The sequence below is a fragment of the Arsenicicoccus bolidensis DSM 15745 genome (assembly GCF_000426385.1).
Classification (GTDB): domain Bacteria; phylum Actinomycetota; class Actinomycetes; order Actinomycetales; family Dermatophilaceae; genus Arsenicicoccus; species Arsenicicoccus bolidensis.
On record NZ_AUFG01000011.1, the window covers coordinates 1 to 56,786 of the forward strand.

At 71.9% G+C, this 56,786-nt stretch carries 48 protein-coding genes, 2 pseudogenes and 1 riboswitch (1 of these 51 running past the window's edge); of the genes and pseudogenes, 29 read left to right on the plus strand and 21 right to left on the minus strand.

The annotated features are described in order from the left end of the window. From K313_RS23900 to clpX, 4 genes and pseudogenes are all read left to right on the plus strand, one after another. Positions 1–456 (plus strand): annotated as a pseudogene (locus K313_RS23900) (trigger factor); the annotation flags it as partial. Between the two features lie 274 nt (positions 457–730). Beyond that, complete coding sequence (locus tag K313_RS0107945; RefSeq protein ID WP_029211168.1) at positions 731–1,357, plus strand: ATP-dependent Clp protease proteolytic subunit; 627 nt, start codon at positions 731–733, stop codon at positions 1,355–1,357. 34 nt (positions 1,358–1,391) lie between these two features. Next, positions 1,392–2,057 (plus strand): ATP-dependent Clp protease proteolytic subunit, encoded by a 666-nt coding sequence (locus K313_RS0107950; protein ID WP_029211169.1) that lies wholly within the window; start codon positions 1,392–1,394, stop codon positions 2,055–2,057. A 227-nt stretch (positions 2,058–2,284) separates the two neighbouring features. Then, positions 2,285–3,574 carry an ATP-dependent Clp protease ATP-binding subunit ClpX gene (clpX, locus tag K313_RS0107955; RefSeq protein ID WP_029211170.1) on the plus strand — a complete coding sequence of 430 codons (1,290 nt, stop codon included), beginning with the start codon at positions 2,285–2,287 and terminating at the stop codon, positions 3,572–3,574. A 52-nt stretch (positions 3,575–3,626) separates the two neighbouring features. On the opposite strand, the gene K313_RS0107960 is transcribed toward clpX, so the two are convergent. Genes K313_RS0107960 through K313_RS22260 form a run of 5 tightly spaced genes read right to left on the minus strand, consistent with a single transcriptional unit; the run spans position 3,627 to position 7,792 of the window. Further along, positions 3,627–4,241: a hypothetical protein gene (locus K313_RS0107960; RefSeq protein ID WP_029211171.1), complete on the minus strand. Its 615-nt coding sequence runs from the start codon at positions 4,239–4,241 to the stop codon at positions 3,627–3,629. Continuing rightward, positions 4,238–5,548, minus strand: a complete 1,311-nt coding sequence (locus K313_RS0107965; RefSeq protein WP_029211172.1) for a DUF58 domain-containing protein — start codon at positions 5,546–5,548, stop codon at positions 4,238–4,240. Before K313_RS0107965 ends, K313_RS0107960 begins: the two co-directional genes overlap by 4 nt. Beyond that, positions 5,545–6,528, minus strand: a complete 984-nt coding sequence (locus K313_RS0107970) for an AAA family ATPase (protein ID WP_029211173.1) — start codon at positions 6,526–6,528, stop codon at positions 5,545–5,547. Before K313_RS0107970 ends, K313_RS0107965 begins: the two co-directional genes overlap by 4 nt. Further along, positions 6,525–7,043: a hypothetical protein gene (locus K313_RS0107975; RefSeq protein WP_029211174.1), complete on the minus strand. Its 519-nt coding sequence runs from the start codon at positions 7,041–7,043 to the stop codon at positions 6,525–6,527. The genes K313_RS0107970 and K313_RS0107975 overlap by 4 nt, the downstream gene beginning before the upstream one ends. Next, the gene (locus K313_RS22260) at positions 7,040–7,792 is read right to left on the minus strand and encodes a DUF4129 domain-containing protein (RefSeq protein WP_029211175.1); all 753 of its coding nucleotides are present in this window, start codon (positions 7,790–7,792) and stop codon (positions 7,040–7,042) included. Before K313_RS22260 ends, K313_RS0107975 begins: the two co-directional genes overlap by 4 nt. Positions 7,793–7,921: 129 nt before the next feature. Here K313_RS22260 and K313_RS0107985 point away from each other — a divergent pair, with 129 nt between their 5' ends. Beyond that, positions 7,922–8,518, plus strand: a complete 597-nt coding sequence (locus K313_RS0107985; protein WP_029211176.1) for a hypothetical protein — start codon at positions 7,922–7,924, stop codon at positions 8,516–8,518. Then, on the plus strand, positions 8,515–10,155 hold the full coding sequence (locus K313_RS0107990; RefSeq protein ID WP_051274058.1) for a hypothetical protein: 1,641 nt from the start codon (positions 8,515–8,517) through the stop codon (positions 10,153–10,155). Before K313_RS0107985 ends, K313_RS0107990 begins: the two co-directional genes overlap by 4 nt. A 48-nt stretch (positions 10,156–10,203) precedes the next feature. Here K313_RS0107990 and valS read toward each other — a convergent pair whose 3' ends face one another. Further along, positions 10,204–12,837 (minus strand): valine--tRNA ligase, encoded by a 2,634-nt coding sequence (gene valS, locus K313_RS0107995; RefSeq protein ID WP_029211178.1) that lies wholly within the window; start codon positions 12,835–12,837, stop codon positions 10,204–10,206. Between the two features lie 99 nt (positions 12,838–12,936). On the opposite strand from valS, the gene K313_RS0108000 reads away from it, so the two are divergent. After that, positions 12,937–13,707 carry a lysophospholipid acyltransferase family protein gene (locus tag K313_RS0108000; RefSeq protein ID WP_029211179.1) on the plus strand — a complete coding sequence of 257 codons (771 nt, stop codon included), beginning with the start codon at positions 12,937–12,939 and terminating at the stop codon, positions 13,705–13,707. A gap of 101 nt (positions 13,708–13,808) precedes the next feature. Continuing rightward, positions 13,809–13,913, plus strand: a pseudogene (locus K313_RS23445) (LD-carboxypeptidase); the annotation flags it as partial. A gap of 116 nt (positions 13,914–14,029) precedes the next feature. Here K313_RS23445 and K313_RS0108010 read toward each other — a convergent pair. Beyond that, positions 14,030–14,569 carry a DUF4916 domain-containing protein gene (locus K313_RS0108010; protein WP_029211180.1) on the minus strand — a complete coding sequence of 180 codons (540 nt, stop codon included), beginning with the start codon at positions 14,567–14,569 and terminating at the stop codon, positions 14,030–14,032. Continuing rightward, the gene (locus tag K313_RS0108015) at positions 14,566–16,014 is read right to left on the minus strand and encodes an FAD-binding oxidoreductase (protein WP_029211181.1); all 1,449 of its coding nucleotides are present in this window, start codon (positions 16,012–16,014) and stop codon (positions 14,566–14,568) included. The genes K313_RS0108010 and K313_RS0108015 overlap by 4 nt, the downstream gene beginning before the upstream one ends. Positions 16,015–16,076: 62 nt before the next feature. On the opposite strand from K313_RS0108015, the gene K313_RS0108020 reads away from it, so the two are divergent. Continuing rightward, on the plus strand, positions 16,077–17,306 hold the full coding sequence (locus tag K313_RS0108020) for an acetyl-CoA hydrolase/transferase family protein (protein WP_019284204.1): 1,230 nt from the start codon (positions 16,077–16,079) through the stop codon (positions 17,304–17,306). 238 nt (positions 17,307–17,544) lie between these two features. On the opposite strand, the gene K313_RS22265 is transcribed toward K313_RS0108020, so the two are convergent. Then, positions 17,545–19,356, minus strand: coding sequence for an HNH endonuclease signature motif containing protein (locus K313_RS22265; RefSeq protein ID WP_029211182.1), 1,812 nt, complete (start codon positions 19,354–19,356; stop codon positions 17,545–17,547). 391 nt (positions 19,357–19,747) lie between these two features. Between K313_RS22265 and ileS the strand changes: the two genes are divergently transcribed. The 4 genes from ileS to ndk all read left to right on the plus strand — a co-directional run bounded on the left by ileS (position 19,748) and on the right by ndk (position 25,746). Beyond that, positions 19,748–23,077, plus strand: coding sequence for an isoleucine--tRNA ligase (gene ileS, locus K313_RS0108035; protein ID WP_029211183.1), 3,330 nt, complete (start codon positions 19,748–19,750; stop codon positions 23,075–23,077). Positions 23,078–23,169: 92 nt separating this feature from the next. Beyond that, entirely contained in the window at positions 23,170–24,612 is a 1,443-nt protein-coding gene (locus K313_RS0108040; protein ID WP_051274061.1) for a bifunctional folylpolyglutamate synthase/dihydrofolate synthase, read from the plus strand. Continuing rightward, positions 24,609–25,022: a DUF4233 domain-containing protein gene (locus tag K313_RS0108045; RefSeq protein ID WP_029211185.1), complete on the plus strand. Its 414-nt coding sequence runs from the start codon at positions 24,609–24,611 to the stop codon at positions 25,020–25,022. The genes K313_RS0108040 and K313_RS0108045 overlap by 4 nt, the downstream gene beginning before the upstream one ends. A gap of 286 nt (positions 25,023–25,308) precedes the next feature. Further along, positions 25,309–25,746, plus strand: a complete 438-nt coding sequence (ndk, locus tag K313_RS0108050; RefSeq protein ID WP_029211186.1) for a nucleoside-diphosphate kinase — start codon at positions 25,309–25,311, stop codon at positions 25,744–25,746. Positions 25,747–25,753: 7 nt separating this feature from the next. On the opposite strand, the gene K313_RS20480 is transcribed toward ndk, so the two are convergent. The 3 genes from K313_RS20480 to K313_RS0108065 all read right to left on the minus strand — a co-directional run bounded on the left by K313_RS20480 (position 25,754) and on the right by K313_RS0108065 (position 28,863). Further along, positions 25,754–26,329, minus strand: coding sequence for a MarR family winged helix-turn-helix transcriptional regulator (locus K313_RS20480; RefSeq protein WP_239261728.1), 576 nt, complete (start codon positions 26,327–26,329; stop codon positions 25,754–25,756). 64 nt (positions 26,330–26,393) lie between these two features. After that, positions 26,394–26,585: a YbdD/YjiX family protein gene (locus K313_RS0108060; RefSeq protein WP_019284212.1), complete on the minus strand. Its 192-nt coding sequence runs from the start codon at positions 26,583–26,585 to the stop codon at positions 26,394–26,396. A 13-nt stretch (positions 26,586–26,598) separates the two neighbouring features. Beyond that, positions 26,599–28,863, minus strand: coding sequence for a carbon starvation CstA family protein (locus K313_RS0108065; RefSeq protein WP_029211188.1), 2,265 nt, complete (start codon positions 28,861–28,863; stop codon positions 26,599–26,601). 206 nt (positions 28,864–29,069) lie between these two features. On the opposite strand from K313_RS0108065, the gene lpdA reads away from it, so the two are divergent. Next, a complete protein-coding gene (gene lpdA / locus K313_RS0108070; RefSeq protein WP_029211189.1) occupies positions 29,070–30,467 on the plus strand; it encodes a dihydrolipoyl dehydrogenase in 1,398 nt (465 codons plus the stop codon). 94 nt (positions 30,468–30,561) lie between these two features. Here lpdA and K313_RS22270 read toward each other — a convergent pair whose 3' ends face one another. Then, positions 30,562–32,958: a putative bifunctional diguanylate cyclase/phosphodiesterase gene (locus K313_RS22270; RefSeq protein WP_029211190.1), complete on the minus strand. Its 2,397-nt coding sequence runs from the start codon at positions 32,956–32,958 to the stop codon at positions 30,562–30,564. A gap of 319 nt (positions 32,959–33,277) precedes the next feature. Here K313_RS22270 and rpsO point away from each other — a divergent pair, with 319 nt between their 5' ends. From rpsO to K313_RS0108095, 4 genes are all read left to right on the plus strand, one after another. After that, the gene (gene rpsO / locus K313_RS0108080) at positions 33,278–33,547 is read left to right on the plus strand and encodes a 30S ribosomal protein S15 (RefSeq protein ID WP_019284216.1); all 270 of its coding nucleotides are present in this window, start codon (positions 33,278–33,280) and stop codon (positions 33,545–33,547) included. Between the two features lie 192 nt (positions 33,548–33,739). Then, a complete protein-coding gene (locus K313_RS0108085; protein WP_029211191.1) occupies positions 33,740–36,268 on the plus strand; it encodes a polyribonucleotide nucleotidyltransferase in 2,529 nt (842 codons plus the stop codon). A gap of 134 nt (positions 36,269–36,402) precedes the next feature. Continuing rightward, positions 36,403–36,795, plus strand: coding sequence for a DUF3072 domain-containing protein (locus tag K313_RS24860; protein ID WP_084412607.1), 393 nt, complete (start codon positions 36,403–36,405; stop codon positions 36,793–36,795). A gap of 86 nt (positions 36,796–36,881) precedes the next feature. Further along, a complete protein-coding gene (locus K313_RS0108095; RefSeq protein ID WP_029211193.1) occupies positions 36,882–37,886 on the plus strand; it encodes a YihY/virulence factor BrkB family protein in 1,005 nt (334 codons plus the stop codon). Between the two features lie 124 nt (positions 37,887–38,010). Here K313_RS0108095 and K313_RS0108100 read toward each other — a convergent pair whose 3' ends face one another. Then, the gene (locus tag K313_RS0108100) at positions 38,011–40,821 is read right to left on the minus strand and encodes an FAD-binding and (Fe-S)-binding domain-containing protein (RefSeq protein ID WP_029211194.1); all 2,811 of its coding nucleotides are present in this window, start codon (positions 40,819–40,821) and stop codon (positions 38,011–38,013) included. A gap of 141 nt (positions 40,822–40,962) precedes the next feature. Here K313_RS0108100 and dapB point away from each other — a divergent pair, with 141 nt between their 5' ends. Beyond that, the gene (gene dapB, locus K313_RS0108105; protein WP_029211195.1) at positions 40,963–41,712 is read left to right on the plus strand and encodes a 4-hydroxy-tetrahydrodipicolinate reductase; all 750 of its coding nucleotides are present in this window, start codon (positions 40,963–40,965) and stop codon (positions 41,710–41,712) included. A 121-nt stretch (positions 41,713–41,833) separates the two neighbouring features. On the opposite strand, the gene K313_RS20495 is transcribed toward dapB, so the two are convergent. The 5 genes from K313_RS20495 to K313_RS0108130 form a co-directional block, all read right to left on the minus strand. Next, positions 41,834–43,345 carry a M20/M25/M40 family metallo-hydrolase gene (locus K313_RS20495; protein WP_029211196.1) on the minus strand — a complete coding sequence of 504 codons (1,512 nt, stop codon included), beginning with the start codon at positions 43,343–43,345 and terminating at the stop codon, positions 41,834–41,836. Positions 43,346–43,564: 219 nt separating this feature from the next. Further along, positions 43,565–44,209, minus strand: coding sequence for a LutC/YkgG family protein (locus K313_RS0108115; RefSeq protein ID WP_029211197.1), 645 nt, complete (start codon positions 44,207–44,209; stop codon positions 43,565–43,567). Beyond that, on the minus strand, positions 44,206–45,849 hold the full coding sequence (locus K313_RS0108120) for a lactate utilization protein B (RefSeq protein ID WP_029211198.1): 1,644 nt from the start codon (positions 45,847–45,849) through the stop codon (positions 44,206–44,208). Before K313_RS0108120 ends, K313_RS0108115 begins: the two co-directional genes overlap by 4 nt. After that, positions 45,846–46,619 (minus strand): (Fe-S)-binding protein, encoded by a 774-nt coding sequence (locus tag K313_RS0108125; RefSeq protein ID WP_029211199.1) that lies wholly within the window; start codon positions 46,617–46,619, stop codon positions 45,846–45,848. Before K313_RS0108125 ends, K313_RS0108120 begins: the two co-directional genes overlap by 4 nt. Before the next feature lie 83 nt (positions 46,620–46,702). Continuing rightward, positions 46,703–48,388, minus strand: a complete 1,686-nt coding sequence (locus K313_RS0108130) for an L-lactate permease (protein ID WP_019284227.1) — start codon at positions 48,386–48,388, stop codon at positions 46,703–46,705. 143 nt (positions 48,389–48,531) lie between these two features. Between K313_RS0108130 and K313_RS0108135 the strand changes: the two genes are divergently transcribed. Beyond that, positions 48,532–49,266, plus strand: coding sequence for a FadR/GntR family transcriptional regulator (locus tag K313_RS0108135; RefSeq protein WP_239261745.1), 735 nt, complete (start codon positions 48,532–48,534; stop codon positions 49,264–49,266). A gap of 83 nt (positions 49,267–49,349) precedes the next feature. Here K313_RS0108135 and K313_RS0108140 read toward each other — a convergent pair whose 3' ends face one another. Then, positions 49,350–50,003 carry a GNAT family N-acetyltransferase gene (locus K313_RS0108140; protein ID WP_029211201.1) on the minus strand — a complete coding sequence of 218 codons (654 nt, stop codon included), beginning with the start codon at positions 50,001–50,003 and terminating at the stop codon, positions 49,350–49,352. A gap of 115 nt (positions 50,004–50,118) precedes the next feature. Between K313_RS0108140 and paaA the strand changes: the two genes are divergently transcribed. From paaA to K313_RS0108170, 6 genes are read left to right on the plus strand one after another with little or no spacing between them, the layout of a single operon-like run. Next, positions 50,119–51,171 carry a 1,2-phenylacetyl-CoA epoxidase subunit PaaA gene (paaA, locus tag K313_RS0108145; RefSeq protein WP_029211202.1) on the plus strand — a complete coding sequence of 351 codons (1,053 nt, stop codon included), beginning with the start codon at positions 50,119–50,121 and terminating at the stop codon, positions 51,169–51,171. Then, the gene (gene paaB, locus K313_RS0108150) at positions 51,168–51,455 is read left to right on the plus strand and encodes a 1,2-phenylacetyl-CoA epoxidase subunit PaaB (protein WP_019284231.1); all 288 of its coding nucleotides are present in this window, start codon (positions 51,168–51,170) and stop codon (positions 51,453–51,455) included. The genes paaA and paaB overlap by 4 nt, the downstream gene beginning before the upstream one ends. Further along, positions 51,452–52,255 carry a 1,2-phenylacetyl-CoA epoxidase subunit PaaC gene (paaC, locus tag K313_RS0108155; RefSeq protein WP_029211203.1) on the plus strand — a complete coding sequence of 268 codons (804 nt, stop codon included), beginning with the start codon at positions 51,452–51,454 and terminating at the stop codon, positions 52,253–52,255. The genes paaB and paaC overlap by 4 nt, the downstream gene beginning before the upstream one ends. Positions 52,256–52,260: 5 nt before the next feature. After that, on the plus strand, positions 52,261–52,785 hold the full coding sequence (gene paaD, locus K313_RS0108160) for a 1,2-phenylacetyl-CoA epoxidase subunit PaaD (RefSeq protein WP_029211204.1): 525 nt from the start codon (positions 52,261–52,263) through the stop codon (positions 52,783–52,785). Further along, a complete protein-coding gene (gene paaE / locus K313_RS0108165) occupies positions 52,785–53,906 on the plus strand; it encodes a 1,2-phenylacetyl-CoA epoxidase subunit PaaE (RefSeq protein ID WP_029211205.1) in 1,122 nt (373 codons plus the stop codon). Before paaD ends, paaE begins: the two co-directional genes overlap by 1 nt. Further along, the gene (locus tag K313_RS0108170; protein WP_029211206.1) at positions 53,903–54,739 is read left to right on the plus strand and encodes a hypothetical protein; all 837 of its coding nucleotides are present in this window, start codon (positions 53,903–53,905) and stop codon (positions 54,737–54,739) included. Before paaE ends, K313_RS0108170 begins: the two co-directional genes overlap by 4 nt. A 7-nt stretch (positions 54,740–54,746) precedes the next feature. Here the strand turns inward: K313_RS0108170 and K313_RS20500 are convergent, their stop codons facing one another. After that, on the minus strand, positions 54,747–55,421 hold the full coding sequence (locus K313_RS20500; RefSeq protein WP_029211207.1) for a GNAT family N-acetyltransferase: 675 nt from the start codon (positions 55,419–55,421) through the stop codon (positions 54,747–54,749). Positions 55,422–55,513: 92 nt separating this feature from the next. After that, positions 55,514–55,590, plus strand: a riboswitch (cobalamin riboswitch). Positions 55,591–55,646: 56 nt separating this feature from the next. Between K313_RS20500 and K313_RS0108180 the strand changes: the two genes are divergently transcribed. The 3 genes in view from K313_RS0108180 to cbiQ are tightly spaced (at most 2 nt apart) and all read left to right on the plus strand, a layout consistent with a single transcriptional unit that may run on beyond the window. Then, positions 55,647–56,408 (plus strand): energy-coupling factor ABC transporter permease, encoded by a 762-nt coding sequence (locus K313_RS0108180; protein ID WP_029211208.1) that lies wholly within the window; start codon positions 55,647–55,649, stop codon positions 56,406–56,408. Between the two features lie 2 nt (positions 56,409–56,410). Then, positions 56,411–56,725 carry an energy-coupling factor ABC transporter substrate-binding protein gene (locus K313_RS0108185; RefSeq protein ID WP_029211209.1) on the plus strand — a complete coding sequence of 105 codons (315 nt, stop codon included), beginning with the start codon at positions 56,411–56,413 and terminating at the stop codon, positions 56,723–56,725. A gap of 1 nt (position 56,726) precedes the next feature. Next, on the plus strand, positions 56,727–56,786 hold the 5' portion of the coding sequence (cbiQ, locus tag K313_RS0108190; RefSeq protein ID WP_029211210.1) for a cobalt ECF transporter T component CbiQ. 744 nt of this gene lie beyond the right edge of the window; 60 of the gene's 804 nt are visible here — the first part of the coding sequence; it begins with the start codon at positions 56,727–56,729; its stop codon lies off the right edge, out of view.

Here is a 56,786-nt window from a genome sequence, read left to right on the forward strand (position 1 = left end):
GTCGAGGTCGAGGACGGCGATGAGGGTTCCGACGACTCGGGCTCCTCCGACGACACCGAGGGCTCGGACGACAGGCCGGCCTCGAAGGCCTCCGCCAAGAAGGCTCCGGCCAAGAAGTCCCCGGCCAAGAAGGCTGCTGCCAAGGACGCCGACCCGGCCGCCGCGGCCGACGCCGCCGCCGAGGGCTCCGAGGAGGAGGCCAAGCCGGCCAAGAAGGCTCCCGCCAAGAAGTCCCCGGCCAAGAAGACTGCTGCCAAGGACGCCGACGCGGCCGACGCCGCCGCCGAGGGCTCCGAGGAGGAGGCCAAGCCGGCCAAGAAGGCCTCCGCCAAGAAGGCTGCCGCCAAGGCCGACGAGACCGACGACGCCTCCGAGGGCAAGCCGGCCAAGAAGGCCCCCGCCAAGAAGGCTCCGGCCAAGAAGGCCGCCAAGGACGAGGACGCCGCGGACGCCTGATCCCGCACGCCCGCCTCGCGGGCCGCACTCCACGAGGAGCCCGTCACCGAGAGGTGGCGGGCTCCTCGCCGTCCCAGATCCCCCTCGGTCCCGCCTCGGCAGCGCACCGTCGCGTGGCTCCCTCGCCGGGCGAGGCGGTGTGCGCTCACGGCGAACACGCGCCCCGGCGGGAAGGGTGTGTCGGCGCCGGGCGTTAGTGTCATCAGCAAGCGACGCTCCAGGCCGGTCCACCGGCCGGGCGCCACCCCAGTGCGACAGAGAGATGAGACTCACGGTGAGCCAGAGCAACGTCCCCGCGACCCCGGTCGCAGCGGCCGCGCCCCAGGGCGGTCTCGACGACCACATCTACCAGCGGCTCCTCAAGGACCGCATCATCTTCCTCGGCTCGGACGTCCGCGACGACAACGCCAACGCGATCTGCGCCCAGCTCCTCCTGCTCTCGGCCGAGGACCCCGACAAGGACATCTGGCTCTACATCAACAGCCCCGGCGGCTCGGTGACGGCCGGCATGGCGATCTTCGACACCATGCAGTGGATCCCCAACGACGTCTGCACCGTCGCGATGGGCATGGCCGCCTCCATGGGCCAGTTCCTGCTCTCCGCGGGGGCCAAGGGCAAGCGCTACGCCACCCCGCACGCCCGCATCCTGATGCACCAGCCCCTCGGGGGCATCGGCGGCACCGCCACGGACGTCAAGATCCAGGCCGAGCTGCTGCTCGCGATGAAGAAGGAGATGGCCGAGCTCATCTCCGAGCACACCGGCCAGCCGGTGGACAAGATCACGGCCGACTCCGACCGCGACCGCTGGTTCACCGCGGCCCAGGCCAAGGACTACGGCTTCGTCGACCACGTCTTCGAGCGCGCCATCCAGACGCCCGGCAGCGGCGGCACGGACGCCTGATCGCCATACCGACAAGACCCACTCGGAGACCCAGATGATCCAGCACCCCCAGCCCATGCACGGCGCGGCCGGCCAGCCCGGTGCCGTCATGCCCACCAGCCGCTACATCCTGCCGCAGTTCGAGGAGCGCACCTCCTACGGCATGAAGCGCACCGACCCCTACACCAAGCTCTTCGAGGACCGCATCATCTTCCTCGGCGTGCAGGTGGACGACGCGTCGGCCGACGACATCATCGCCCAGCTGATCGTGCTCGAGTCCCAGGACCCGGACCGCGACATCACGATGTACATCAACAGCCCCGGTGGCTCGTTCACGGCGATGACCGCGATCTACGACACCATGCAGTACATCCGCCCCGACGTGCAGACCTTCGTCGTGGGCCAGGCCGCCTCGGCCGCGGCCGTGCTCCTCGCCGCCGGTGCGCCGGACAAGCGCTACGCCCTGCCCAACGCCCGCGTCCTGATCCACCAGCCGGCCGTGGAGGGTGGCGGTGGCCAGGCCAGCGACATCGAGATCCAGGCCAACGAGATCTTCCGCATGCGGACCTGGCTCGAGGAGACGCTGGCGCAGCACTCCGGCCGCACCCCCGAGCAGGTGCGCGACGACATCGAGCGCGACAAGATCCTGTCCGCCGCGGCGGCCAAGGACTACGGCCTGATCGACGCCGTCCTGACCAGCCGCAAGGCCACGCTGGACTGAGCTGGACCAGCCCTCGGGCTGCCCGACCGGCGACGCCGGACGGGCAGCCCGAGGCGCGACCGGGGCATTCTGCTGTCGGCTGAACTCCCGGGGCCCTGCCGTGACGCGCAGGGGATAACAGGTGCTGGGGCGGGTCGTCCCAGGTACCGTCCTAGAAGACGACGCTCGCGCGTCGGCGGTCCAGGACCGGCCCGGACGGGGCGGTCTCGCACAGGTGGAGGTGGCAGATGGCACGCATCGGCGACGGTGGAGACCTGCTGAAGTGTTCCTTCTGCGGCAAGTCGCAGAAGCAGGTCAAGAAGCTCATCGCGGGCCCGGGTGTCTACATCTGCGACGAGTGCATCGACCTGTGCAACGAGATCATCGAGGAGGAGCTGTCCGAGGCTCCTGACTCCGGTCTCGACGAGCTGCCCAAGCCCCGCGACATCTTCACCTTCCTGGAGTCCTACGTCATCGGCCAGGAGGATGCGAAGCGTTCCCTCGCGGTCGCCGTCTACAACCACTACAAGCGCATCAACGCCGGGGCGGCCGGGTCCGCCACCGGGCCGTCGGCCACCAAGCGCGGCGACGAGCAGGTGGACATCGCCAAGTCCAACATCCTGATGATCGGCCCCACCGGCTGCGGCAAGACCTACCTCGCCCAGACCCTGGCGCGCATGCTCAACGTGCCCTTCGCCATCGCGGACGCGACGGCCCTGACCGAGGCCGGCTACGTGGGCGAGGACGTCGAGAACATCCTCCTCAAGCTCATCCAGGCCGCCGACTACGACGTCAAGAAGGCCGAGACGGGCATCATCTACATCGACGAGATCGACAAGATTGCCCGCAAGTCGGAGAACCCCTCGATCACCCGTGACGTGTCGGGCGAGGGCGTGCAGCAGGCGCTGCTCAAGATCCTCGAGGGCACCACGGCGAGCGTGCCGCCCCAGGGCGGGCGCAAGCACCCGCACCAGGAGTTCATCCAGATCGACACCACCAACGTGCTGTTCATCGTCGGTGGCGCCTTCGCCGGCCTGGAGCAGATCATCACGGCCCGGGCCGGCAAGCGTGGCCTCGGTTTCGGGGCGTCGATCGCCGCCCAGCGCGAGGCCGGGGCGCCGCGGTTCGCCGACCTGCAGCCGGACGACCTGATGAAGTTCGGCCTCATCCCCGAGTTCATCGGCCGCCTGCCCGTCGTGGCCACGGTCGACGAGCTCGACCGGTCCGCCCTCGTGCGGATCCTGACCGAGCCGCGCAACGCCCTGGTCAAGCAGTACCGCAAGATGCTGGACATCGACGGCGTGGAGCTGTCCTTCACCCAGGAGGCCATCGACGCGATCGCCGACAAGGCCATCGCCCGGGGGATCGGCGCCCGCGGGCTGCGCGCGATCATGGAGGAGATCCTCCTGCCGGTCATGTTCGACGTGCCCTCCGACGACGACATCGTCGAGGTCTCCGTCACCCGCGAGACCGTCGAGGAGGGTGCCACGCCCGTCGTGGTCCGCGCGACCGACAAGCGCCGCAAGGAATCCGCCTGACCGGCAGACCAGCCGGTATGACGGTCGCCCGGCCCGGGGCGGCCGACCTCCTCTAGCGCGACCGGTTGCTGGTCGTCATCCAGGCCACGGCAGCCACCCCCAGCACGGCAGCAGCGACGACGGCGACGGGCGCGACCGGCAGGAAGGACCTCGCCAGCAGGCCCAGCCCCCACGTGATCGCCGCCACGGCCGTCAGCGCGACGCAGCGCTCGGCGTAGCGCCGCACCAGGCGGGGGTCCAGCCGCGCCGGGCTCGGCGCGGTCGTCGACGCGGCCACGCAGGCCACGTGCACCACCACGAGTCCCGCCACCAGCAGCACCACCGGCGACGCCGGGTCCTGCGGTGCGACGAGCAGGTAGGCCGCAAGCGACGCCAGCGCCACGGGTCCACCGGCGGGCTCCGGACGGGCGGCCGCGATCACCGCAGCCAGGACCACCAGCGTGAAGCCCACCGGTGACAGCTGGTGGGCGCTCGCGGCGACGAGGGGGACGACCCAGGCGCACAGCATCCCCAGCAGGCGGACCGCGAGCTGGGACCCGGAGGTGGATCGCGCCTCGACGAGCCAGCGGGTGAGGACGCGCTCGATCCCGGTCGCGCCCGTCGTCCCCCTCGCGGCCCGCGCGACCCTCGTGCCCCGCGCGCCTCTGGTAGCCCTCGTGCCGCTCATGCCCTGGCTCGTTCGTGACGGGCCTGCAGCCGGCGAAGCAGCTCCTCGACGGAGGAGGCGTCCTGCCAGGCGACGACGGGGATGCCCTCGTGCTCGAGCAGGTCTGCCGTGCGGCGGCGTTCGAGGGTGAGGAGGCGCCAGGCGATCGTCTCGACGTCCTCGTCGACCACCGTGGCGGTGGGGGTGACGTCGATGCACGCCACGTCCAGCCCGCGGCTCGAGAGGGCGACCACGGCGTCGACCACGACGCGCGAGGTGAGCGGGGTGAGGGCCAGCAGCAGCGATCCGGGCGTGAGGCCCAGGCTCAGCTGTTGCACGTCGGGCTGACGGTCGCTGGCGGGGTCGACGGTGGCGAGGGCGCCGAGCAGTCTCTGCAGGTGGCGGCGGCCGGTCCCGGCGGGGACGGGCAGGACACCGGTGTCGCCGAGCACGCGCAGCCCCACGCGGTCCCCGGCCGTCGTGAAGTGCCCGGCGACGTGGGCCGCGGCCTGCACCGCCGCCTCCACGCTGCTCGGGACGCCGGGGTCGGCGTGCGGGATGTCGCTGAGCACGTCGACCAGGAGCATGACCTGGGCGTCCTGCTCGGCATACATGGTCCGGACGTGCAGGCTGCCGGTGCGGGCGGAGGTCGGCCAGTGGATGCGCCGGATCCGGTCGCCGGGGCGGAAGGCCCGGATCTCGGCGAACTCCGAGCCCTCGCCGGCGCGCCGGGACAGGTGGCGGCCGAGCTGCTGGGCGGGCCGCAGCTGGTCCGACCGGAGCGGAAGCCGTTGGGGTGAGGGCAGGGCGAGCAGCGGGTGGCCCTCGCCGGCCCGGAACCGGCTGGAGTGCGCGCCCCAGGCGGACGACAGGCGCACCTCGCCGCGGCCGACCGAGTGCCGCCCCCAGACCTCGGGCGACACCAGCTGCTCGCCGTGGTGCTGATCGCCGTCGAGCAGGGTGCTGGTGGCGCCGTGGGGCACCTCGGGCCGCAGCCGGTCGCTCGGCGCCAGGTCGACGCCCAGGGCCTCCGCGCGGGGGTCGTGCGCCACGTCCACGGTGACGGTGGTCGTGGAGCCCTCGCGCAGGCGGTCCGACCGGACGCCGGTCCGCAGCAGGCTGGGTCGCTCGGGCCGGCCCAGCGCGCCCAGGACGGCGACGACGAGCAGCGGTATGGCGACCACGAGCAGGTCCGTCCGGTGACCCAGCACGGCGGCGACCGCCAGGGCCACCCCCACCCCCACGACGGCGAGGTGGTGCGGCGTCGCCGACCAGGCCGCCTGCCGGGCCGCGGCGTCGGGGCGGCCGCCCCGGGCGGGTGCCGTCATCGGCCGTGGCCACCGGTGAGGGCGGCGGGCGTGGGCACGGTGTCGAGCAGGGACCGCACGATGGTGGCGCCGGACACCTGCGTCATCCACAGCTCGGGCTTGATGGTGAGGCGGTGCGCGAGGGCGGGGACGGCGACGTGCTTGACGTCCTCCGGCGTGACGTAGTCCCGGCCCTGCACCACGGCATACGCGCGGGCCACCGTCACGAGCGCCAGCGAGCCGCGGGGAGAGCTGCCGACCTGGACCGACCCGTGCCGGCGTGTGGCACCGACCAGGTCGACGCAGTAGTCGACGACCGAGGGGTCGACCTCGACGAGCTCGACCGCGCGCTGGGCGTCGAGCAGCTCGCCCGGCGCGAGGACCTGCTCGACCTGCTGCTCCTCGGCCCGGCGTCCGAGCCGGCGCCGCACGACCTCGGCCTCCTCCTCGGGCGTCGGGTAGCCGAAGGACACCCGCAGCAGGAACCGGTCGAGCTGGGCCTCGGGGAGGGGATAGGTGCCCTCGTGCTCGACCGGGTTGGCGGTCGCGAGCACGTGGAACGGCGCCGCCAGGGGAAAGGTCCGCCCCTCCACCGTGATCTGGCGCTCCTGCATCGCCTCGAGCAGCGCCGCCTGGGTCTTGGGCGGGGTCCGGTTGATCTCGTCGGCGAGCAGCAGCCCGGTGAACAGCGGCCCCTCGCGGAACTCGAACTCGTGGGTGGCCTGGTTGTAGAGGAAGGAGCCCGTCAGGTCCGAGGGCAGCAGGTCGGGGGTGAACTGGGCGCGGGTGAAGGTCAGGCCCAGCGCCTGCGCGAACGAGCGCCCGGCCAGCGTCTTGCCGAGGCCGGGGTAGTCCTCGAGCAGCACGTGGCCGCCCGCGAGGATGCCGGCGAGGACGAGCTCGAGGCCCGCTCGCTTGCCGACGACGGCGGTCTCGACCGCGTCGAGGACCCGGGCGCACGTGAGCGTGACGCCGGTCGGGCGGGAGGCGTTGCTGCTCATAGGTTCTCGATCCTCGCGATCAGGCTGGTGAGCGCTCCCTGCGAGCGCGGAGGGGTCTGGGGGTGCTCGACCAGGCGGGAGAGCTCGGGGCCGAGCAGCTCCCTGGCGCGGTCGGGGTCGGTGGCGCGGTCCACGCCGTGGTGGGTGAGGAGCCGGTGGTCGACCAGGTCGATCAGCAGCGGCGACAGCGTGCGCTCCCAGGTGCGGCCGTCGCGCAGGCCGTGGACCGCCCAGGTGAGGGCGCTGAGCCGCCGGTCGTGGGTGAGGGTGTGCCGGACCTCCCGGTCGCGGGCCCACGGCGCGGACCAGCCGGCGCGTTCGGCGCGCGCCCGGTCCGCGAGGCGCCACCAGGTGGCCAGGACCGCCGCGATGGCGGCGGGCACGACGACGGGGTGGAGGCGCAGGCCGAGCAGGGATGCGCCGCCCAGGACCACGAGGCACAGGACGAGTCCCACCAGGACCCAGCGGGTCAGGGTGCGGCGGGTCAGGGTGCGGCGGGTCAGGGTGCGGCTCATGGGCGCTCCTCGTCGCGGGCCGCTGCTGTGCTCGGGGCGGTCGCCGCGGTGCTGGTAGCGGTGCCACGGGCGAGGAGGGCGTCGTGGAGGCGGTCGAGCGCCATACCGGCGGAGCTCCGCAGCTCCTCGTCGACCTCGTGGCTGGAGAACCTCGCCTCGCGGTAGGCCTCCGCCAGGGCGGCGATCGCGTCCTCGGGCACGTGCTGCTCCGCCAGCACGCGGCGGGTGAACTCGGCGGACGTCTCGGCCTCGCGCCGGCTGCTGCCCGCGGCCGCGGCCAGTCGCTCGAGCTCGACCCAGCACGCGACGATGCCGTTGCGGGGCGTGCCGCCGGCCAGGGCGACGCGCTGCTGTCGGGCGGCCTCCTCGTCCAGGACAGGCTCGGGCACCAGGTCCGGACCCAGCGACGAGTCCTCCCGATCGTCGCGCGGCAGGGCCCGCAGCCGCCGGACCACCGTGCGCGCGACGACCACGGCGAGGACGAGCATCGCCGCGACGAGCAGCCAGGGGAGCCAGCCCGGCAGGCCGTCCCACCCGCCACCGCCCTGGGGCCGGACGGGGGTGGCCGGAGCGCTGCCGACCGCCGAGGCGGGCAGGGACCGTGGGTCCTGCACCTCGCGCTCGGGCGGTGCCGTGGGTGGGGGCCCCGACGTCACGAGGGCCGGGCCGCGCACCGTGGCCCAGACGAGCGCGGCGATCACCAGGGCCAGGGCGCCGGCCAGCAGCCCCGAGCGTCCACGCGTCCTCACCGTGCCTCCACCCCCGTCGGTCCGTGCTCAGTGACCAGGCCCAGTGCCCAGTGACCAGTGCTCAGTGATCCTGCCACGCCGGCCAGGCCGGGGGTGGGCACGGGGGCCCCGACGTGGTGAGGTGGTCCCATGGCTCCTGCCTTCTCCCTGCGCCGTGGTGTCCCGGCCCCACGGCAGTCGACGCCCACGACCTGTGGGTCGACCTGCCTGGTGGTGGCCCGCATGCTGACGGACCCGGCGTATGCCGAACGCGTGCGACGACGTGGCCTGGCCCCCGAGGAGCTGGTCGTCCGCAACCGCACCAACCGCCTGCTGGCGAGCCCCGTGTCCTGGCAGCTGCCGTGGCCGCGCGCGCTCGGGACGCCGCCGTGGGGCGCGGCGCGTGAGCTGGCCCGGGTGCTCGGGGTGGGTCGTCGGGCCGTGCGCTGGCGGGTCGTTCGCTGGTCCGGCCGAGCCGAGCGAGCGGAGCTCCTGCGCGCCTGGGAGACCTCCCTCGCCTCAGACTCACCGGCCTTGCTGTATGTCGGAAGCCGGTGGCTGCCTCGCCACGTGACGATGCTCGTGCCCGCCGCCGACGGTGCGGGGGTGGACGTCTTCGAGCCGTCCGTCGGCGAGCTGCTGGAGCTCGACCTGGCGTCCTTCGCCGACGGGCGGGTGTCGTTGGCCGGCTGGAGCACCCCCTGGCTGGTCGTGGGGCCGGTCGTCGGACGGGGAGGCTCGTCGTGACCGTGGCCCCCGCGACGGTGCTCGGCCTGCCCGTGGGCCTGGACCCTCGCACCCCGGTCGTCATCGGGGTGGGGGAGTGGAGCGAGCGGCTGGGTGACCCGGCCTACGCCGCGCTGTCGCCGGTGGAGCTGGCGGCCCGGGCCGTCGAGCAGGCCCTGGCGGACGCCGCTCCGGGCGTGGGGGCGCAGGCGTTGCGCCGTGCGGTCGGCGTGGTGGCCGACATCCCGCAGTTCGAGGTCTCGACTCCGGACGCCGTCGCGCCGCTGGGCCGCTCGGACAACGTGCCGCGATCGGTGGCCACGCGCACAGGACTGCGCCCGCGCCACGTCCTGACCGACGTGGCCGGCGGGCAGGGTCCGCAGCACCTCGTCACGGAGCTCGCCGCGAGCATCGCCCGCGGTGACTGCGAGCTCGCGGTGGCGTGCGGCGCCGAGGCGCTCTCGACCATGCGGCACCTGCTCTCACACCCCGCGGCCGAGCGTCCGAGCTGGTCCGAGACCGCGGGTGGTCAGCACGAGGGGCGCGGGCACGGCCTCGAGGGGCTGGTGGACTTCGACGACTCCGGCCAGATCGACGCCCCCCGCCTCTACGCGTTGCTCGAGCGGGCCCGGCAGCGCCGGCTGGCGCAGGCGGGGATGGACGACGCGGACTACCGACGCTCGATGGGCGAGCTGTTCGCGCCCTTCACCCGGGTCGCGGGCCACCACCCGCACGCAGCGCTGCGCGAGATCCTCTCTGCCGCAGACCTGCTCGCCGTGACGCCGCGCAACCGGATGGTGGCCGAGCCCTATCCCAAGCTCCTCGTCGCGCGCGACCTGGTCAACCAGGGCGCCGCCGTGATCGTCGCGTCGATCGAGCGCGCCGCGAGCCTCGGTGTGCCGCGAGACCGTTGGGTCTATCTGCACGGGCACTGCGACACGGTCGAGCGGCCCCTGCTGGAGCGACCGGACCTCGGCGCCTACCCGGCCGGCGCCGCCGCGGTCCGGTCCGCCCTGGAGGTGGCGGGGACCGGCCTGGACGAGGTGCGCCACCTCGATCTCTACTCCTGCTTCCCCGTCGCCGTGTCGTCGGTGTGCGACGGGATCGGCCTCGCCCCGGACGACCCGCGCGGGCTCACGCTGACCGGCGGGCTCCCCTACTTCGGCGGCCCTGGCAACGACTACACCATGCACGCCATCGCCGAGGCCGTGCGCCGGTTGCGCTGCGCCCCAGGGGACTTCGCGCTCACCACCGGCAACGGCGGAGTGCTGTCGAAGTACTCGGTCGGGCTGTGGTCGACCACCCCACGGGCCTGGCGACCGGGCGAGTCGGGCGCCGTGCAGCGCCGGCTCGACGCCGCGCCGACCGTGCCACACCGCGCCCCGGGGCAGCACACCGCCCTGACGTCGGGCGCCGGCATACGGGACGGCCTGGAGACCTGGACGGTCACGCACGCCAAGGACGGGGCGCGCGAGGCGACCCTCGTGGTCCGCGACGCCGACGGGGTGCGCTCGATGCACCGAACCAGCGACCCTGCGGTCCTGGCCGAGCTGACTGAGCTGGCTGAGCTGCCTGAGCTGGCTGAGCTGGCTGAGCTGACGGACCTGACCGCGCCTCCCTCCACCGCCGAGTGGTCAGTTCCGGACGTCGGGAACTGACCACTCGGCGGTGGGGAGGGCGCGCAGCGTGGCTCCGGACGCGCGGGGTCAGGCCTTCGGGCGCTTCTCGGCGGGGATCAGCTCGACGTCGCTCACCGCGAGCGCCTCGCCCTCGCCGTAGGTCAGGCCGCTGATGTTGCCGGTGGCGCGCAGGTCGGCCTCCGCGAGGCGCAGCTGCTCGACCTGGGCGGCCGGCGCGGTCAGCGTCATCGCGGTGATCTCGCTGCGCATGCCCACCTTGGCCTCGGACTTGGCCTTGCGGACGCCCACCAGCGCGGCGGAGACGGTGCCGAGCAGCGACGAGTCGCCCTGGGCCGCAACAGTGCTCAGCTCGTCAGCGGTCGGCCACGGCTGACGGTGCACCGTGCCCTCGCGGAACCAGCTCCACACCTCCTCGGTGGCGTAGACGAGGACGGGGGCGAACAGGCGCAGCAGCACGTCGAGCGCGATGCGCAGCGCGGCGCGCGCGGACGCGGAGCCCTCCTCCCCGCGGCCACCGTGGGCACGGTCCTTGACCAGCTCGATGTAGTCGTCGCAGAAGGTCCAGAAGAAGGTCTCGGTGGCCTCCAGGGCGCGGGTGTAGTCCATCGCCTGGTAGCCCGCGGTCGCGGTCTCGACGACCTCGGCCAGGGACGCCAGCATCGCCCGGTCCAGCGGCTCGGTCACCTGCTCGGTCAGGTCGCCGGAGACCTCGCCGAAGGACAGCGCGAACTTGCTGGCGTTGAGCAGCTTGATGGCCAGGCGGCGGCCGACCTTCATCTGCGCCTCGTCCAGCGCCGTGTCCGTCCCGAGGCGAGCAGCCCCGGCCCAGTAGCGGATCGCGTCGGTCCCGTGCTGCTTGAGCAGGTCGATGGGCGTGGTGGCGTTGCCCTTGGACTTGCTCATCTTCTTGCGGTCGGGGTCGAGGATCCAGCCGTTGACGGTCGCGTCGGTCCACGGCAGCGAGCCGTGCTCCAGGTGGGCGCGCACCATCGTCGCGAACAGCCAGGTCCGGATGATGTCGTGCCCCTGGGGACGCTGGTCGAAGGGGAAGATCTTGGCGAACAGCTCGGGGTCCGAGCCCTGCCCGCCCGCGCGCCAGCCCGCAGCGATCTGCGGGGTCAGCGAGGAGGTCGCCCACGTGTCCATGACGTCCGCGTCGCCGACGAAGCCACCGGCCTGGCCGCGCTGGGACTCGTCATACCCCGGGGCCGGCTGCGAGGCCGGGTCGACCGGCAGCTGCTCCTCGGTCGGGACGATCCGCTCCTCCCAGCGGACCTCGCCCTGCTCGTCCACGCGATACCACACGGGGATCGGCACGCCGAAGAAGCGCTGCCGCGAGATCAGCCAGTCGCCGTTGAGGCCGCCGACCCAGTTGTCATAGCGGGACCGCATGTAGGACGGGTGGAAGTCGAGCTCGCGCCCCCGCGCCCGCATCGCCTCGCGCAGGTCCTCGTCACGACCGCCGTTGCGGATGTACCACTGGCGGGAGGTCACGATCTCGAGGGGCTTGTCCCCCTTCTCGAAGAAGTTGGCCTTGCGCTGGGTCTTGGTGGGCTCACCGTCCAGGTCGCCGGAGCCGCGCAGCGCGTTGACCACGGCCTCCCGGGCGGAGTGCGTGGTCTTGGTGGCCATCTCGGAGTAGATCTCGCGACCGGTCTCGGACCTGATCCAGTCCGGGGTCTCCGCCTGGATGCGGCCGTTGCGGGTGATGACCGAGCGCATGGGCAGCTGCAGCTCGCGCCACCACTGCACGTCGGTCAGGTCGCCGAAGGTGCAGCACATGGCGATGCCGGCGCCCTTGTCCATCTCGGCGGCCGGGTGCGCCAGGACGGGCACCTCGACCTCGAAGAGCGGGGAGCGCACCGTGGACCCGAACAGGCCCCGGTAGCGCTCGTCGTCCGGGTGCGCGATCAGGGCGACGCAGGCCGGGAGCAGCTCGGGACGGGTGGTCTCGATGTAGACCTTGCCGCCGTCGGGAGCGTGGAAAGACACGCGGTGGTAGGCGCCCGGGTAGTCGCGCGCCTCGAGCTCGGCCTGGGCGACGGCGGACTGGAAGGTCACGTCCCACAGCCCCGGCGCCTCGGCCTGGTAGGCCTCTCCGCGAGCGAGGTTGCGCAGGAAGGCCTGCTGGGCGGTGGCGCGCGAGTGGTCGTCGATCGTGCGGTACTGCACGTCCCAGTCGAGGGACAGGCCGAGGTAGCGGAAGGTGTCCTCGAAGGTCACCTCGTCCTTGACCGTGAGGATGTCGCACAGCTCGATGAAGTTGGCCCGGCTGATCGGGACCTGGTCGGCGGCCTTGACCGACTTGCCGTCGGCACCCTCGTGCGGCGGCCGGAACTGCGGGTCGTGGTGCAGGGTCGCGTCGCCACGGACCCCGTAGTAGTTCTGCACGCGGCGCTCGGTCGGCAGGCCGTTGTCGTCCCACCCGATCGGGTAGAACACCTCGAAGCCCGCCATCCGCTTGTAGCGCGCGATGCAGTCGGCCTGCGTGTAGCCGAAGACGTGGCCGATGTGCAGCGAGCCCGACGCGGTGGGCGGGGGCGTGTCGATCGCCCAGATCTGCTCGCGGGGCAGCTCCATCGCCCGGGCCTTGTCGAAGCGGTAGGTCCCCTGGTCACGCCATACCTGCGTCCACTTGTCCTCCAGGCCGTCGAGCGACGGCTTGTCCGGGACGTGGGTGCGGGGCGTGTCGGTCGTCATACGCGCGATCATCCCAGAGCGCGAGCACGGACGGCCAATCCGCTCGCGGCCGGGGCCGTCGTCCTCGGGCAGGGGTGACCGACCGGTAGGGTCCGTGCCATGGCGAGCTTCTGGCAGATGCTGCGGCACGACCCCGTCTACACCCCCGTCGTGGAGGCGTTCAAGGGGGTCTTCGCCCTGCAGGGGCTGCGCTTCCGGATCACGGGGGAGGACAACGTCCCCAGCGAGGGTCCCGCGGTGATGATGATCAACCACACCGGCTACTTCGACTTCACGTATGCCGGTCTGGCGGCTCTCCCGTCGCGTCGCCTCGTCCGGTTCATGGCCAAGGAGAGCGTGTTCCGCCACCCGGTGAGCGGTCCGCTGCTGCGCGGCATGCGGCACATCTCGGTCGACCGCTCCGCCGGGGCCGCGTCCTACGAGACCGCCCTCGACGCCCTGCGCTCCGGCGAGATCGTCGGCGTCTTCCCCGAGGCGACGATCTCGATGTCCTTCGAGCCCAAGGCGTTCAAGACCGGGGGAGTGCGCATGGCCCAGGCCACGGGCGCGCCCGTGCTGCCCGTCGCGATCTGGGGCTCGCAGCGCGTCTGGACCAAGGGTCACCCCAAGCGGCTCGGCCGCAGCAACGTGCCCATCGGGATCACGGTGGGGGAGCCGATCCGGGTCCGTCCCGAGGACGACGTCGTCGAGGTGACGGCGCACGTGCGCGAGACGATCACGCGGATGCTCCACGCGCTGCAGGACGCCTACCCGCCCGTGCCGGAGGCCGAGCAGCACCTGGTGCCGGTCCGCCTCGGCGGGTCGGCGCCGACGCCCGAGGAGGCGGCGGTGCTCGAGGCGCAGCTGCGCGCCAAGGGCGTCCAGGGCTGACCTACCTCAGGTCGTCACATCCGCCCGGGTCAGCCCGTTAGCGCCTCGGCGACGAGAGACGCCTCGGCGGCCATGCCGGCAGCGGTGGGGTGGAGGAAGCCGTTGGGATCCCGTTCGGGCACACCAGGCCGCAGTGGATCCTCCCGCACGGGGGCGTGATGACCGTCGACGGGGAGCAGCGCCGGGTGTGGGCCGACTACGCCTGAACCTACCGCCGGTAGGTCCATCAGCCTGGCGTACGAAGGCCGGTCGATGCCTTTACCGGGGGCGGGATCATCAGCCTGGCGTACGAAGGCCGGTCGATGCCTTTACCGGGGGCGGGTCAGACGGCGAAGCCGAGGTGGGCGAGGGCCTGCCGCAGCAGGGTCGCGTGGCCCCGCCCCATCTCCTCGCCGACGGCGCGGCTGCACGCCTCGCGCGGCGTCAGCCAGGCCAGGTCCAGGGCATCCTGGGACGGCGCGCAGTCACCGGCCACGGGCACGACGTAGCCCAGCGCCACGGCGTGCTGCCGCGGGTCGTGGAACGGCGTGACCCCCGGGGTGGGGAAGTACTCCGAGACCGTGAACGGCTGGGGGCTGACCGGGATCCGTGGCATGGCGAGGGGCCCGAGGTCCTTCTCGATGTGCCGGATCAGCGCGTCGCGCAGCCGCTCGTGATAGAGCACGCGTCCGCTCACCAGCTCGCGCGCCATCTCGCCGTTGCCGGACACCCGCAGCAGGGTGCCGACGTGGGTGACCTCGCCCCGGTCGTCGACGCGCACGGGCACGACGTCGACGTAGAGGATGGGCAACCGCTCCCGCGCCTGCTCGAGGGACTCGTGGCTGAGCCAGGCGGCCGAGGCGTCGACGTCCATGGGGTTCATGCCGTCATTCCATCACGCGAGGGACGGTGCGGCGCGGGAGCGTTCATCGGCGTCGCGGGCCACAGGACGCGACCGGGGTTCATGATCCCCAGCGGGTCGAAGAAGGCCTTGAGGCCGCGCTGGCGCTCGATCTCGGCGGTCCCGAGCTCGCGCTCCAGCCAGTCGCTCTTGAGGATGCCGACGCCGTGCTCGCCGGTGATGGTGCCGCCCAGGCGCAGGGCCTCGTCGACGAGGTCGGTGACCGCGTCGTGGGCGCGGCGCACCGCGTCGGGGTCGGTCGGGTCGAAGTAGACCGTCGGGTGCAGGTTGCCGTCGCCGCCGTGCCCCGCGGTGACGATGCGGGTGCCGTGGCGCTCGCCCACGGCATACCCCTGCTCGATGAACTCGGCCAGGTGCCTGACCGGCACGCACATGTCCTCGGTGAGGTTGTGGCCCAGGCCGTCCAGCGCGGGGGAGATGACCCGGCGCCCGGCCATGAGGGTGTCGGACTCCTCGCGGGACCCCGACACCGACACGGACGTGGCCCCGGCGTCCGCGCACACCGCGGCATAGCGCGCCGCGTCCTCGGCGGCGTGGCCCGGGCGGTCGGACTGGACGAGCAGCGCTGCCTGCACCCCCGCCGGGAAGCCGTAGTCGCCGCTGCCGACGTGCTCGCCATACGCCCGGATGGCACCCACCGTGGGGCCGTCCATGATCTCGAGCAGGTTGGGTCGGTGGCGCTCGCGGCGCAGCGCCACGATGGCCTCGCACCCCTCCCGCAGCGTCGGGAAGGTCGCCAGCACGGTGGTCGGGTCGTCCGGCCGCGGGACGAGGCGCGCCCACACCCTGGTCACCACGCCGAGGCAGCCCTCGGACCCCACGAACAGGCCGGTCAGGTCCAGCCCCGCCACCCCCTTGGCGGTCCGGTGGCCGGTGCGGATCACCTCGCCCCCGGGCAGGACCACCTCGAGAGCTCGTATGGCGTCGCTGGTGGCGCCGTACTTGAGGCAGCACAGCCCGCCGGCGTTGGTCGCGACGTTGCCCCCGATCGTCGAGATCGCCACCGAGGCCGGGTCAGGGCCGTAGTGCAGGCCCACGCCCGACGCCGCGGCCTTGAGGTCGGAGGTGATGACGCCCGCCTGCACGAGCGCCAGGCCCTCCACCTCGTCGACGTCCTCGATGGTCGCCATCGCCTCGAGGTTGAGGGCGAGGCCTCCCTCGAGCGGGACCGCTCCGCCGGCCAGGCCCGTGCGGGCGCCCTGCGGCACCACGGGGATCCGCTCGGCCGCCGCCCAGCGCAGCGCCTCGACCACGTCGCCCGTGTCACGGGCCCGCACGAGCGTGAAGTCCCGCGGCTCGGGGATGCCCAGCGCCGCGTCGAGGGCGTGCCTCGACAGGGTGGCGGGATCGGTGAGGGCCGCCGCCTGCAGGGCGGGCGGGACGAGACGGTGGGCGGTAATCGTCATACGAGTGATCGTAGGCGGAGCCCGGGTGTCGACGTCCAGAGGGGCTCGGGCAGGCTAGGACCATGAACGTCATCAGCACCGCTCAGATGAAGTCCCTGCTCGAGCGCGCCCCCGAGAACCCCCGGGTCGTCGCCACCGGCAACCACGTGCCGCCCTGGGCGCTGCTCGAGGTCGTCGACGAGGCCCTGCCGACCTACCGCCTCAACATGCTCAACGCGCCGGCGGGCATCTCCACCCGCGAGGGCGTCCAGCACGAGTCCTGCTTCGTCGGGGTGGGGATGCGCAAGCTGCCGACCCTGCACTACACACCGACGCGACTGTCCTTGGTGCCCATGCTGTTCCGCACGACCCTGGCGCCGGACATCGTCGCCGTGCACGTGAGCGCCCCCATCGGTGGCAAGGTCTCGCTCGGCGTCGAGGTCAACGTCATGGTGGCCGCGATCGAGGCGGTCAAGGAGCGTGGCGGCATCCTGGTCGCCCAGATCAACAAGCACATGCCCTACACCTACGGCGACGGCGAGTTCCCCGTCGAGATCTTCGACGCCTTCATCGAGGCCGACGCGTCGATCGCCGCGGTCCAGGCGCAGGCCAAGCCCGACGACGCGACCGCCCTCATCGGCGAGCTCGTGTCCGGGCGCGTCGGCAACGGCGCCACCCTCCAGCTCGGCATCGGCGCGGTGCCCGACGCGACGCTCCCGGGCCTCGCCCGCCGGCACAACCTCGGCATCTGGACCGAGATGTTCTCTGACGGCGTGCTGCTGCTCGACCGCGTGGGGGCGCTGGACGAGATGCGGCCCATCGTCGCGTCGTTCGCGTTCGGCAGCGAGGCGCTCTACCAGTGGTGCCACCTCAACAACCGGATCATCATGCGCCGCACCGAGATCACCAACGACCCGGGACAGATCGCCAAGCAGCCGCAGATGACCTCGATCAACACGGCGCTGCAGGTCGACCTGCTCTCGCAGGCCAACGCCTCGCGCATCAAGGCGCGCATCCACTCCGGCTTCGGCGGGCAGACGGACTTCATCGTGGGGGCGCTGCACTCCAAGGGCGGCCAGGCCATGATGGCGCTCCGCTCCTGGCACCCCAAGGCCGACGTGTCGACGATCGTGCCCATGCTGACCGAGCCGACCACGTCCTTCCAGCACTCCGCGGTGATCACCGAGCAGGGCGTCGCGGAGGTCTTCGGCCACCCGGAGAAGGTCCAGGCCCGCAACATCATCGAGCAGGCCGCGCACCCGCAGGTCCGCGACTCCCTGTGGGAGGCGGCCCACGGCCTGGGCCTCGCCTGACCGGTCCTCGCCAGACCTGGCAGCTGCGCCCGGTCCTGGAGGTCCTGGCCACCAAGGTCGGCGCGGACGGGGCCACCGCCTACCCCCTGCGCCCCGACTGGCGTCCTTGAGCCGTATGCCGTCCCCGCGTGCGGGCGGACTCGCACGCACAACCAGACGAAGGCCCAGGACGCCACGCAGCTGCTGGGCGTTGTGCAGGTGAGTCCGCCGCACCCTGACGCCACGCGTCGGGCGTTGCTCAGAACGGCGGGTGGAGAGGCGGTGGCTGTCGTCGGTGCGGCGGTGGCGTGAGCTCCAGCCGCCGTGCCCACTCCGGCCACGCGAGGTCTGCACGCACCGAGAGGGTCGTCTCGGTGGTGGGCCCCACCGGTTCGGGAGCTTCCGCCTCGTCCGGCCCGTGTCGCCCGAGGCGGGCCAGCACCTCTGGCGCCGCGAGGCGTCTCACGTGACGGGCGAGGAGGTCCTCGGCGGGCGACAGGTCCGGCGGGCGGGGGACGGTCGGACCACCCGCACCGGGTGGAGGTGGTGGGACGGGTGAAGCTGATGGGACGGGCGAAGCTGATGGAACGGGTGAGGCCGATGGGCCGGGTGACGCGGATGGGCCGGGTGACGCGGATGGGCCGGGTGACGCGGATGGGCCGGGTGGGTCGTGGTGCAGCCAGGGCGAGGTGGTGATGGTCTGGCCCAGCCGGCTGACGAAGGTCACCTCGGCGTCGTCGCCCACGGCGTGCGACCAACGGCGTCGGGTCTTGCGCTGGTGGTGGGCCTTGCAGAGCGGGACGAGGTTGTCCGCGCAGGTCGACCCGCCCTGCTTGCCATAGGGGATCACGTGGTCGAGCTCGCACCGCGTCGCCGCCTGCTCGCACCCCGGGGCCCGGCAGGTGACGTCCCGGGCCAGCACGTCGTCCCGCATGCCCGCCGGGATGCGGTAGCCGCTGGCGGTCCGGTCCACCACGATGCCCGTCACCGGGTCGTGGACCAGCCGGTGCCAGACGGCCCCTGGGCGCAGGGCGATGTCCCGCGCGACCGAGGCGGGCAGCACACCGACACCGGGGATCTCGGCCGGCTCGTCCCGCAGCCCGAGCAGGGGCAGCAGCCCGACGTGGACGATGACGGTGGCCGCGACGGGTTCGCCCGTCAGCAGAGGTGATTCGTCCCACCCGCGGGTCAGCAGGTGGAGGGCGACGTCGGCCCGCAGCTGGTCGAGGGTGCGCTCGTCGCCGGCCCGCTTGGCGCGTCGGGCCAGGGTGTCGATCCGCTCGTGCGCCGCCACGACCTGGTCAGCGGGGCCGCTGATCCCCAGGTGGCCGACCCCGCGCTCGTCGAGGCTCGCGCGGACGCCGCGGTCCGCGAGGCGGGCGGCGCGCGCCTCCTCCGCGTCCGGCAGGGCGTCGACCTCGCGGGCCACCGCCGACCGCAGCCGCCGGCGGAACAGCGCGTGACCGACCACGGCGTCGGCGCTGCGATCGCACGCGTGCCGGCGGGCCTTGGGGCGCAGGACGTCGTCCACCACGCGCTCGGCGGCCTCGTCGGGGAGGCCGCTCGAGCGCACCTCGTCCACCACCGCCGTCGCCCGCTGCAGCGTCGCCGTCCCCGTGCGCATCGCCGTCAGCAGCCGCTCGCGCACCGCCGGGGGAGCGGTGACCACCCGTGCGCGGCGCTGGACCTCGTGGACGCCCAGCCCCGTCGCGGCCACGATCTCGTCGCCCGCCAGGACGCGCGCGTCCTCCAGGATCCGCGCCCGGGTGGACCGGCGCCCGAGGGACTGCTGCTCGACCTCGAGCTCGTCGGCGATCGCCGTGACGAGGCCTTCGTGGGCCACGAGGCTCTCGGCGCAGAGCAGCCCCACCGCGCGCTCCGCGGTGACCAGGCGTGCCAGCGTCGCTCGGGCGGGGGTGTCGGCGGCGAGAGCTGCCACCCCGGAACGGGCCTGCGCGACGGCATACGCCTCGGAGACGGTCGCGAGGAGGTCCTCGATCGCGGCGGTCACGGCGGGCGTGCGCCAGAGCTCCTCCAGATCGATCCGCCACCACCTCTGGTCACACGCCACGTCCTCGTCGACGAGCCAATTCTATTGCCGCGCAACACGATCCGATAGATGCAGCCGGGTGACAGTATTCGCACACAGTAGCGAAAAGTATGGATTCGAGGTGTGTCTGCGGTCTCCGATAGACTGGTCCCACAGACGTCTGAGCCGCTATCACCGGCGAGTCTCCGGAAGAACGACGCCCCGCCACCAGCAGAGCGCCTACTAGACCCGGACGGGCGGGCCCGTCACAGCCTTCGACCAGAGCGGTCGGCCGCGTTCGTCATACGAGCCCGTATGACGAGATCCCGCGACCGGCAAGCGAGGTGGCACCGCGGGAGCGCCGCACGGCGCGATCGTCCTCGTGATCAGCACCGTCCAGATCACCGTGACTCGTCCCCAGGGAGCCCCACCCATGACCTATCCCCAGGTCTCCACCGATCCGCAGCTGCCCGCCGCGCCGTCCGGCGTGGTCTCGAGCCCGCGCTTCCCGGAGATCGAGGAGCGCATCCTGCGCTACTGGGACCAGGACGGCACCTTCCAGGCGTCCGTGGCCAACCGCCCGGTGGGCGAGGACGGCGCCAACGAGTTCGTCTTCTACGACGGGCCACCGTTCGCCAACGGCCTGCCGCACTACGGCCACCTGCTGACGGGCTACGTCAAGGACATCGTCCCGCGCTACCAGACGATGCGCGGCCGGCACGTCGAGCGGCGCTTCGGCTGGGACACGCACGGCCTGCCCGCCGAGCTCGAGGCCATGCGCCAGCTCGGCATCAAGACCAAGGAAGAGATCGTCGAGCTCGGCATCGACGCGTTCAACGCCAAGTGCCGCGAGTCTGTGCTCACCTTCACCGACGAGTGGCAGGACTACGTCACCCGCCAGGCCCGCTGGGTCGACTTCGACAACGACTACAAGACGCTCAACCCGGAGTACATGGAGAGCGTCATCTGGGCGTTCAAGACGCTCTTCGACAAGGGGCTCGTCTACGAGGGCTTCCGCGTCCTGCCCTACTGCTGGAACGACCAGACCCCGCTGTCCAACCACGAGCTGCGCATGGACGACGACGTCTACCAGGTGCGCCAGGACCCGGCCGTGACGGTGGGCCTGCGGATCGAGGGCGACGGCCCGGACGACGACCTCGACGGGGCGCTCGCGGTCGTCTGGACCACCACGCCGTGGACCCTGCCGTCCAACCTCGCGATCATGGTCGGCGGCGACATCGACTACGTCGTGGTCGAGTCGGACGTGCCGACCGGGCGCAGCGAGCGCTACGTCTTCGCCGAGGCCCGGCTGGCGTCATACGCCCGGGAGCTGACCGGCGACCCCAAGGGAGACGTCGCGTCGCTGGTCGTCAAGCGGCTCAAGGGGTCCGAGCTCGCCGGGCACCGCTATCAGCCGCCGTTCTCCTACTACCTCGGGCACGACAACGCCTTCCGCATCGTCGAGGCGGAGTTCGTCACGACCACCGACGGCTCGGGGCTCGTGCACACCGCCGGCGCGTTCGGCGAGGACGACAAGGTCGTCACCGACCGCGAGGGCATCGAGGCCGTCATGCCCGTCGGCCCCGACGGCCAGTTCACCCACCCCGTCGTCGACTACGCCGGGATGCTCGTCTTCGACGCCAACCCGCACGTCATCGACCACCTCAAGGCCGCGACGCGCGGCGAGGGCGAGACCGGCTCGGTCACCGAGGGCACCGTCCTCGTGCGCCGCGAGACCTACGACCACTCCTACCCGCACTGCTGGCGCTGCCGGCAGCCCCTGATCTACAAGGGCGTGTCGAGCTGGTTCGTCGAGGTCACGAAGTTCAAGGACCGCATGCTCGAGCTCAACGAGCAGATCTCGTGGACCCCCGAGCACATCAAGCACGGTCAGTTCGGCAAGTGGCTGGAGAACGCCCGCGACTGGTCGATCACGCGTAACCGCTTCTGGGGCAGCCCCGTTCCCGTGTGGCGCTCCGACAACCCGGAGTACCCGCGCATCGACGTCTACGGGTCCTTCGAGGAGATCGAGCGCGACTTCGGGCGCGTCCCGCGCAACCACGAGGGCGACCCCGACCTGCACCGTCCCTTCGTGGACGAGCTGACCCGGCCCAACCCCGACGACCCCACGGGCCGCAGCACGATGCGCCGGGTCGAGGACGTCCTCGACGTGTGGTTCGACTCCGGGTCGATGAGCTTCGCCCAGGTGCACTATCCCTTCGAGAACGCCGAGTGGTTCGAGCACCACTTCCCGGGCGACTTCATCGTCGAGTACATCGGTCAGACCCGCGGCTGGTTCTACACGCTGCACGTACTGGCGACGGCGCTGTTCGACCGACCGGCGTTCTCCTCCTGCGTGTCCCACGGCATCGTGCTCGGCTCCGACGGCGCCAAGATGAGCAAGTCGCTGCGCAACTACCCCGACGTGTCGGAGGTGTTCGACCGGGACGGCGCCGACGCGATGCGCTGGTTCCTGATGTCCAGCCCGATCCTGCGCGGCGGCAACCTCATCGTCACCGAGAAGGGCATCCGCGACGGGGTCCGCCAGGTCCTCATCCCGCTGTGGAACACGTGGTACTTCTTCACGCTCTACGCCAACGCCTTCGACGGCGGGCGCGGCTACGAGGCGCGCTGGTCCACCGGCTCCACGGACCTGCTCGACCGCTACCTGCTGGCCAAGCTGCGGGAGTTCGTGGAGGCGATGCAACAGCAGATGGACGCGTATGACGTCGCGTCCGCCTGCGAGACCATGCGCGGCTTCCTGGACGTGCTGACGAACTGGTACGTCCGCCGCTCGCGGGAGCGCTTCTGGGACACCGGCGGGGCCGACCGCGAGGCGACCACGCAGGCGTTCGACACGCTCTACACCTGCCTCGAGGTCGTCACCCGCACCTGCGCGCCGCTGCTGCCGCTGGTCACCGAGGAGATCTGGCGCGGCCTCACCGGCGGCCGCTCGGTGCACCTGGCCGACTGGCCGGACGCCACGCAGCTGCCGAGCGACCACGAGCTGGTCGCGCGCATGGACCGCGCCCGGGACATCTGCTCGGTGGCGTCCTCGCTGCGCAAGGCCCAGAACCTCCGCGTCCGCCTGCCCCTCGCCGACCTCACCGTGGTCACCGAGGACGCCGCCGGTCTCGCCGCCTTCGCCGACATCGTCAAGGACGAGGTCAACGTCCGCGCGGTCACGCTGCGGGACGTGGGTGAGGTCAGCGAGGAGGACTTCGGCATCTCGCAGCGCCTCACCGTCAACGCGCGCGCGGCCGGTCCCCGGCTCGGCAAGGACGTGCAGCGCGCCATCAAGGGCTCGAAGTCCGGCGACTGGTCGGTCGTCGCCGACGGCGTCGTCACCGCCGGTGGGCTCGCGCTGCACGACGGCGAGTTCACGCTCGAGACGGTCAGCGCCGGCGACGGCCCGGACCACCACGCGACGGCCATGCTGCCCGGCGGCGGCTTCGTGGTCCTCGACACCGAGGTCACCCCCGAGCTCGCCCGCGAGGGCGTGGCCCGCGACCTCGTCCGCGCCGTCCAGCAGGCCCGTCGCGACGCCGGCTTCGAGGTGTCCGACCGGATCTCGTTGACGGTCACCGGCGCCCAGGAGGTCTACGACGCGACGGTCCACCACCAGGACCTGCTCGTCGAGGAGACCCTGGCCAGCCAGTTCGGCTCCGCGCCCAACCTGCTCGCGATCGACGGTGACGGCGTCACCGAGGTCGAGGTCGGCGACGGCTACCACGCACGCATCCTGGTGAAGAGGCTCTCGTGAACAACCACCGCCATGACGATCACGACGACGCCGAGGGGATGGACGGCCACGACGCCGTCGACCTCTCGGGCAACGAGGACCTCAACGAGCTGATGGGTCTGGACCCGCTGGGCCCGGGCGAGCGCGCCGTGGCCCGCAGCGGTCGCCCCGACGCCGCGCAGCGCGACGCCGCCGAGCGGCTCGCGACGGCCAAGCGGATGCGCGAGATCGAGCGGGACATCCTCGGGCGCATCCCCGAGAACGACGTCACCCCCTCGCTCGACCGCATCCAGGCGGTCATGGAGCTGCTCGGCGACCCGCAGCGGACGTTCCCGGTGATCCACCTGACGGGCACCAACGGCAAGACGAGCACCACCCGGCTGATCGAGACGCTGCTGACCGAGCACGGCCTGACGACAGGGCGATTCACGTCGCCGCACCTGCACGACATACGGGAGCGGATCGCCATCGGCGGTCAGCCGATCAGCCCGGAGCGCTTCGTCGCGGCCTACGACGACGTCCTGCCGTTCGTCGAGATGGTCGACGGGCGCAGCGTCGCCGAGGGCGGCCGGCCCATGGGCTACTTCGAGGTCATCGTGGCCGTCGCGTATGCCGCCTTCGCCGACGCACCCGTGGATGTCGCGGTCGTCGAGGTGGGGCTCGGCGGCAGCTGGGACGCCACCAACGTCGCCGACGGTCAGGTCAGCGTCATCACCCCGATCGGCATCGACCACCAGAAGTTCCTCGGCGACACCCTGGAGGACATCGCCTCCGAGAAGTCCGGGATCATCAAGGCGGGCGCCATCACCATCAGCGCCGAGCAGGAGCCCGAGGTCGTCGAGGTCCTGGTCGAGCGGGCCGAGCAGGTCGGCGCCCAGATCGCCTGGGCCGGGCAGGAGCTCGAGGTCGTCGCTCGCGACCAGGCGGTCGGGGGCCAGCTCCTCACGATCAAGGGGCTGGCGGGGGAGTACCCCGACATCCTCCTTCCCCTCTACGGCGAGCACATGGCGGGCAACGCCGCGCTGGCGGTGGCGGCGGTCGAGGCCTTCATCGGTGGGGGCGAGCAGGCGCTGGACCCCGAGGTCGTCCGCGCGGCCTTCGCCCGGGCCAGCTCGCCCGGGCGCCTGGAGATCGTGCGTCGCAGCCCCACCGTCATCGTGGACGCCGCGCACAACCCCCAGGGGGCCCGGTCGTTGCGCCTCGCGCTCAGCGACTCGTTCGCCTTCACCCGCCTCGTCGGGGTCCTCGCGATCCTCGAGGACAAGGACGTGCTCGGCATCCTCGAGGAGCTGGAGCCGGCCTTCGACGAGGTCGTCGTCACGCGCTCGACGTCACCACGGGCCCTCTCGCCGAGGGCCCTCGGACGGCTGGCCCGCGAGATCTTCGGCGACGACCGGGTCACGGTCGTCGAGTCCCTGCCGGACGCGCTCGAGCAGGCCGCGGCGCTCGCCGAGGCCGACGCCATGGCCGGCGGAGCCGGAGCCGGGGTCGTGGTCACCGGCTCGGTGACCACTGCCGCCGAGACCCGCATGCTCCTGGGGGTGACGAGCGCATGAAGGGTCTGATGCTCCACGGCGTCCCGCGTGCCCTCACCCGACGTCTGCTCTCCGCGGTCATCGCGTCCGAGTCGGTCGTCGTCTTCTTCGGCGCGCTGGTCGCGATGTCGCTGGACCGCGCCGAGGGAGGATCGGGCACGACCTGGCTGGTCGCCGGCTCGATCCTGGCGGTGCTGTGCATCGTCGACGCCGGGATGCTGCGTCGCCCCTGGGGCGTGACCCTCGGCTGGTTCCTGCACCTGGCCACGCTCGTGTCGGCGCTCGTGGTCCCGATGATGTTCTGGGTGTTCGTGATCTTCTGCGGCCTGTGGGTCGTCGCCCTGGTGCAGGGCCGCAAGATCGACGACCTCGCGGACGAGGCACGTCTCCGGCACGACGCCGAGCGCAGCACCGGCACCTCCGCCACCTGAGCCCGTCCGCACGCGTTCGCGGCGATCTCCCGCGTGCATGGCGGGTTCTGGCGCGCGTGGGTGCCCCCAGCCTGTGTGGCGTGCTGCAGCGCGCCACCGACGCCGGACGCCGCCACCGACGCCGGATGCCGCCACCGACGCCGGACGCCGCCACCGAGCGCAGATCGCCGCCACCGATCGCAGATCGACCGGCCTTCGTCACACCCGCCTGGGGGACGAAGGCCGGTCGATGCCTCGGCCGCCGGCGGGGCGGACGGCGGGCTCGGGCGGTCGATAGGGTGTGGCCATGACTGAGACCACCACCGAGCGCACCCTCGTCCTCGTCAAGCCGGACGGGTTCGAGCGCGGACTCACCGGCGAGGTGCTGCGCCGCATCGAGGCCAAGGGCTACACGCTGGCCCAGCTGCAGATCCTCACGCCCGACCGCGAGCGCCTGGCGCAGCACTACGCCGAGCACGAGGGCAAGCCGTTCTACGAGCCGCTGCTGGAGTTCATGTCCTCCGGCTCCGTCACCGCTGCCGTCGTCGAGGGCGACCGCTGCATCGAGGGCTTCCGGTCGCTGGCCGGCGCCACCGACCCGACCAAGGCCGCGCCTGGCACGATCCGCGGCGACCTCGGCCGCGACTGGGGCCCGGGCGTGCAGAAGAACATCGTCCACGGCTCGGACTCCGCGGAGTCCGCCGAGCGCGAGATCGGCATCTGGTTCGGGGGCCAGGGCGCCTGAGCGCGCTCTAGCCGGTCGACGACTCCGGGGCCATCGGGTCGCCCAGGTCGTCGATCCCCGCCATGAGCAGGTCGAGCAGCGCCGCCAGCTGGTGACGCTGCTCCTGCGTGAGGACGGCGAGCAGGTCGGACTCGACCAGGTCGGCGGCCTGGATGGTCTCGCGGAACTTCTCCCACCCGGCGCGTGACAGCGTGATCAGCACGCGCGAGCGGTTGTCCGGGTCGGGGTCGCGTGACACCAGCCCCTTGTCGACCATCTTGTCGAGGCGGTGGGTCATGGACGACGGCGCCACCGATGTCTGCTCGGCGAGCTGGCTCGGCGTGAGCGTCTCGCCGCGCGCCGTCGCGAGGCGGGCGAGCACGGCCCACTGTCCGGTGGTCAGGTCCACGTCGGCGAGCTGCGCGTCATACCACCGGTCCAGCTGCTTGGCGAGGCGGTTGACCGCCGTGATGACCCGCTGGACCAGCTCGTCGCCCCCGGCGGCGACATAGGCCTCGACGTCCGCGGTGTACTGCTCCGCGACCCGGCGCCGGCGCATCGCCGTGCGCCGGCCGGACGCGGACTCTCGTGCGCTCCCAGGCATCGGGCCAGTATGCCGGACGGCCCGCCACCCTCGTGGGTGACGGGCCGTCGGCCGGGGCCGCCGCTCAGCAGCAGCGGCTGGTGGGGTTGCGCTCCTGGTCGGCGTACTTCTGCCGCCAGAAGTCCCGCTCCGTGGGGATCGGCGCACCGGGGTGGGTCCGACGCAGGTGGTCGACGTAGCGCTCGTAGGCGTCCGCGCCGGTCACGCCACGCCAGTACCACCGGGCGGTGCTGAGAGTCTTGCCGAGCGTCTGCACGTGATGCCCTCCGTCAGTGGTGGACACCCTGGGGTGAGGGGTCGAGGCCAGCGGCCTTCCACTCAGCGTAGACCGCCTTCTCCGCGGGGGTCGGCAGGAAGCCCTTGGGGGCGAAGATACGGGACGGGACGTCCTCCTCCTCGCTCGTGGGGAGACCGCCGGCGCGGAACGCCTTGATCGCGGTCCAGATGGTCGCGACGACGACCATGATCACGAGGACCGCGAACAGGACCGAGAGCACCTCCTGGACGACCGTGTTGCGGATGACGGCCTCCATGTCGCCGGCCGACTTCGCGGGGGCGACGACCTTGCCCGCCTCGTGGGCCTTGACGTACTTGTCGTGGTTGGCCCAGTAGCCGATGGCGGGGTTGCTGCTGAAGATCTTCTGGTACGACGCCGAGAGCGTCACCGTCAGCAGCCACACGAGCGGCAGGCCCGGGATCCAGGCCCAGCGGAACAGCCCCATCTTCATCACGACGGTGAAGACCAGGCACAGGGCGATGCAGGCGAGCAGCTGGTTGGCGATGCCGAAGAGCGGGAACAGCGTGTTGATGCCGCCGAGCGGGTCGGTGACGCCCATGACCAGGATCGAGCCCCAGCCGATGACGACGATCGCCGAGCAGACCCAGGCACCGACGCGCCAGGACGGGTCCTTGAACTTCCCCAGGCCGGGGATGTTGCCGATCGCGTCGGAGAACATGAAGCGGGCGACACGGGTGCCGGCGTCGATGGTCGTGAGGATGAACAGCGCCTCGAACATCACGGCGAAGTGGTACCAGAAGGCCTTCATGCCGGCGCCGCCGAAGAAGGACATGACCTGCGACATCCCGAAGGCCAGCGTCGGAGCGCCGCCCGTGCGAGAGACGATGGACTTCTCCTGGACGTCCGCCGCCGCCTGGGCGATCTTGCCGGCGGTGGCGGGCTCGAGCGCCCCGCCGCCGGGGGAGTGCAGCGGCAGGGTGTTGGCCCACGCCGCCGCGGTCTCGGGGGTGCCGCCGGTGACGCCCTTGGGCGCATTCATGACGAAGTACAGGTGCTGGTCGAGGATGCAGGCGGTGATGAGCGCCATGATCGCGACGAACGACTCGGTCAGCATGCCGCCGTAGCCGATGATCCGGGCCTGCGACTCCTTCTCGATCAGCTTGGGCGTCGTGCCGGAGCTGATGAGCGCGTGGAAGCCCGAGATGGACCCGCAGGCGATGGTGATGAACAGGAACGGGAACAGGTTGCCGGCGAAGGCCGGTCCGGTCCCGGTGTGGGCGAACTGCGTCACCGCGGGCATCTGGATCTGCGGGGCGGTGAAGACGATGCCGAGGGCGAGGACCCCGATGGTGCCGACCTTCATGAAGGTCGAGAGGTAGTCACGCGGCGCGAGGAGCAGCCACACCGGCAGCACGGAGGCCGCGAAGCCGTAGACGCAGAGCCACAGCGCGAGCGCCCGCGGGGACAGGGTGAACAGCGAGGCGCCCCAGGCGGAGTCGGCGACCCAGGACCCGGAGACGACGGCGAGCAGGAGCAGGGCCACGCCGATGACCGAGACCTCGTTGACCTTGCCAGGTCGCAGGAACCGCAGGTAGACGCCCATGAGGAGCGCGATCGGGATGGTCATGGCGATGGAGAACACGCCCCACGGCGACTCGGCGAGGGCACCGATGACCACGATGCCGAGGACGGCGATGAGGATGATCATGATGGAGAGCACGCCGAGGATGGCGGCCCAGCCGCCGATCGGGCCGAGCTCGTCGCGGGCCATCTGGCCGAGCGAGCGCCCCCGGCGACGGATGGAGATGTGCAGGACCATGTAGTCCTGGACGGCGCCGGCGAAGACGACGCCGAGGATGATCCACAGCGTGCCGGGCAGGTAGCCCATCTGCGAGGCCAGGACCGGCCCGACGAGCGGGCCGGCGCCGGCGATCGCGGCGAAGTGGTGGCCGAACAGCACCCGACGGTCGGTCGGCATGAAGTCCTTGCCGTTGCTCAGCTCCTCGGCCGGGGTGGCGCGGGTGTCGCGCGGCCGCAGGACCTTGTACTCGATCAGCCGGGCGTAGAACGTGAGGGCGATGACATAGCTGCCGACGGCCGCGAGCACGAACCAGACGGCGTTGACGTGCTCGCCGCGCACCAGGGCCAGCATGACCCAGCCGATGGCGGCAGCCAGGGCGATGAGGGCGAGGACGCCCTTCTTGACGGGCGACGGGCTGAACGGCTCCTCGACGGCCACGGGGGGCAGGTCGGGATCGTTCCGCACGGCGCGGACGCGGTCGTCGGTGACGGTCATCCGGGTTTCCTGTCTTTCTCGATGTGCTCCGGCTGCCCTGGAGGGTGGTCGGGGGAGTGATGGGCGGCGGACGCCCGCTCGTGACGCTAGCGACCTGGCACCCCGCAGAGGTAGGACCACGCGGGTCATCGAGCCCCAATGGTGGTGGATCGTTATGCACCGCGAGGCACGACGACGCCCTGCGCGGAATGGGTAGGGTAGGACCCATGGCTGACTTCGATGTGGTGGTCCTGGGTGCAGGCCCCGGTGGTTATGTCGCGGCGATCCGAGCGGCCCAGCTCGGCAAGAAGGTCGCGGTCGTCGAAAAGAAGTACTGGGGCGGTGTGTGCCTCAACGTCGGGTGCATCCCGTCCAAGGCGCTGCTCAAGAACGCCGAGCTGGCGCACACCCTGCAGCACGACAAGAAGAAGTACGGCATCGAGGGCGACGCCACGATGTCCTACGGCCCCACCCACGCGCGCAGCCGCCAGGTGTCCGCGGGCATCGTCAAGGGTGTCCACTTCCTGATGAAGAAGAACAAGATCACCGAGATCGATGGCTGGGGCACCCTGACCGGGCCGAAGTCCATGGACGTCAAGGCCGAGGACGGCTCCACCAAGAGCATCAGCTTCGACGCCCTGATCATCGCGGCCGGCGCGGTGACCCGCATGCTCCCCGGCGTCGAGGTGTCCAAGAACGTCGTGACCTACGAGGAGCAGATCCTCACCGACGAGCTGCCCGGCTCGATCATCATCGCCGGGTCCGGCGCGATCGGCGTCGAGTTCGCCTATGTCATGAAGAACTTCGGCGTCGACGTGACGATCGTGGAGTTCCTGGACCGCATGGTCCCGACCGAGGACGCGGACGTGTCCAAGGAGCTCCTCAAGCACTACAAGAAGCTCGGCGTCAAGGTCATGCTCGGCACCAAGGTCGAGTCCGTCGAGGACACCGGCTCCGGCGTCAAGGTCACGGTCAGCCCGGCCAAGGGCGGCGACCAGCAGGTCCTCGAGGCCGACAAGCTCCTGTCCGCCATCGGCTTCGCCCCGCGCACCGAGGGCTACGGCCTGGACGCCGTGGGCGTCAAGCTCACCGAGCGCGGCGCGATCGAGGTCGACGACTACATGCGCACCAACGTCGACGGCGTCTACGCCATCGGTGACGTCACCGCCAAGCTGATGCTCGCCCACGTCGCCGAGGCCCAGGGCATCGTCGCCGCCGAGACCATCGCCGGTGCCGAGACGATGCCGATCGACTACCGCTTCATCCCGCGAGCCACCTACTGCCACCCGCAGATCGGCTCCATGGGCCTGTCGGAGCAGCAGGCCAAGGACGCCGGCCACGAGGTCAAGACCGCGTCCTTCCCGTTCTCCGCCAACGGCAAGGCCATGGGCCTCGGCGACGCGGTGGGCTTCGTCAAGATCGTCGCCGACGCCAAGTACAACGAGATCCTCGGCGCCCACATGATCGGCCCGGACGTCACCGAGCTCCTCCCGGCGCTCAACGTCGCCCAGACCTGGGACCTCACCGCCGACGAGGCCTCGCGCGTCGTCTTCGCCCACCCGACGCTGGGCGAGGCGGTCAAGGAGGCCCTGCACGGCATCGCGGGTCACATGATCAACCTCTGACGGGTCGGCCCTCACGGGCCGGATGCCGTATGCCGGAAGGCGGGTCGCCCCATCGCGGGGACCCGCCTTCCGGCATACAGGCTCAGGCTCAGGCTCAGGCGGTGCGTCCGTCTCCGGCGTCGCGGGAGTGCTGGCCGGACGGCCGGACGGCGTCGACGAGGTGCTCGATCGGGACGGGCCGGGCGAACAGGTAGCCCTGCATCGCCGAGCAGCCCAGGTCGAGCAGGACCATGCGCTGCTGCTCCTGCTCCACCCCCTCGGCGAGGGGCTCGCGCCCGATCGAGCGGCAGAGCTGCACGATCGAGGCGATGAAGCGCCGGGCGCTCGCGTCGCTGCTGATGTCCGTGAGGAAGGACCGGTCGAGCTTGACGACCTCGACGGGGAGCTGACGGAGGTACTCCAGGGAGGAGTAGCCCGTCCCGAAGTCGTCGAGCCAGAGCGAGACGCCTACGTCGCTCAGCGCGTTGCCGATGCACACGGAGGCCGCGAGGTCGAGGGTCGCGAAGGTCTCGGTCACCTCGAGGATGAGCAGCTCGGGCGGGAACCCGGTCTCCTCGAGGATCTGCCGGACGTCGTCGACGAAGGTGGGCTGGGCGATGTGGACCGTCGAGATGTTGACGGTCACCCGCAGCGGCCGGTCCGGGTGGTTCGCGCGGTTCCAGGCGTTGACCTGCAGGCAGGCGCGGCGCATCACCCACAGGCCGATCGTCGAGATGAGCCCGGACTCCTCGGCGTAGGGCACGAAGTCCCCGGGGCTCATCTGCATGACGCCGTCCCGCTCCCAGCGGAGCAGGGCCTCGACGGCGAATGCCTCCCCGCTGGCCGCCTCCACGATCGGCTGGTAGTGCAGGGTGAACTCGCCATGGTGCATGGCGGCGCGCAGCTCGGCGTCGAGGCGCAGCAGGCGGCGGGCCTCGAGGACGATCTCCTGCGTGGCCATGGTCACGGTGCCGCGGCCGGACTTCTTGGCGCGGGTCAGGGCCGCGTCGGCCGCGGACAGGGCGTTGGCGCGGGTGGTGGGCTGCGAGACGTGGTGGACGCCGATGGAGCAGGTCACGTTGACCACGCTCTGGTCGAGGGGGAACGGCTCGGAGATCGCGTTCTGCAGCTCCTGGGCCTGCCGGACCGCCTCCCCCGGCTCGGCCGCGTCCGAGAGGATGACGAACTCGTCGCCGGCCAGGCGGGCGAGCACGTCGTCAGGGGCGCAGTGCTCGGTCAGGCGCCGCGCCACGGCGACGAGCAGGTGGTCGCCGACGGCGTGGCCGTAGGTGTCGTTGATGGCCTTGAAGGTGTCCAGGTCGAGCGACATCAGCGCCAGGGGCGCACCGCGGCCCGCGGCCGGCAGACGCTCGTCGAGGGCGTCCCACAGGCGGTGACGGTTGCCCAGCCCGGTGAGGGCGTCTCGCGTCGCGCGCCACCTCAGCTCGCGCTCGAACTCGAGCGAGCGCATGACCTCGGCGGCCGTGTCCACGAGGGCGTCGGAGGCCTGACGGGTGGGGCCGGGCAGGACGGCGCGGCCCGGCGCGAGGGCGATGTAGCGGTCCGGACCGATGCGGTAGGCCTCCTGGCCGCGGCTGGGCTGGTCGGTGACCGCCCAGTCGTGCGTCTGCCACAGGGTGGCGAGCTCGTCGGCGAGGACGTGGGGGACGTTGTCGACCTCGGTCTGGCCGCGGAGCCGCTCGCTGGCGGTGTAGAGCTGCTCGGCGATCCAGCGCTGGTTGGCCGAGCGACCCTGCACGGACAGGTGCACGAGCACGATGGCGAGCAGCGCGTGGCCGAGCAGCGCCCCCAGCAAGGTGCCCTGGGCGCCGAGCGCGACCGAGCACGACGCGAGCCCGATGGCCATGAGCTGGGGCACGACCCGGGTGACGGAGCTGGTGAGGGTCGGGGCGTGCTCGCGCTTGCCGTCGAGGACGCAGCCGATCCACACGGCGACCTCGCTGAGGACGTACTGCGTGAGGACGCCGACGAGCGCGGCCAGGACCACGTGCCAGGTCATGTCCTGCGCTGCGGTTCCCCCCGCGAGGTGGTAGGCACCGGTCGCCGTGCCGCTCGAGACCGCGGCGATGCCGACGTTGAAGGTCGTGTCCAGCGGGGTGAGACGCCACCGCAGGCAGGTCCACAGGGTGACCGCGACGGTGGCCACGACATATCCCCAGTGCGGGGCGACGGCGAGCAGGGGAGTGGTGAGCAGCGCCTCCGGGAGGTCCCCGACGAGGGTCCCCGGCACCCGGACGCCGCGCAGGATGAGCGTCGTCACGACCACCAGGACGATCACGCAGCCGGTGACGTAGGCCGTGGAGGTCGGGAGCACCTGACCGGGGAAGCGGACGGTCAGCGCCAGGGATCCCGCGCCCAGGAGGGCGGCCAGCACGGCGTAGGCGCGGTAGGCCGGGGTGTTGGCCCACGGGGGAGGCGTCGGGTGCGCGGGCGCGGGCGAGGAGCGGTCACCGACGGCGCCGTGCGTCACCTCGGGGATCGCGCTGCTCATGGGTGGCCTGTCGGGTGCGGGTCGGAGCCGGACTTGTGGGGCTGGTGGGACACGTGCCGTGTCTTCCCGGCACCTCCCGATTCATCCCCCTGCGGGTCGAAAGTAACTATAGTCATCACCGAGCGTGCGTGGTGTGCTACACGCTGCACGGGAACGGGTCCGTCCAGGGCGCCAGGGTCGTCATACGGCCACGACGGCCCGATTAGGGCCGCATGAGCACGGCTGGTAAGGTGGGTCTCTGCCGTGGACCGGCCGCGGATCAAGAGCGCCCTCGGGATGAGCCCGGGGGCACCGCGCTGCTAGGAGAAGGAGTCGCTCCATGCCGTTGGAAGCAGACGTCAAGAAGACCATCATGACCGAGTACGCCACGCACGAGGGCGACACCGGCTCCCCCGAGGTGCAGATCGCGATGCTGACGCAGCGCATCAAGGACCTCACCGAGCACTCGCGGGCGCACAAGCACGACCACCACTCCCGTCGTGGTCTGCTGCTGCTCGTCGGCCGTCGCAAGCGCATGCTGCGCTACCTCGAGGCGACCGACATCGAGCGCTACCGTGCGCTGATCAAGCGTCTGGGTCTGCGTCGATAACTCTCGTCGTGCACCGGAGGGAGCGGCTCCTGAGTGATCAGGGGACCGCTCCCTCCGGCGTACCTGCGAGATGACAACTTCATAAGCCCGTATCGTGAGTGACGGCGTCAGACGCCGCGCACCCACAGATCGAAGACACGCTGCCGCACAACGACGATGTGGTCAGCGACGAAGCGAAGACAAGGAGGACCCATGGAGGGTCCAGACATCACGTTCACCGAGGCCACGATCGACAACGGTCGGTTCGGTACCCGCACGATCCGGTTCGAGACCGGCCGCCTCGCCAAGCAGGCCGGCGGCTCCGTGACCGCCTACCTCGACGACGAGACCACCCTGCTGTCGACCACGGTCGCCGGCAAGTCCCCCAAGGACCAGTTCGACTTCTTCCCCCTCACGGTCGACGTCGAGGAGCGCATGTATGCCGCGGGCCGCATCCCCGGCTCGTTCTTCCGTCGCGAGGGCCGCCCCGGCACCGACGCGATCCTCACCTGCCGCCTGATCGACCGCCCCCTGCGCCCGACCTTCAAGAAGGGTCTGCGCAACGAGGTCCAGGTCGTCATCACGGTCCTGTCGATGCACCCCGACCACCAGTACGACGTGCTCGCCATCAACGCGGCGTCCGCGTCCACGCAGATCTCCGGCCTGCCGTTCTCCGGCCCGATCGGTGGCGTCCGCGTCTCGCTGATCGACGGCCAGTGGGTCGCGTTCCCCAACTTCTCCGACATCGAGCGCTCGGTGTTCGACATGGTCGTGGCCGGTCGCAAGGTCACCACCAAGGACGGCCAGGACGACGTCGCCATCATGATGGTCGAGGCCGAGTCCACCGACAACACCTGGGACCTCGTCAAGACCGAGGGCAAGCAGGCGCCGACCGAGGAGGTCGTCGCCGAGGGCCTCGAGGCCGCCAAGAAGTTCATCGACGTGCTGTGCACCGCGCAGGCCGAGCTGGCCGCGCAGGCCGCCAAGCCGGTCCAGGACTTCCCGATCTTCCTCGACTACGAGGACGACGCCTACTCGGCCGTCGCCGAGGCCGCCGAGGCCGAGCTCAAGGACCTGCTGGCCATCGCCGGCAAGCAGGAGCGCGAGGACAAGCTCGACGCGCTCAAGGACCGCCTCAAGGGCGAGCTGGGTGCCGAGCACCAGCCGCTGCACGGGCGTGAGAAGGAGATCTCCGCGGCCTACCGCGCCGTGCAGAAGAAGCTCGTCCGCGAGCGCATCCTGCGCGACAAGGTCCGCATCGACGGCCGTGGGCTCGCGGACATCCGCGCCCTGTCCGCCGAGGTCGAGGTCCTGCCCCGCGTGCACGGCTCCGCGATCTTCGAGCGCGGCGAGACCCAGATCATGGGCGTGACCACGCTCAACATGCTCCGCATGGAGCAGCAGATCGACTCGCTGTCGCCCGTCTCGCGCAAGCGCTACATGCACAACTACAACTTCCCGCCGTTCTCCACCGGCGAGACCGGCCGCGTGGGCTCGCCCAAGCGTCGCGAGATCGGCCACGGCGCCCTCGCCGAGCGCGCGCTCATGCCGGTGCTGCCGACCCGCGAGGAGTTCCCCTACGCGATCCGTCAGGTGTCCGAGGCCCTCGGCTCCAACGGCTCGACCTCGATGGGCTCGGTCTGCGCGTCCACCCTGTCGCTGCTCAACGCCGGTGTGCCGTTGCGCGCCGCCGTCGCGGGCATCGCGATGGGCCTGGTCTCCGCCGAGATCGACGGCGAGACGCAGTACGCCGCGCTCACCGACATCCTCGGTGCCGAGGACGCCTTCGGCGACATGGACTTCAAGGTCGCCGGCACCAAGGAGTTCGTCACGGCCATCCAGCTCGACACCAAGCTCGACGGCATCCCCGCCTCGGTGCTCGGTGGCGCGCTCACCCAGGCCCGCGACGCTCGCCTGCACATCCTGGACGTCATGGCCGAGGCCATCGACGTGCCGGACGAGATGAGCCCCTACGCCCCGCGCGTCATCGCCGTGCAGGTCCCGGTCGACAAGATCGGCGAGGTCATCGGGCCCAAGGGCAAGATGATCAACCAGATCCAGGAGGAGACCGGCGCCGACATCTCCATCGAGGACGACGGCACGGTCTACATCGGCGCGACCGACGGTCCGTCGGCCGAGGCGGCCCGCGCGGCCGTCAACGCCATCGCCAACCCGCAGATGCCCGAGGTGGGCGAGCGCTTCCTGGGGACGGTCGTCAAGACCACGACCTTCGGGGCGTTCGTGTCGCTGCTGCCGGGCAAGGACGGTCTGCTGCACATCTCCGAGGTGCGCAAGCTCGTCGGCGGCAAGCGCATCGACGCGGTCGAGGACGTCCTCGGCGTGGGCCAGAAGGTCCAGGTCGAGCTCAAGGAGGTCGACCCGCGCGGCAAGCTCTCCCTGGCCGCCGTCCTCACCGAGGAGCAGGAGGCCGCCAACGCCGCTGCTGCCGAGGAGGCCAAGTCCCGTCCGGAGCGTAGCGACCGTGGTGGCGAGCGCGGCGACCGCGGTGGAGACCGTGGTGACCGTGGCGGCGACCGTGGTGGCGAGCGCAACGGTGACGGTGGTCCCCGTCGCGAGCGCTCCGACGAGCGTGGCGAGGGTGACGGCGACCGCCGCCCCCGCTCGCGCACCCGTCGCCGCCGCAGCGACGTCGAGGAGGGCCAGGGCACGCCCGAGTCCGACCAGCTCGCCGCGGCCAGCGAGTCCCACGGCGAGGCCCCGGCCTCGTCCGAGGACGCCTGAGCCACGGCCTGAGCGCCTCTGCTGTGCACCGGAGGGCCGGTCACCCCGCACGGGGTGACCGGCCCTCCGGCATACCTGCCCACCAGGTGAGCAGACGGTTTGGTGAGGCGACCTCGGTGGGTATGCCGCCCGCCATGAGCGCACAGGACCCCACCAACCAGATCCCGCCCCTGCAGGAGCCGCCGCTGGACGAGGCCCCTCCCGCCGCCGAGGAGGTGCCCACGGACGCCGAGCGCGGCCAGCGCGGCCCGGCCTCGGACCAGACCGGGGCCGAGCAGACCGGCGTCGACGGCGGCGAGATGCTCGGAGCCGGGACCGGACCCACGGACGGCCCGGTCAAGGACCCCGACGACTGGGTGACCGGCGACCAGCCGGCGACCGACGCCCAGAAGTCCTACCTCGACTCGCTGGCGCGGCAGGCGGGGGAGCAGATCCCCGCCGACCTCACCAAGGCCGAGGCGTCCGAGCACATCGACCGCCTCCAGGCCGCCACCGGACGCGACCAGCAGGGCCGTCAGCAGCCCTGACCGGCACCACGGGTCGAGACAGGGGGCCCTCGGCAGGAGGACCAGCGCGTTCCGGGGCAGAATGTCCTCCGACGGAGGGAGCGCGGATGTCGTTCGTGGACAGGGTCGATCGGTTCCAGCGGCGGCATCGCGGCATCGGTTTCCCGCTGGCGGTGATCTACAAGTTCTTCGACGACCAGGGCCCCTACCTCGGGGCGCTGATCACCTACTACGGCTTCCTATCGTCCTTCCCGCTCCTGCTGCTGCTGTCCTCGGTCCTCGGCTTCGTCCTGCAGGACCGGCCCGAGCTCGAGCAGCGGCTGCTCGAGTCGGCGCTGAGCCAGTTCCCGGTCATCGGCACCCAGCTGAGCACCCAAGGGCTGCAAGGGGACTGGAAGGCCATCGCCATCGGTCTGCTGGTCGCGCTGTATGGCGCCCTCGGGGTCGGCCAGGCGCTGCAGAACGCCCTCAACGTGTGCTGGGCGGTGCCCCGTAACCAGCGGCCCAACCCCTTCGTGTCGCGGGGGCGGTCGGTCCTGCTGATCGTCACCGCGGGACTGTTCCTCCTCGTCACGACCGTCATCTCGGGCATCGGCAGCTCGGCGTCGGCCTACGGCCTCGACCTGGGGTCGGCCGGGGCCTACCTGCTGACCGGGCTCGCCGTGGCGCTCAACGCCGGGATCTTCCTGCTGATCTTTCGCATCGCCACGGCCCACCCGATGCGGTGGCGCCGCTCCATCCCCGGGGCGCTGGCCGCGGCCGCGTGGTGGCAGACGCTGCAGACCGTCGGTACGGCCTACGTGTCCTTCGTGGTCAAGGGGTCCAGCGACGCCTATGGCGTGTTCGCGCTGGTCCTCGGCCTGATGGGCTGGGGCTTCCTGGCGGCGTGCGGCGTCGTCATGGCGATCGAGCTCAACGTGGTCCTGGCCAAGCGGCTGTGGCCCCGGGCGCTGCTCACGGTCTTCACCGACGACGTGGACCTGACCGAGGCCGACAAGAAGTACTACGAGGGCCTGGTCAACGCCAACCGGCTCAAGGGGTTCCAGCAGGTCGACGTGTCCTTCGAGAGGTCGCTCAAGGACATGGAGGACGAGTACTACGGCTCCGAGTAGCCGAGCCTGGGTAGCCGACCGGTCCAGAGCTGGGATCGGGGCTACTTCTGGTGGCCCTGACCACCAGGAGTAGCCCCGATGTCTCGACGCGGTCGCAGGCTCGGCGCCGCCGGAGATTCAGACGTCAGCGGCAGCCCGGGACGTGCTCGGCCAGCACCTCCAGGACGTGGCGGTAGGTGTGCCCGGTGGCGCGGGACATCCCGAGCTCGCAGGCGCGGTTGGCCGAGACGTAGGCGTCGAAGGACCGCCCCTCCAGCTCGTGCGCCTCGACGCGGGTTGCCGATGCCGTGAGCTCGGGGTGCAGCATCCCGCGGTCACCGGCGAAGCCGCAGCACCCCCAGTCGACGGGGACCACGACCTCCCGCGCGGCGGCCTGGGCGCACGTGACCAGGTCGTCGACCACGCCGAGGTGCACGGTCGAGCAGGTCGGGTGGACGGCGACGGTGCCCAGCGGGTCCGCGACCTCCACGCGAGGCAGGACCTCTTGGGCGACATACGACACGGCGTCGATCACCCGCACCCGACCCCACCGCTCGGCGTCCTCGGCCGGGAGGTGGTGGGCGAGGTCCACGAGGCCGTGGGTGCACGACGCGGCGTCGCAGACGACGGGCAGGCGGCCCTCGTCCGTGGCGCGCCACAGAGCGCGAAAGACCTTGCGGGACATGGCGTCCGCTCCCTCGGTGAGGCCCTTGGAGACCCACGGCGTGCCGCAGCACAGGCCCTGCAGCTCGTCGGGCACGACGGCGTCCAGCCCGGCCCGGCGGGTCAGGGCGAAGAACGCGTCGACGACCCCCGCGTCGGTCGACTCGTCCGAGGGCGCGAACAGCGAGCCGAGGCACGAGGAGAAGTAGACGAACGCCGCGCCCGTCGGGTGCTGGGGAGCGGGCCGGCGTGGCCCGCGGCCGGGCAGGTCGCTGCCGACCAGCGGCACGAGGTCCGGGTCGAGGACACGTCGCGCGGCGCCCGACAGGGCGGCCTTGACCGGTCCGGGCACCGTGTCGGCCACGGCGAGGGCGGCCCGCAGGGTCGTCATCGTGGTGCCCCAGCCCTCGGCCAGCCGGATGCCGCCCCGCTGGGTCCTCGGCGCGTGACGCTCGGCGCGGAAGGACTTCATGAACAGGCCGGTGTCGATGCCGACCGGGCAGGCCTTGACGCACAGCGAGTCGACGGCGCACGTGTCGACCGCCTCGTAGTCGTAGGCCTCACGGAGCTCGGCCGCCTGGTCGGCCGGCAGCCGCCCGAGGTCGCGCAGCAGCGTGATGCGCCGACGCGGCGTGGTGGTGAGATCCCGTGAGGGGCAGACCGGCTCGCAGTAGCCGCACTCCACGCAGCGGTCGACGGCCGGGTCGACCGCGGGCATGGTCTTGAGGTGGCGCAGGTGGGCGCCAGGGTCGTCGTCGAGCAGCGTGCCGGGGTTGAGCAGGCCCGTCGGGTCGGCGAGACGCTTGACCTCCTGCATGACGGCATAGAGCTCGTCGCCGAACTGCCGACGGACGTAGGGCGCCATGATCCGTCCGGTGCCGTGCTCGGCCTTGAGCGTGCCCTCGTGCCCGAGGACCAGGGACACCATCTCCTCCGTGAACGCCTCGTAGGTCTCGAGCGCGGCCGGGTCGTCCAGGCGTGGGTTGATCATGAAGTGCAGGTTGCCGTCCTTGGCGTGCCCGAAGGTGACGGCGTCGCCGTAGCCGTGGCGGCGGAAGGACTCGGTCAGGTCCGCGACCGTGGCGCTCAGCGACGCCAGCGGGACCGCGATGTCCTCCAGCAGGTTGGTCGTGCCCTGCGGGCGGGCGCCCGCGACCGAGGTGTAGAGCCCCTTGCGCAGGTGCCACAGGGCGGCGCGCTCGCGGGCGTCGCGGGTGAAGCTGGCCCGGTGGGGGAGCCCCAGGTCGGCCACCACCGCGTCGAGGTCGGTGATGCGACGGTCGAGCTCGGCGCTGTCGTCGGTCGTGGCCTCGACCAGCAGGGCGGCGTGCCGGTCCACGTCCAGACCCGAGAGCTCCGGACCTGCCTCGGGGTACTGCTGGACCACCCGCAGCGAAGCGGCGTCCAGCAGCTCCAGGGCCTTGGCGCCGGCCCCGACGAGGTCGCCGAGCGCGTCGGTGGCCTGGCCGATCTCGTCGACCACGAGCAGGGCGGTGGCGGCATACGGGCTGATGGGCACGGTCCGGAAGGTCGCCTCCGCCACCCAGCCGAGGGTGCCCTCGGACCCGACGACGAGGTGCTCGAGGATCCGCACCGGCTCGTCGTGGTCGACGAAGGAGTTGAGGCCGTAGCCCATGGTGTTCTTCATGGAGTACTGGTGGGCGATGCGGGCGAGCGACTCGGGGTTGCCGCGGACCCGGTCGCGCAGGGCGAGCAGGCCCTCCCACAGCGCCGGCTCGTCGCGGCGCAGCCGGTCGTCCGCGCCGGGCGCGCTCGTGTCGACGATCGTGCCGCTGGGCAGGACGAGGACCAGCGAGTCGAGGGTGCGGTAGGTGTTGAGCTCGGTGCCGCACTGCATGCCCGAGGAGTTGTTGGCGACGACCCCGCCCACGGTGCAGGCGATCTCGCTGGCCGGGTCCGGACCCAGGCGGCGTCGGTGCCGCGCCAGGTGACCGTTGACGGAGCGCAGGGTCGCGCCTGGCTGGCAGCGGACGCGCTCGCCGCCGTCGAGCACCTCGACGCCGCGGAAGTGGGTGCGGGTGTCGAGCAGGATGCCGTCCGAGAGGGCCTGCCCGGACAGGCTCGTCCCGCCGGAGCGGAAGGTCACGGGCACGCCGTCGGCGCGGGCGGCCGCGAGGGTGCGGGCGACGTCGTCGACGCTGCGGGCGGTCACCACGGCCTGCGGCGTCAGCAGGTAGTGCGACGCGTCGTGCGCCTTGGACACCCGGTCGACGAGGCGTCGCGAGGTGATCGGGCCGAGGGTGCTGTCCAGGGTGCTGGTCGTGACGGTCATCGGGGCCGACCTCCTCGTCGTTGTGGTCCTACTACTCTAGGCCGCGTACGACGTCCGCCCCGGCCCGAGGCGTCGGTTCGGCGCGCGGGCGGGCGTGGGCGCACCCGGCGCGCCACGCCACCGGCACCTAGGGTGGACGCCGTGAGCGACAACATCCTGGTCTCTGTCATCGGCGCCTCCGGGCGCATGGGTTCCACCGTCTGCGACGCGGTCGAGGCCGCCGAGGGGCTCGAGCTGGTCGGCCGCTTCGACGTGGGGGACGACCTGGGAGATCTCGCCGGCGCGGACGTGGTCGTGGAGTTCTCGCTGCCGGACGCCTCGCCCGCCAACGTCGCGCACTGCGTCGCGCAGGGGGTCCACGTCGTCGTGGGCACGACGGGCTGGAGCGAGTCCCGCCTGGAGGCGCTGCGCGGCCAGGTGGCCGCGGCCCCGGACGGGACCGGCGTGCTCATCGCCCCCAACTTCGCCATCGGCGCCATCCTCATGATGGCCTTCGTCGAGCGGGCGGCCCGCTTCTACGAGTCCGTCGAGGTGATCGAGCTGCACCACCCACGCAAGGTCGACGCCCCGTCGGGCACGGCCGCGCGGACGGCCGACCTGATCGGCGCCGCGCGCTCCGAGGCGGGGCTCGGAGAGGTGCCCGACGCGACGGAGCAGGACCCCGACGGCGCTCGCGGGGCGCGCGTGCACGGCGTGCCGGTCCACTCCGTGCGGCTGCGCGGCCTGGTCGCGCACCAGGAGGTGCTCTTCGGCGCCGAGGGGGAGCAGCTGACGATCCGCCACGACTCGTTCGACCGCGTGTCGTTCATGCCGGGCGTGGTCGAGGGCGTGCGCCAGGTCGGTTCCCACCCGGGCGTGACGGTCGGGCTCGAGCACTACCTCGGTCTCTGACAGCGGGTCCGCCGCCGCGGCGCCGAGTCCTGCGGCGGGCGGGGCGGCATACGGCACAGGACCCGCACCCCCGATCACCGGAGGCGCGGGCAATGCTGGCTCGGATCCCTGCTGGCTCGGATCAGCGACGCGCGACCGTGGTGGTCGGGGTCGCCGAGGTGCGGAGGTCCTTCTTGCCGTTCTTGCCGTTCTTGCCGTTCTTGCCCTTCTTGCCCTTCTTGGCGGACCCGGGCTCGCCCAGCGCCAGGGTGCCCACGGCGTGCGCCACGGCCTTGACGTTGATCGCGAGGGCCGCCTTGTTGGCGTTGCGCAGGGTGTCCTGCGCGGTGTGGTAGCCGGGGTCGTAGGCGACGCCGGCGGTCCCGCCGAAGAGCGTGGCCTCCTGCGCGGTCTTGAGACCGCCCGCACCGGTGAACAGGCCGCCGACGGGCACTCCCGCCTCGAGGAACGGCAGCTGGTCGGAGCCGCCCTGCATCGGCGCCGCGACGTAGGGCTGGCCGCGGTCGTCGAAGTAGCCGGTGAACGCCCGCTGCAGACGGGCGGACCCCTGCGGCATCCACGTCTGCGTCGAGTCGTAGACGCCGATGATGTAGTTGGGCGACGCCAGCATGTCGAAGTTGAGGTAGCCGTTGATCTTGAGCAGGGAGTCCACGTCGTTGTCCTGCAGGTCCTTGACGTAGTGCTCGGACCCGAGCAGCCCGAGCTCCTCGGCGCCCCACCAGGCGAAGCGGATCTTGTGCGCGGGCTTCTTGAGCTGGTTGGCCTGCTTGGCCACCTCGAGGACCGTGGCCGAGCCGCTGGCGTTGTCGTTGACGCCAGGCCCCTGCTGCACGCCGTCGAGGTGGGCCCCGACCATCAGCACGTCGTCGGCCGATCCGCCCTTGGTCTCGGCGAGGACGTTGAAGGTCCGGCGCTTCTCGATGATCTTGTCCAGGACGAAGCTCATCTGGACCGGCCCCTTGGCCATGTCGGCGAGCAGCGCGTCGCCGTCCGCCTTGGTGATGCCGGTGGCCGGGGCGTAGTCGCCGGACGGCCCACCGAGGGTGCCGTTGAGCGGACCGGGGGCGTTGTTGTAGATGAGGATGGCGGCGGCGCCCGCGGCCTTGGCGGCCTTGGCCTTCTCGCCGAAGGTGCACGTGCCCCGGGAGACGAGCGCGATCTTGGCCGTGGCGACGACCCCGCTCCAGTCCGCGGCCGAGCAGCCGGTGGCGGTGCTGGGCGCCACGAGCTGGGCCTGCACCCCGGCCTTGGGGGTGCTCGGGCTGTAGGAGAAGGGGGTGTGGGTGACTGCCCGGGCGGTCGGTGAGAGCTCGTTGAGCGAGGTGGAGACGACCGAGTCGTAGGTGAACTCGAAGTACTGGCGGCGAGGGGTGTAGCCCGCGCCGCGCAGCTGCTTCTCGACATACTGGGCGGACAGCTCGTAGCCGCGTTCGCCGGCGGCGCGACGGCCCTGCGAGGCCATGGCGATGCGCTCGAAGGCGCTGAGGTGGGAGACCACGGCACCGGGGTCGACCCGGGCGGCGAGGTCCGAGGGGGTGCGGGGCTTGGGGTCGGCGTGGGCCGCGGGCGCGGCGACGGTGGCGACAGCGGTGGCTGTCGCCAGGCTCAGGCTGAGGGCTCGGCGGGTGTGCATAGGTCCTCCAGGGGCGAGGAGCCACGCCGTCGTGGCCCCGGTGCGCCCGACCCTAGGGGGCTACTCGTGAGTCGGGGAGGCCTCCTGCACCTGGGATTCCCCTGGGAACACGCGCTGCTCGCGTCGCGGCGCCGTGCCAACCCGGGCGGATGTTCCTACCTCAGGCGGGCACATCGACCTGGCGTGCGAAGCCGGGCGGATGTGCCTACCTGAGGTAGGTCAGGAGGTGAGGAGGACGTGCAGGGTCCGCGGGCCGTGGACGCCCTCGACGCGGGACAGCTCGATGTCGCTGGTGGCGCTCGGCCCGCTGATCCAGGTGAGCGGGCGACCGGCGTGGGCCGCCTCGGTGAGCCGGGCCACCGCCTCGGGCACGTCCGACACGACCTGGTCCGCTCGCACGACGCAGACGTGCACGTCCGGCACAAGCGACAGGGCTCGGCGACCCTGGTCGGGACCGTGGTCAAGCATAATCGTGCCCGTCTCGGCCACACCCACGGACGCACCCGTCACCACCGCGTCGACGGCGTTGAGCTGGGCAGCCGTCAGGTCGGCGTCCTCGAGCAGCGACAGACCGGCGGACGCGATCGCGGCCCGCCACCCCTCGTCGAGCCCGTCGGGGAGCACGACCGTGTCGACGCCGTGGCGCTGCAGGGCTGCGGTCACGCGGGCCCCGACCTCGTCCGCGGCGCACCGCTCCACGACGGCCTTGTAGTCCTCGACCCGCTCCACGAACCGGCCGAGCAGGTCGTCCACCGGCGTCGGACGGGCGTACTCCCACGCCACCGGGACGTCGGCCTCGGGCGTCGAGCGCGGCACGTCCGCCAGCGCCGCCCGCACCCGCTCCAGGATCTGCTCCCTGCTCATCGCTGCTCTCCCTCGGGCTGCTCGGTGCTGCCGTGGGCACGCTGGTCGGACGCCCGGTGGGCATCGGTGGACGGGTCGCGCCCACGGTCGGCGGGGTCCCCGGCCGGCTGGTCGCCGTCACCGCGCTCGCGGGCCCACCAGTCGCGGAAGGACTCCGTCGGCAGCATCTGCACGTCCCGCGCGTTGGTCCACTTCGACGCCGGCCACGGCAGCGTCCCGAAGTGGTCGAACCGCGACCCCAGCACGCGCCCCGCCAGGCCGGAGCCCTTCATGGCGGCGCCCCAGCGGCGGTGGTCGGCCATCATCCACGACGCCGTCCGCATCACGCCGGCCTCGGAGTGCGGCATCCGGTCGGCCTTCTTGGCCTCGACGACCTTGCCGCGCATGTGGACCAGCATCTTCGGTATGTCGATGCGCACCGGGCACACGTCGAAACAGGCGCCGCACAGCGAGGAGGCGTACGGCAGCGACCGGTCGACGGCGGAGGCCGTGCCGCGGAGCTGCGGCGTCAGCACGGCGCCGATCGGCCCGGGATAGACCGAGCCGTAGGCGTGGCCGCCGACCTTCTCGTAGACGGGGCACACGTTGAGGCAGGCCGAGCAGCGGATGCAGCGCAGCGCGGTGCGCCCGAAGTCGTCGGCCAGCACCGTGGTGCGCCCATTGTCGAGCAGGACGACGTGCATCTGCTGCGGTCCGTCGCCGGGCGTCGGCCCCGTCCACAGCGAGGTGTAGGGGTTCATCCGCTCGGCCGTCGAGGACCGGGGGAGCAGCTGCAGGAAGACCTCGAGGTCGGCGAAGGTCGGCACGACCTTCTCGATCCCGACGACCGAGATCAGCGTCTCGGGGAGGGTGAGGCACATGCGGCCGTTGCCCTCGGACTCGACCACGCACAGCGTGCCCGTCTCGGCCACGGCGAAGTTCGCGCCGGAGATCGCGACCTTGGCCCGCAGGAACTTCTCCCGCAGGTGCAGGCGGGCGGCACCCGCGAGGTGGGCTGGCTCGGTGTCCAGGTCGTCCGGAGCCGGTCGCCCGTAGTCCGCCATCTCGTCGAGGAAGATCTCGCGGACCTCGGCGCGGTTGCGGTGGATGGCGGGGACGAGGAAGTGCGAGGGGCGGTCGTGCCCCAGCTGCACGATGAGCTCGGCCAGGTCGGTCTCCCAGGCGGCGATGCCCGCGGCCTCGAGGGCCTCGTTCATCTCGATCTCCTGGGTGGCCATGGACTTGACCTTGACCACCTCCGGGGGGACCTGACGCCCCTCGGGGTCCACCTGGGGCGGCTCGTCGCGCAGGGCGTCGCGCACCAGGCCGACGATGATCCGGTTGGCCTCCTCGGCGTCGCTCGCCCAGTGGACGGTCGTGCCGGCGCGGGTGAGGGACTCCTCGAGCTGCAGCAGGTAGTGGTCGAGGTGCCGCAGGGTGCGGTCCTTGATCTCCTCGCCGGCCACCCGCATCTGCTCCCAGTCGGGGCGCTCGGCGACGACGCGGGCGCGCTTGTCGCGGATGGTGGTCATCGCGTGGTGGAGGTTCTTGCGCTGCACGGGGTTCGCGAGCTCTCGGCGCGCCGCGGCCGGGAAGGGCGGTGAGTCGACGAGCTCGCCCGTGGGCGGCGCGGGGGTGAGGCGGTGGGCGGGCTTCGTCATACGAGCTCCTCCATGGACTCCTCGGTGCTGGCGAGCACCTCGGCCAGATGGATGGTGCGGATGCCGGTGCGCTGGCGGGCGAGCACGCCGCCGATGCTCATGAGGCAGCTGTTGTCGCCGGCGATGACGTACTCGGCGTCGGTGTCGGCGATGTGGCGGGCCTTGTCGGCGGTCATCGCGACCGAGACGTCGGAGTTCTTGAGCGCGAAGGTGCCGCCGAAGCCGCAGCAGCGGTCGGCGTCCGGCAGCTCGACCAGGTCGATGCCCCGGACCGCGCGCAGCAGCTGGTAGGGGCGGTCCCCGACCTTGGTGATGCGCAGCGAGTGGCAGGTCGGGTGGTAGGTGACCCGGTGCGGGAAGTAGGCGCCCACGTCGGTGACGCCGAGGACGTCGACGAGCAGCTCGGGCAGGTCGTAGGTCTTGGCCACGACGTCGGCCACGCGGCGCTGCAGCTCGGTGCTGCCCTCCCGCTCCGCGAGCATCGGGTGCTGCTCGCGGACGGACCCGATGCACGAGCCGGACGGGCCCACGACGTAGTCGTAGCGCTCGAACGCCGCGAGGAAGGTGCGGACCGTCGGCAGCGCCTCGTCGAGGTATCCGGTGTTGGTGAACATCTGCCCGCAGCAGGTCTGCTCGCGCGGGAAGACGACCTCGCACCCCAGCCGCTCCAGCAGCCGGACCACGGCCTTGGGCGTGCTGGGATACATGGTGTCGTTGACGCAGGTGGCGAACAGCGCGACGGTCTTGCCCTCGCCCGGTCTGGTGGTCATCGTGCCTCCCTCGGTGGGTTCTTCGACGGTATGACGGACCCCGCCCGCCCGCTCGCCGGGGGACGTCTCGGGCGCGGCGGAGGTCACGGGAGCATCCAGGACAGGACCGGCGTGGACTGCAGGCCGACGAGCAGGCAGAGCACGACGAGCAGGCCGAGGCTCCACCAGATCACGCGGCGCAGGATCTCGGACTCGCGGCCGAGCAGGCCGACCGCCGTGGCCGCGATGGTGAGGTTCTGGGGGCTGACCATCTTGCCGACGACGCCGCCGGAGGTGTTGGCGGCGACGAGCAGGGTCGGGTCGATCCCGGCGTGCTTGCCGGCCGTCTGCTGCAGCGTCGCGAAGAGCGCGTTGGCGCTGGTGTCCGAGCCGGTGACGGCGGTGCCGAGCCAGCCGAGGACGGGGGAGAAGAACGCGAACGCGGCGCCGGTGCCCGCGATCCAGGTGCCGATCGTGATCGTCTGGCCCGACAGGTTCATGACATAGGCGAGGGACAGCACCGAGGCGATGGTGAGCATCGAGAAGCGCAGCTTGTGGGCGGTCTCGGTGAGCTGACGGACGGTGTCGCGGGCGCTGACCTTGTAGACGAGGGCGATGATCACCGTGCTGATCAGGAGCATCGTGCCGGGGCTGGACAGCCACTGGAAGGTGTAGACGGTGGAGCCGTTGACCTTGCCCGCCGCGTTGAGGACGTGCCCGTCGAGACCGGGCCAGGGGATCTTGACGTCCGTGCCGGCGAGCCAGGTCTTGACCGGGCCGACCAGCTTGGACAGGGAGAACACGGCGATCACGAGGAGGTAGGGGAACAGCGCCATCACGATGCGCGAGGCGGGCAGGTGGCTCGCGGCGGGCAGGTCGGAGGAGCTGGGCAGCTGGGCGCGCTGCTCGTCGGTCATGTCGGCGCGCTCCTGCTGCTTCTCGGCGCTCATGCGCTCGAGGGCGGCGTCGCGGCCCTCGGGCTGCCAGAAGCGGAGCATCACGACGGCGGCGGCGAGGCCGACCAGCGACGCGATGATGTCGGTGAGCTCGACCGAGACCCAGGTGGCGGAGATCCACTGCGCGACGGCGAACGCGACGCCGGTGACCAGGGCGATCGGCCAGGTCTGGCGCAGACCTCGGCGCCCGTCGGCCAGGAAGACGAGGAACAGCGGCACGAACAGCGCCAGCACCGGGGTCTGGTGACCGACGTAGGCGCCGATCTCCGTGTAGGGGATCTTGGTGAGGTTGCCGGCCGTGATGATGGGGATCGCGATGGCGCCGAACGCGACCGGGGCGGTGTTGGCCAGCAGGACCACGGTGGCGGCGCGCAGGGCCGAGAAGCCGACGGCCATGAGCATCACGCCGGTGATGGCGACCGGGGCGCCGAAGCCGGCGAGCGCCTCGAGCAGCCCGCCGAAGCAGAAGGCGATGAGGATCGCCTGGATGCGCGGGTCGTCGCTGATGATGTTGAACACCGCACGCAGGTCCTCGAACCGTCCGCTCACCACGGTGACCTGGTAGAGGACGATGGCGGTGAAGACGATCCAGACGATGGGGAAGAGCCCGAAGATCGCGCCCTCGGTCGCGGACAGCAGGGCCAGGCCGACGGGCATCTTGAAGGCCAGCACCGCGACGACCAGGGCGACGGCGAGGGCGGTCAGGCCGGCCACGTGGGCCTTCCACCGCAGGGCGCCGAGGGTCACGAAGATCGTGGCGAGGGGGAGGAGGGCCACGAGGGCCGACAGCAGGAGGCTGCCTCCGACGGGATCCAGGTCGGGGCGGAAGGTCATGGGAACTCCATCGTTCTCAGGTCGGGCGAGGGCTCGGCCGACACCTGTGGTCAGACCATTACCGCTCACTATGAGGTGTGGTCGGACCATTTGCAAGGGCTGCAACGCCATGAACGATCCACGCGACTGCGACAATGACCGACATGAAGGCCTACGAGTCCGTCGTGCACCACGTCGAGTCCGGCATCCTCGCCGGCTCGTTGCGGGTCGGTGCGCACCTCCCGCCCGAGCGCGACCTGGCCGTGGAGCTGGGCGTGAGCCGGTCGGCGGTCCGGGAGGGGATCCGCGCGCTGGAGGCCCAGGGGCTCGTCTCGTCCGCGGTCGGTGCCGGCAACGACGCGGGCACCCGCATCACCGACCAGCGCAGCGAGGCCCTCAGCAGGCTGCTGCGCCTGCACGTCGCGCTCGCGAAGTACCCCGTCGACGAGGTCGTCGAGGCCCGCGTGGCCCTGGAGCGGTCCAGCCTGGCGCTCGCCGCCCAGCGGCTCGACGAGGAGTCGCGGCTGCGGCTGCGGGGACTGCTGGACCGTATGGCGGAGCCCGACACCACCCAGGACGAGTTCAACGCGCTGGACACGGACTTCCACGTCGTCCTCGCGGAGGTGGGGCGCAACCGGCTGATGACCGACATGACGGTGGCCGTCCGCGAGTCGCTGCGCAGGCCGATCCTCGACGCCGAGCGCTCGCTGGGGGACTGGGACGGGTTCCGCGGCGAGCTGCAGGAGCACCACGAGGCGATCTACGCGGCCGTCGTCGACGGTGACCAGCGGCGTGCGGCCGACCTGGTCGAGGCCCACATCCGCGCGGCATACGCGATCCTGCCCATCGTGCTCGACGGCGCCCCGGGGTCCACGCCTCCCGCCATTGGTCACCAATGACGTTCTCGGGGCTGTTTGGATCGTTCATATCCGCCACTGGTGACCAATGGCGCCGGGGCTTGGGGTGAGCTGCGTCCGCCGCGTCAGGCGAGGGCGGCGGTGAGGCGGATCTCGCGCAGCAGCTGCTCGTCCGTGTCGCCCTCGACGACGACGCGGTCGCGGTACGCGCTGTCGGGCGCGAAGCCCCCCGCCTCGAGGAAGCCTCGGGTGCCGGCGTCCTCGGCCGGGACCCAGGCGTAGGCGTGGGTGAATCCCGCGTCGCGCAGGAGGTCCACCACGGCGTTGAGCAGGCGTGAGCCGTGGCCCTGGTGTCGGGCGTCCGGGTGCACACCGAGCGTGAGGATCTCGCCGTCACCGTCCTCGGCGTCCGGGTCCTCGCACGGACCGAGCGCCGCGTAGCCCACCACCTGCGGCCCGGTGCACGACACGACGAGCACGTGCCGCGGCGACGGCGGCTGCTCCAGCGACGCCCGCCAGGCGCGGGCGAAGGGGAGGGGCTCGAAGCGCTCCAGCGTCTCCGCCGGCACCAGCCCCGCGAAGGCCTCCCGCCACACGGCCGACTGGACCGTGCCCACCGCCGGGGCGTCGTTGACGCGGGCCTGACGGACGCTGGCGTCGGCCGCGACGCCGGCCGACCCCTCGAGGGGGTGGTCATGCCCGTGCTCGTGCTGGTGCCCGTGCTGGTGGTCGTGCCCGTGCTGGTGGTCATGCTGGTGGTCGTGCCCGTGGTCGCTCACCGACCGATCCTCTCAGACCGACATGCGAGCTACTGACCGGTATCGTGACGCAGCACACCTCGACCGGGCCCCCAGCCCTTTGCGGGTGCCGTCGCGGGCGAGGATACTGAGGCCCATGTATGGCGACGACGTCATCGACCCGGACGAGCCGCTGAACGCGGCCGAGACCGACGACTACACCCAGGCCCGCGTGGCCTCGGCCGACGCGGACCGGGCCCCGGGTGACTCTGCGGCGTTCGACGAGCTCATCGCCCGGGACCTGCGGATCGAGCCCCGGGACGACATGCCGGACGGCTACCGGCAGACGCTCATCCGCCAGATCGCGCAGCACGCGCACTCCGAGATCATCGGGATGCAGCCCGAGGGCAACTGGATCACCCGGGCCCCCAGCCTGCGTCGCAAGGCCATCCTCATCGCCAAGGTGCAGGACGAGGCCGGGCACGGGCTCTACCTCTACTCCGCCGCGGAGACCCTCGGCGTCGACAAGTCCGAGCTGCTCGACAAGCTGCACGCCGGCAAGCAGAAGTACTCCTCCATCTTCAACTACCCGACGCTCACCTGGGCCGACGTGGGCGCCATCGGCTGGCTGGTAGACGGCGCGGCGATCATGAACCAGGTGCCGCTGTGCCGGTGCTCCTACGGCCCCTACAGCCGCGCGATGATCCGCGTCTGCAAGGAGGAGTCCTTCCACCAGCGGCAGGGCTTCGAGATCCTGTGGGTGCTCGCTCGTGGCACCGACGAGCAGAAGGCCATGGCCCAGGACGCCGCCAACCGGTGGTGGTGGCCGGCCCTGATGATGTTCGGCCCCGAGGACTCCGGCGAGGCGGCCCAGCAGGGCCACACCGCGCAGAACATGGCGTGGGGGATCAAGCGGTTCAGCAACGACGACCTGCGCCAGAAGTTCGTCGACATGACGGTCCCGCAGGCGCAGAAGCTCGGCATCACCCTCCCCGACCCCGACCTGCGCTGGAACGACGAGCGCGGCCACTGGGACTTCGGCCGGATCGACTGGGAGGAGTTCTGGCGGGTGCTCAAGGGCGACGGGCCGTGCAACGCCGAGCGAATGAGCAACCGGATCAAGGCTCACGAGGACGGGGCGTGGGTGCGAGAGGCCGCCAACGCGTATGCCGCCAAGCAGGCCTCCCGCTCGAAGGAGAGTGCCGCATGAGCGAGGCCACCTGGCCCCTGTTCGAGGTCTTCGTCCGCGCCAAGCGAGGCCTGTCCCACGTCCACGTGGGGTCCCTGCACGCGCCCGACGCGACCATGGCGCTCCACAACGCCCGTGACCTCTACACCCGTCGTCAGGAGGGCGTGTCGATCTGGGTCGTGGAGGCCGACAGCATCACGGCGTCCAGCCCGGACGAGCGCGGCTCCTTCTTCGACCCGAGCGCCGACAAGGTCTACCGCCACCCGACGTTCTACGACGTGCCGGAGGACGTGGAGTACCTATGAGCGCCAGCACCGTCGCGGGACCCTCGTCCCCGCCCCCTCCCGGCACGTCCGGGACCCTCGCCGACTACGTCCTCGGCCTCGCCGACGACGCCCTCGTCTACACCCAGCGCCTGGGGGAGTGGGTCGCCGACGCCCCCGCCATCGAGGAGGACATGGCGCTCGGCAACATCGCGCTCGACCTGCTCGGCCAGGCCCGCAGCCTGCTGACCTACGCCGGCTCGCTCGACGGGACCGGGCGCTCCGAGGACGACCTCGCCTACCTGCGCGACGAGCGTGAGTTCCGCAGCGTCCACCTCGTCGAGATGGAGCGCGGCGACTTCGGCGTCGAGATGGCGCGGCTGCTGTGGTTCTCCACCACCCGCCTCGCGATCATGCAGCGGCTCGCGCGCTCCGAGGACGAGACCCTGCGCGGCGTCGCCGGCAAGGCCGTCAAGGAGCTGGCCTACCACCGCGACCACGCCCGCAACTGGGTCGTCCGCCTCGGCGACGGCACCGAGGAGTCGCACCGGCGGATGCAGGAGGCGCTCGCGGTCGTCGAGCCCTATGTCACCGAGCTGTTCGTCGACGACCACGCTGCCGTCGCGGCGGCGGGGTCCGGCGCCGGCGTGCGGCCGAGCGAGGTCGAGGACGAGGTGCGCTCGTATGTCGAGGGCGTGCTCGCCGAGGCGACGCTGCGTCCGGCCGACCCGTCCCGCTGGACGGCGCGCGACGGGCGCCGCGGCATCCACTCCCGGCCGATGGGCTACCTGCTCGCCGAGATGCAGCACATCGCGCGCTCGCACCCCGGCGCCACCTGGTGACGGCGATGCAGGCGGCGGCGCGGCCCGGCAGCTTCGCGTCCACCCAGGTCGCGGACGCCATACGGGCCATCCCCGACCCCGAGATCCCGGTCATCTCCATCGACGACCTCGGCATCGTGCGGTCGGTCGAGCTCGACGAGGAGCGGCGCCTGGTGCGCGTCGTCATCAGCCCGACCTACTCCGGCTGCCCCGCCATGGGCCTGATCGAGGACCTCGTGCGCCACGAGGCGACGCGCGCCGGCCTGTCGGCGGAGGTCGTCACCCAGCTCTCGCCGGCGTGGAGCACCGACTGGATGAGCGAGCGCGGTCGGGAGCGGCTGCGCGAGTTCGGTATCGCCCCGCCCACCGCCGGCGCGGCCGGGGGCACCGACGGACCGGTGCCAGTGCAGCTGACCCGGCACCAGGTGCGCTGCCCTCGTTGTGGCAGCGACCAGACCACGGAGGTGGCCCGGTTCGGGTCCACCGCCTGCAAGGCGTTGCGCCGGTGCGACGCCTGTCGTGAGCCCTTCGACGAGTTCAAGGTGATCTGATGGCCCTGCTCAACAAGCCCGCGCGGCACCGCCCCCAGTTCCACCCCCTCACGGTGGCCCACGTCGAGCCGCTCACCGACGACGCCGCGGCGATCACCTTCACCGTGCCGGACGACCTGCGCGACGAGTTCACCTTCGCGCCCGGCCAGCACCTCACGCTGCGCCTCGACCGCGACGGTCAGGAGCAGCGCCGGTCCTACTCGATCTGCCTGTCCCGCAAGGCCGCTGCCGAGCGTGGCGTCCTGCGGGTCGCTGCCGGTCGCGTGGCCGGTGGCGCCGTCTCACCCTGGCTCATCGACGACGTGCGCCCCGGCGACACCATCGAGGTCATGCCGCCGCTCGGCTCCTTCGTCGTGCCCACGGACGCCGACCGGGCGCGCCACCACGTGGCGATCGCCGCCGGGTCGGGCATCACGCCGGTCCTGTCGCTGCTCACGACCGTCCTCGAGGAGGAGCCCGCGAGCCGGGTGACCCTGCTCTTCGGCAACCGGGCCACGAGCTCGATCATGTTCCTCGAGGAGCTCGAGGACCTCAAGAACCGCTACCGCAGCCGGTTCCAGCTCATGCACGTCCTGTCCCGCGAGGCCCGGGACGTCGACCTGTTCAGCGGACGGCTGGACGAGGAGCGGCTCCGCCGGATCTTCGACTCCCTGGTCCCCGTCGACACGGTCGACGAGTGGTACCTCTGCGGGCCCTTCTCCCTGGTCGAGAACGCCCGCGAGGTGCTGGCCGCCGAGGGGGTCGACAAGGACCACGTGCACTTCGAGGTCTTCCACGTCGACGACGAGCCGCGGGCCGAGACCGACCCCGGGGTCGGGGCCGCGGGCGACCACACCGGCGTCCTCGCCCGGGTCACCGTCAACCTCGACGGGCGCACGACCGAGATCGCCATGACCGACCCCGGCGAGACGATCCTGGCTGCGACCCTGCGGGCCCGTCCCGACGCGCCCTACTCGTGCACCGGTGGCGTCTGCGGCACCTGCCGCGCCCGCCTGGTCGAGGGCAAGGTCCGCATGGACCGCAACTACGCCCTCGAGGAGGACGAGGTCGCCGACGGCATCGTCCTTGCCTGCCAGTCGCACCCGGTCACCGACCACGTGCGGCTCGACTACGACGCGTGACCCGGCCCTTCCGCGCAGCGGTCGCGCTGCGCTCGATGGCCGCTCCGGTGGCGCTCGCCGCTGCCGCGGGCCTGGCGATCGCGGGGTGCCAGGGTGCGCCAAACCGTCCGCTGCCGACCACGGCGACCACCAGCGACGCCGGTGCCGGGTCCCCGACCGCGGCACCCACGACCAGCATCCCCGACCTCGGGGCGCCGAGCCTCGGTGACGTGGCGCCGGGCACGTCAGCGACCGGAGCACCCTCCGCGCCAGGGGGTGCGGTGGCGGGCGAGGCAGGGCGACTGGCCGCTGCCGCAGCGGGATTCGTCGCCGCGGCGAGCAGCGTGCGGGCGGTCGGCACGCTCAACGTCCAAGGGGCACCCATGACCTTCGACCTGCGCGGCACGAGGGACGGGCTGAGCGTCCGGGGCACCGTCTCCATGGGCGTGTCGGCGCCGTTCGAGCTCCTGCGCAGCGAGGGGCGCACGTTCGTGCGGTCCACGGCCCTGACGGGGGGAGCCCGGGGACGCTACGTGCAGCTGTCCGGGGCTGCGGCCAACCAACTCGCCGTCCTCAGCATCAGCGACATGCTGGACGCCTTCGAGGGGGCCGTGCGCGCCGCGACCGGTCGCACCTCGGTGGGCCGCACGTCCTACGAGGGCACCCAGGCCTACGAGCTGCGCTCCGGCGGCGCGACGACGGCGATCGTCGCCGCCGACGGGTCCGGGCGGCTGCTTCGGCTCAGCTCCTCCGCCCCGCGCACGGCCGGCACGGTCACCTTCAGCGAGTGGGACGCCGTGCCCCGCATCGTGCCGCCCGCGATCCGCGACGTGGCTCCGGTCTCGGGCGCCTGACCGCCCGTCAGTCGCCGACGGGCCCCGGGCCCACCGGCACGACCTGGTCGTCCGGACCGCCCGAGTGGTCGTCGTCCCTGCTGATGCGATAGAGGACGTGGTGGCACAGCTCGTTCGCGGGGTCGATCAGCGGGTGGTCGAAGTCGTCGGCGAGGGCGTGCCGCATGCCGATGCGCTGCATGACGGCACGCGAGCGCAGGTTGACCGACGGCGTGAAGGACACGATCTCCTGCAGCCCCAGCTCGTTGAAGCCCACGTCCAGGGCGGCGATGGCGGCCTCCGTCGCGTAGCCCTGACCCCAGGCCGACCGGACCAGGCGCCAGCCGATCTCGACGCACGGCGTGAACGCGGCCTCGAAGCTCGGCTGCGACAGTCCCGTCAGGCCGATGAACGCCCCGGTGCTCCGCTCCTCCAACGCCCAGAACCCCCAGCCGTGATCGTCGACGTGGGTGCGGGCCCGGCCGAGGAGCTCGTCGCTCGCGGCCCGGTCCAGCGGTGCGGGGAAGTAGGTCATGACCTCCGGGTCGGCGTTGAGCGACCCGAACGCCTCGGCGTCCTCGTCCCGCCAGGGCCGCAGGACCAGTCGCTCCGTCGTCCGTGACCGGCCGGGCTGCAGGTCGGGGATCCGGGTCGGTCGGGCGGCGGTCCGGTCGGGCTGGGATGGCGGTGGCGCGGTCGGCATACCGCCGAGACTAGCCATGCCGCGTCACCGAACTGATAAGAGTTCTCACCTGCATCTGGTGTGGCATACTCCGAGAACCAGCCCGACGGTGCCAGGAAGCCGGTGAGAGACCGGCGCGGTCGCGCCACTGTGACCTGGGTCCGCGAGGGACCCCGGGAGCCAGGAACTGCCTGTCGGGTCCACTGCGAGGGGGACGCGTGATCCCCGATCTCAAGGAGTGCGCAGATGCACATCGCCGAGGGCTATCTCCCCCCGTGGCACGCCGCCGCGTGGACCGCCGTCGCCACCCCGTTCGTCGTCCACGGAGCCCGCCAGGTCGTGCGCGAGGTCCGTGAGCATCCCGAGAGCCGCCTGCTGCTGGGGGCCGCCGGGGCGTTCACCTTCGTCCTGTCCGCGATCAAGCTCCCGTCGGTGACGGGCAGCTCCAGCCATCCCACCGGCACCGGGTTCGGCGCCGTCCTCTTCCGCCCGCCGGTCATGGCTCTCCTCGGCGGCATCGTCCTCGCCTTCCAGGCGCTGCTGCTCGCCCACGGGGGCATCACCACCTGGGGCGCCAACGTCATGAGCATGGCCGTCATCGGCCCCTGGGTCGGCTACGGGCTCTATGCCGTATGCCGTCGCGCCCGGCTGCCACTGCTGGTCGGCGTGTTCGCGGCGATGGCCGCGGCCGACCTGGCGACCTACCTGACGACCGCCTTCCAGCTCGCGCTGGCCCACCCCGATCCCGCGAGCGGGTTCCCCGGGGCGCTCGCGAAGTTCCTCGGCATCTTCGCCGTCACCCAGATCCCGCTGGCCCTGGCTGAGGGCTTCCTCGGGGTCCTGGCCTTCCGCGTCCTGCGGGACGTCGCGGCCCCCGAGCTGCGGCGCCTGGGCGTGCTGCCGCGCGAGGACACCGGATCGGTCGACGCTGACCGGCCGTCGTCGGGCTCGTCGGGCTCGTCGGGCTCGTCGGGCTCGTCCGCTGCGGCCGTCACGACGGAGGCCTGAGCATGCGAGCGCGCCGACACCTGCTGACCGCCGCGTGCCTGCTGGCCCTCGTGGCGTTGTTCGCCGTCCCGCTGTGGCTGGACTCCCGGCGCACCGGGCCGGACGAGCGCTTCGTCGGGACGGACTCCGCCGCGACCAGCGCGATCGAGCAGACCCACCCGGACTACCAGCCGTGGTTCCGCAACCTCTTCGAGCCGAGCGGCGAGGTCGAGTCGGGCCTCTTCGCGCTGCAGGCCGCCGCCGGTGCGGGCGTCCTCGGTTATGCCGTCGGCTACCTGCGAGGACGCAAGAACCCCCGCCCGCAAGGCTCCGCCTGAGGTGGCCGGCCTGGCGATCGACGACGCCGCGTGGGCCGGCGCGTGGCGGACGCGAGCCGTC

Bases quoted from the DNA above. Each gene is read 5' to 3' on its own strand.
- K313_RS0107950 (WP_029211169.1), top strand. From the start codon at position 1,392: ATGATCCAGCACCCCCAGCCCATGCACGGCGCGGCCGGCCAGCCCGGT.
- valS (WP_029211178.1), bottom strand. From the start codon at position 12,837: ATGACGACCGACACGCCCCGCACCCACGTCCCGGACAAGCCGTCGCTC.
- K313_RS20495 (WP_029211196.1), bottom strand. From the start codon at position 43,345: ATGCACACCCGCCGAGCCCTCAGCCTGAGCCTGGCGACAGCCACCGCT.
- K313_RS0108040 (WP_051274061.1), top strand. From the start codon at position 23,170: ATGGGTCTGGACCCGCTGGGCCCGGGCGAGCGCGCCGTGGCCCGCAGC.
- paaD (WP_029211204.1), top strand. From the start codon at position 52,261: ATGCAGGCGGCGGCGCGGCCCGGCAGCTTCGCGTCCACCCAGGTCGCG.
- K313_RS0108135 (WP_239261745.1), top strand. From the start codon at position 48,532: ATGAAGGCCTACGAGTCCGTCGTGCACCACGTCGAGTCCGGCATCCTC.
- paaC (WP_029211203.1), top strand. From the start codon at position 51,452: ATGAGCGCCAGCACCGTCGCGGGACCCTCGTCCCCGCCCCCTCCCGGC.
- K313_RS0107965 (WP_029211172.1), bottom strand. From the start codon at position 5,548: ATGACGGCACCCGCCCGGGGCGGCCGCCCCGACGCCGCGGCCCGGCAG.
- K313_RS20480 (WP_239261728.1), bottom strand. From the start codon at position 26,329: ATGCCTGGGAGCGCACGAGAGTCCGCGTCCGGCCGGCGCACGGCGATG.
- K313_RS0108065 (WP_029211188.1), bottom strand. From the start codon at position 28,863: ATGACCGTCACCGACGACCGCGTCCGCGCCGTGCGGAACGATCCCGAC.
- K313_RS0108085 (WP_029211191.1), top strand. From the start codon at position 33,740: ATGGAGGGTCCAGACATCACGTTCACCGAGGCCACGATCGACAACGGT.
- K313_RS0107975 (WP_029211174.1), bottom strand. From the start codon at position 7,043: ATGAGCCGCACCCTGACCCGCCGCACCCTGACCCGCCGCACCCTGACC.
- K313_RS0108000 (WP_029211179.1), top strand. From the start codon at position 12,937: ATGGCGAGCTTCTGGCAGATGCTGCGGCACGACCCCGTCTACACCCCC.
- K313_RS0108120 (WP_029211198.1), bottom strand. From the start codon at position 45,849: ATGACGAAGCCCGCCCACCGCCTCACCCCCGCGCCGCCCACGGGCGAG.
- paaA (WP_029211202.1), top strand. From the start codon at position 50,119: ATGTATGGCGACGACGTCATCGACCCGGACGAGCCGCTGAACGCGGCC.
- K313_RS0107970 (WP_029211173.1), bottom strand. From the start codon at position 6,528: ATGAGCAGCAACGCCTCCCGCCCGACCGGCGTCACGCTCACGTGCGCC.
- K313_RS0108015 (WP_029211181.1), bottom strand. From the start codon at position 16,014: ATGACGATTACCGCCCACCGTCTCGTCCCGCCCGCCCTGCAGGCGGCG.
- K313_RS0108125 (WP_029211199.1), bottom strand. From the start codon at position 46,619: ATGACCACCAGACCGGGCGAGGGCAAGACCGTCGCGCTGTTCGCCACC.
- ileS (WP_029211183.1), top strand. From the start codon at position 19,748: ATGACCTATCCCCAGGTCTCCACCGATCCGCAGCTGCCCGCCGCGCCG.
- K313_RS0107960 (WP_029211171.1), bottom strand. From the start codon at position 4,241: ATGAGCGGCACGAGGGCTACCAGAGGCGCGCGGGGCACGAGGGTCGCG.
- K313_RS0108180 (WP_029211208.1), top strand. From the start codon at position 55,647: ATGCACATCGCCGAGGGCTATCTCCCCCCGTGGCACGCCGCCGCGTGG.
- K313_RS0108115 (WP_029211197.1), bottom strand. From the start codon at position 44,209: ATGAGCAGGGAGCAGATCCTGGAGCGGGTGCGGGCGGCGCTGGCGGAC.
- K313_RS22270 (WP_029211190.1), bottom strand. From the start codon at position 32,958: ATGAGCAGCGCGATCCCCGAGGTGACGCACGGCGCCGTCGGTGACCGC.
- ndk (WP_029211186.1), top strand. From the start codon at position 25,309: ATGACTGAGACCACCACCGAGCGCACCCTCGTCCTCGTCAAGCCGGAC.
- clpX (WP_029211170.1), top strand. From the start codon at position 2,285: ATGGCACGCATCGGCGACGGTGGAGACCTGCTGAAGTGTTCCTTCTGC.
- K313_RS20500 (WP_029211207.1), bottom strand. From the start codon at position 55,421: ATGCCGACCGCGCCACCGCCATCCCAGCCCGACCGGACCGCCGCCCGA.
- K313_RS24860 (WP_084412607.1), top strand. From the start codon at position 36,403: ATGAGCGCACAGGACCCCACCAACCAGATCCCGCCCCTGCAGGAGCCG.
- K313_RS0108130 (WP_019284227.1), bottom strand. From the start codon at position 48,388: ATGACCTTCCGCCCCGACCTGGATCCCGTCGGAGGCAGCCTCCTGCTG.
- K313_RS0108100 (WP_029211194.1), bottom strand. From the start codon at position 40,821: ATGACCGTCACGACCAGCACCCTGGACAGCACCCTCGGCCCGATCACC.
- K313_RS0107985 (WP_029211176.1), top strand. From the start codon at position 7,922: ATGGCTCCTGCCTTCTCCCTGCGCCGTGGTGTCCCGGCCCCACGGCAG.
- K313_RS0108095 (WP_029211193.1), top strand. From the start codon at position 36,882: ATGTCGTTCGTGGACAGGGTCGATCGGTTCCAGCGGCGGCATCGCGGC.
- rpsO (WP_019284216.1), top strand. From the start codon at position 33,278: ATGCCGTTGGAAGCAGACGTCAAGAAGACCATCATGACCGAGTACGCC.
- lpdA (WP_029211189.1), top strand. From the start codon at position 29,070: ATGGCTGACTTCGATGTGGTGGTCCTGGGTGCAGGCCCCGGTGGTTAT.
- paaE (WP_029211205.1), top strand. From the start codon at position 52,785: ATGGCCCTGCTCAACAAGCCCGCGCGGCACCGCCCCCAGTTCCACCCC.
- K313_RS0108185 (WP_029211209.1), top strand. From the start codon at position 56,411: ATGCGAGCGCGCCGACACCTGCTGACCGCCGCGTGCCTGCTGGCCCTC.
- paaB (WP_019284231.1), top strand. From the start codon at position 51,168: ATGAGCGAGGCCACCTGGCCCCTGTTCGAGGTCTTCGTCCGCGCCAAG.
- K313_RS0108020 (WP_019284204.1), top strand. From the start codon at position 16,077: ATGAACGTCATCAGCACCGCTCAGATGAAGTCCCTGCTCGAGCGCGCC.
- K313_RS0108045 (WP_029211185.1), top strand. From the start codon at position 24,609: ATGAAGGGTCTGATGCTCCACGGCGTCCCGCGTGCCCTCACCCGACGT.
- K313_RS0108010 (WP_029211180.1), bottom strand. From the start codon at position 14,569: ATGAACCCCATGGACGTCGACGCCTCGGCCGCCTGGCTCAGCCACGAG.